50 protein-coding genes and 1 pseudogene are annotated in these 57,671 nt (G+C 53.3%); 16 read left to right on the plus strand and 35 right to left on the minus strand.

Going from position 1 to position 57,671, the window contains the following annotated elements; genetic code table 11:
• The 5 genes and pseudogenes from ACLJRE_RS22505 to torC all read right to left on the minus strand — a co-directional run.
• A pseudogene (locus tag ACLJRE_RS22505) lies at nt 1-77 on the minus strand (heme ABC transporter ATP-binding protein CcmA); the annotation flags it as partial.
• A gap of 5 nt (nt 78-82) precedes the next feature.
• The gene (locus ACLJRE_RS22510) at nt 83-1,483 is read right to left on the minus strand and encodes a cytochrome-c peroxidase (RefSeq protein WP_000724469.1); all 1,401 of its coding nucleotides are present in this window, start codon (nt 1,481-1,483) and stop codon (nt 83-85) included.
• Nucleotides 1,484-1,672: 189 nt separating this feature from the next.
• Nucleotides 1,673-2,305, minus strand: a complete 633-nt coding sequence (gene torD / locus ACLJRE_RS22515) for a molecular chaperone TorD (RefSeq protein ID WP_000595421.1) — start codon at nt 2,303-2,305, stop codon at nt 1,673-1,675.
• The gene (gene torA, locus ACLJRE_RS22520) at nt 2,298-4,850 is read right to left on the minus strand and encodes a trimethylamine-N-oxide reductase TorA (protein ID WP_023212292.1); all 2,553 of its coding nucleotides are present in this window, start codon (nt 4,848-4,850) and stop codon (nt 2,298-2,300) included. The genes torD and torA overlap by 8 nt, the downstream gene beginning before the upstream one ends.
• Nucleotides 4,840-6,024 (minus strand): pentaheme c-type cytochrome TorC, encoded by a 1,185-nt coding sequence (gene torC / locus ACLJRE_RS22525; RefSeq protein ID WP_001230254.1) that lies wholly within the window; start codon nt 6,022-6,024, stop codon nt 4,840-4,842. Before torC ends, torA begins: the two co-directional genes overlap by 11 nt.
• Nucleotides 6,025-6,153: 129 nt before the next feature.
• On the opposite strand from torC, the gene torR reads away from it, so the two are divergent.
• The gene (torR, locus tag ACLJRE_RS22530) at nt 6,154-6,846 is read left to right on the plus strand and encodes a two-component system response regulator TorR (RefSeq protein ID WP_001562512.1); all 693 of its coding nucleotides are present in this window, start codon (nt 6,154-6,156) and stop codon (nt 6,844-6,846) included.
• Here torR and torT read toward each other — a convergent pair.
• Entirely contained in the window at nt 6,819-7,859 is a 1,041-nt protein-coding gene (gene torT, locus ACLJRE_RS22535) for a TMAO reductase system periplasmic protein TorT (protein WP_023212294.1), read from the minus strand. The genes torR and torT overlap by 28 nt on opposite strands.
• 79 nt (nt 7,860-7,938) lie before the next feature.
• Here torT and torS point away from each other — a divergent pair, with 79 nt between their 5' ends.
• Nucleotides 7,939-10,674, plus strand: a complete 2,736-nt coding sequence (torS, locus tag ACLJRE_RS22540; protein WP_023212295.1) for a TMAO reductase system sensor histidine kinase/response regulator TorS — start codon at nt 7,939-7,941, stop codon at nt 10,672-10,674.
• 104 nt (nt 10,675-10,778) lie between these two features.
• Here the strand turns inward: torS and ACLJRE_RS22545 are convergent, their stop codons facing one another.
• The 4 genes from ACLJRE_RS22545 to yidA all read right to left on the minus strand — a co-directional run bounded on the left by ACLJRE_RS22545 (nt 10,779) and on the right by yidA (nt 15,075).
• Complete coding sequence (locus ACLJRE_RS22545; RefSeq protein ID WP_001258176.1) at nt 10,779-11,906, minus strand: DUF4056 domain-containing protein; 1,128 nt, start codon at nt 11,904-11,906, stop codon at nt 10,779-10,781.
• Complete coding sequence (locus tag ACLJRE_RS22550; protein ID WP_023212296.1) at nt 11,903-13,042, minus strand: BamA/TamA family outer membrane protein; 1,140 nt, start codon at nt 13,040-13,042, stop codon at nt 11,903-11,905. The genes ACLJRE_RS22545 and ACLJRE_RS22550 overlap by 4 nt, the downstream gene beginning before the upstream one ends.
• Nucleotides 13,039-14,061, minus strand: coding sequence for a hypothetical protein (locus ACLJRE_RS22555; RefSeq protein WP_001528257.1), 1,023 nt, complete (start codon nt 14,059-14,061; stop codon nt 13,039-13,041). Before ACLJRE_RS22555 ends, ACLJRE_RS22550 begins: the two co-directional genes overlap by 4 nt.
• A 201-nt stretch (nt 14,062-14,262) precedes the next feature.
• On the minus strand, nt 14,263-15,075 hold the full coding sequence (yidA, locus tag ACLJRE_RS22560; RefSeq protein ID WP_000985571.1) for a sugar-phosphatase: 813 nt from the start codon (nt 15,073-15,075) through the stop codon (nt 14,263-14,265).
• A 304-nt stretch (nt 15,076-15,379) separates the two neighbouring features.
• Here yidA and ACLJRE_RS22565 point away from each other — a divergent pair, with 304 nt between their 5' ends.
• The 3 genes from ACLJRE_RS22565 (at nt 15,380) to ACLJRE_RS22575 (ending at nt 18,859) form a co-directional block, all read left to right on the plus strand.
• On the plus strand, nt 15,380-16,642 hold the full coding sequence (locus tag ACLJRE_RS22565; RefSeq protein ID WP_017442054.1) for an MFS transporter: 1,263 nt from the start codon (nt 15,380-15,382) through the stop codon (nt 16,640-16,642).
• 13 nt (nt 16,643-16,655) lie between these two features.
• Nucleotides 16,656-17,849 carry a mandelate racemase/muconate lactonizing enzyme family protein gene (locus tag ACLJRE_RS22570; RefSeq protein WP_000975837.1) on the plus strand — a complete coding sequence of 398 codons (1,194 nt, stop codon included), beginning with the start codon at nt 16,656-16,658 and terminating at the stop codon, nt 17,847-17,849.
• Nucleotides 17,850-17,962: 113 nt separating this feature from the next.
• Nucleotides 17,963-18,859, plus strand: a complete 897-nt coding sequence (locus tag ACLJRE_RS22575; protein ID WP_023212298.1) for a LysR family transcriptional regulator — start codon at nt 17,963-17,965, stop codon at nt 18,857-18,859.
• 18 nt (nt 18,860-18,877) lie between these two features.
• Here the strand turns inward: ACLJRE_RS22575 and gyrB are convergent, their stop codons facing one another.
• The 4 genes from gyrB to dnaA all read right to left on the minus strand — a co-directional run bounded on the left by gyrB (nt 18,878) and on the right by dnaA (nt 25,097).
• Complete coding sequence (gene gyrB, locus ACLJRE_RS22580) at nt 18,878-21,292, minus strand: DNA topoisomerase (ATP-hydrolyzing) subunit B (RefSeq protein ID WP_108441227.1); 2,415 nt, start codon at nt 21,290-21,292, stop codon at nt 18,878-18,880.
• A 28-nt stretch (nt 21,293-21,320) separates the two neighbouring features.
• On the minus strand, nt 21,321-22,394 hold the full coding sequence (recF, locus tag ACLJRE_RS22585; RefSeq protein ID WP_000059372.1) for a DNA replication/repair protein RecF: 1,074 nt from the start codon (nt 22,392-22,394) through the stop codon (nt 21,321-21,323).
• A gap of 197 nt (nt 22,395-22,591) precedes the next feature.
• Nucleotides 22,592-23,692, minus strand: coding sequence for a DNA polymerase III subunit beta (gene dnaN / locus ACLJRE_RS22590; protein WP_000673474.1), 1,101 nt, complete (start codon nt 23,690-23,692; stop codon nt 22,592-22,594).
• Nucleotides 23,693-23,696: 4 nt separating this feature from the next.
• Nucleotides 23,697-25,097 (minus strand): chromosomal replication initiator protein DnaA, encoded by a 1,401-nt coding sequence (gene dnaA, locus ACLJRE_RS22595; RefSeq protein WP_000059093.1) that lies wholly within the window; start codon nt 25,095-25,097, stop codon nt 23,697-23,699.
• A 660-nt stretch (nt 25,098-25,757) separates the two neighbouring features.
• Here dnaA and rpmH point away from each other — a divergent pair.
• From rpmH to ACLJRE_RS22640, 9 genes are all read left to right on the plus strand, one after another.
• Entirely contained in the window at nt 25,758-25,898 is a 141-nt protein-coding gene (rpmH, locus tag ACLJRE_RS22600; protein ID WP_000831330.1) for a 50S ribosomal protein L34, read from the plus strand.
• Nucleotides 25,899-25,914: 16 nt separating this feature from the next.
• Entirely contained in the window at nt 25,915-26,274 is a 360-nt protein-coding gene (gene rnpA, locus ACLJRE_RS22605) for a ribonuclease P protein component (RefSeq protein WP_000239725.1), read from the plus strand.
• On the plus strand, nt 26,238-26,495 hold the full coding sequence (gene yidD, locus ACLJRE_RS22610; protein WP_001307474.1) for a membrane protein insertion efficiency factor YidD: 258 nt from the start codon (nt 26,238-26,240) through the stop codon (nt 26,493-26,495). The genes rnpA and yidD overlap by 37 nt, the downstream gene beginning before the upstream one ends.
• Nucleotides 26,496-26,497: 2 nt before the next feature.
• Nucleotides 26,498-28,144 (plus strand): membrane protein insertase YidC, encoded by a 1,647-nt coding sequence (gene yidC / locus ACLJRE_RS22615; protein ID WP_023212299.1) that lies wholly within the window; start codon nt 26,498-26,500, stop codon nt 28,142-28,144.
• Nucleotides 28,145-28,285: 141 nt separating this feature from the next.
• Complete coding sequence (gene mnmE / locus ACLJRE_RS22620) at nt 28,286-29,650, plus strand: tRNA uridine-5-carboxymethylaminomethyl(34) synthesis GTPase MnmE (RefSeq protein ID WP_023212300.1); 1,365 nt, start codon at nt 28,286-28,288, stop codon at nt 29,648-29,650.
• Nucleotides 29,651-29,832: 182 nt separating this feature from the next.
• Complete coding sequence (locus tag ACLJRE_RS22625; RefSeq protein WP_000819610.1) at nt 29,833-31,020, plus strand: MFS transporter; 1,188 nt, start codon at nt 29,833-29,835, stop codon at nt 31,018-31,020.
• Nucleotides 30,989-31,948 (plus strand): HTH-type transcriptional regulator YidZ, encoded by a 960-nt coding sequence (gene yidZ, locus ACLJRE_RS22630; protein ID WP_000749365.1) that lies wholly within the window; start codon nt 30,989-30,991, stop codon nt 31,946-31,948. The genes ACLJRE_RS22625 and yidZ overlap by 32 nt, the downstream gene beginning before the upstream one ends.
• Before the next feature lie 157 nt (nt 31,949-32,105).
• Nucleotides 32,106-32,861: a 4'-phosphopantetheinyl transferase family protein gene (locus ACLJRE_RS22635; RefSeq protein WP_000190681.1), complete on the plus strand. Its 756-nt coding sequence runs from the start codon at nt 32,106-32,108 to the stop codon at nt 32,859-32,861.
• An 18-nt stretch (nt 32,862-32,879) separates the two neighbouring features.
• The gene (locus tag ACLJRE_RS22640) at nt 32,880-33,446 is read left to right on the plus strand and encodes an NADPH-dependent FMN reductase (protein ID WP_000005228.1); all 567 of its coding nucleotides are present in this window, start codon (nt 32,880-32,882) and stop codon (nt 33,444-33,446) included.
• A gap of 44 nt (nt 33,447-33,490) precedes the next feature.
• On the opposite strand, the gene adeP is transcribed toward ACLJRE_RS22640, so the two are convergent.
• Nucleotides 33,491-34,828, minus strand: a complete 1,338-nt coding sequence (gene adeP, locus ACLJRE_RS22645) for an adenine permease AdeP (protein WP_001521829.1) — start codon at nt 34,826-34,828, stop codon at nt 33,491-33,493.
• A 168-nt stretch (nt 34,829-34,996) separates the two neighbouring features.
• Here adeP and yieH point away from each other — a divergent pair, with 168 nt between their 5' ends.
• Nucleotides 34,997-35,662 (plus strand): 6-phosphogluconate phosphatase, encoded by a 666-nt coding sequence (gene yieH / locus ACLJRE_RS22650; protein ID WP_001528219.1) that lies wholly within the window; start codon nt 34,997-34,999, stop codon nt 35,660-35,662.
• Between the two features lie 94 nt (nt 35,663-35,756).
• Here the strand turns inward: yieH and phoU are convergent, their stop codons facing one another.
• The 7 genes from phoU to ACLJRE_RS22685 all read right to left on the minus strand — a co-directional run bounded on the left by phoU (nt 35,757) and on the right by ACLJRE_RS22685 (nt 42,813).
• Nucleotides 35,757-36,482: a phosphate signaling complex protein PhoU gene (gene phoU, locus ACLJRE_RS22655; protein WP_000377800.1), complete on the minus strand. Its 726-nt coding sequence runs from the start codon at nt 36,480-36,482 to the stop codon at nt 35,757-35,759.
• A gap of 14 nt (nt 36,483-36,496) precedes the next feature.
• On the minus strand, nt 36,497-37,270 hold the full coding sequence (gene pstB / locus ACLJRE_RS22660; RefSeq protein WP_000063118.1) for a phosphate ABC transporter ATP-binding protein PstB: 774 nt from the start codon (nt 37,268-37,270) through the stop codon (nt 36,497-36,499).
• Between the two features lie 110 nt (nt 37,271-37,380).
• Nucleotides 37,381-38,271 carry a phosphate ABC transporter permease PstA gene (gene pstA, locus ACLJRE_RS22665; protein WP_000212196.1) on the minus strand — a complete coding sequence of 297 codons (891 nt, stop codon included), beginning with the start codon at nt 38,269-38,271 and terminating at the stop codon, nt 37,381-37,383.
• Nucleotides 38,271-39,230, minus strand: coding sequence for a phosphate ABC transporter permease PstC (gene pstC, locus ACLJRE_RS22670; RefSeq protein WP_000741630.1), 960 nt, complete (start codon nt 39,228-39,230; stop codon nt 38,271-38,273). The genes pstA and pstC overlap by 1 nt, the downstream gene beginning before the upstream one ends.
• A gap of 135 nt (nt 39,231-39,365) precedes the next feature.
• On the minus strand, nt 39,366-40,406 hold the full coding sequence (gene pstS, locus ACLJRE_RS22675; protein ID WP_000867131.1) for a phosphate ABC transporter substrate-binding protein PstS: 1,041 nt from the start codon (nt 40,404-40,406) through the stop codon (nt 39,366-39,368).
• A 165-nt stretch (nt 40,407-40,571) separates the two neighbouring features.
• Nucleotides 40,572-41,945, minus strand: a complete 1,374-nt coding sequence (locus tag ACLJRE_RS22680) for a fructose-specific PTS transporter subunit EIIC (protein WP_000162542.1) — start codon at nt 41,943-41,945, stop codon at nt 40,572-40,574.
• A 49-nt stretch (nt 41,946-41,994) separates the two neighbouring features.
• On the minus strand, nt 41,995-42,813 hold the full coding sequence (locus tag ACLJRE_RS22685; protein ID WP_000166709.1) for a shikimate 5-dehydrogenase: 819 nt from the start codon (nt 42,811-42,813) through the stop codon (nt 41,995-41,997).
• Nucleotides 42,814-42,907: 94 nt separating this feature from the next.
• Here ACLJRE_RS22685 and ACLJRE_RS22690 point away from each other — a divergent pair, with 94 nt between their 5' ends.
• On the plus strand, nt 42,908-44,665 hold the full coding sequence (locus tag ACLJRE_RS22690) for an SgrR family transcriptional regulator (RefSeq protein WP_023212302.1): 1,758 nt from the start codon (nt 42,908-42,910) through the stop codon (nt 44,663-44,665).
• 150 nt (nt 44,666-44,815) lie between these two features.
• Here the strand turns inward: ACLJRE_RS22690 and glmS are convergent, their stop codons facing one another.
• From glmS to rsmG, 13 genes are all read right to left on the minus strand, one after another.
• Nucleotides 44,816-46,645: a glutamine--fructose-6-phosphate transaminase (isomerizing) gene (gene glmS / locus ACLJRE_RS22695; RefSeq protein WP_000334059.1), complete on the minus strand. Its 1,830-nt coding sequence runs from the start codon at nt 46,643-46,645 to the stop codon at nt 44,816-44,818.
• A gap of 188 nt (nt 46,646-46,833) precedes the next feature.
• Nucleotides 46,834-48,204, minus strand: coding sequence for a bifunctional UDP-N-acetylglucosamine diphosphorylase/glucosamine-1-phosphate N-acetyltransferase GlmU (gene glmU, locus ACLJRE_RS22700; RefSeq protein ID WP_023212303.1), 1,371 nt, complete (start codon nt 48,202-48,204; stop codon nt 46,834-46,836).
• 319 nt (nt 48,205-48,523) lie between these two features.
• Nucleotides 48,524-49,222: a Bax inhibitor-1 family protein gene (locus ACLJRE_RS22705; protein WP_000009908.1), complete on the minus strand. Its 699-nt coding sequence runs from the start codon at nt 49,220-49,222 to the stop codon at nt 48,524-48,526.
• A gap of 229 nt (nt 49,223-49,451) precedes the next feature.
• Entirely contained in the window at nt 49,452-49,871 is a 420-nt protein-coding gene (locus ACLJRE_RS22710) for a F0F1 ATP synthase subunit epsilon (RefSeq protein WP_001251971.1), read from the minus strand.
• A 20-nt stretch (nt 49,872-49,891) separates the two neighbouring features.
• Nucleotides 49,892-51,274, minus strand: coding sequence for a F0F1 ATP synthase subunit beta (gene atpD / locus ACLJRE_RS22715; RefSeq protein WP_000190499.1), 1,383 nt, complete (start codon nt 51,272-51,274; stop codon nt 49,892-49,894).
• A 26-nt stretch (nt 51,275-51,300) separates the two neighbouring features.
• Entirely contained in the window at nt 51,301-52,164 is an 864-nt protein-coding gene (atpG, locus tag ACLJRE_RS22720) for a F0F1 ATP synthase subunit gamma (RefSeq protein WP_000896506.1), read from the minus strand.
• A gap of 50 nt (nt 52,165-52,214) precedes the next feature.
• On the minus strand, nt 52,215-53,756 hold the full coding sequence (gene atpA, locus ACLJRE_RS22725; protein WP_001176751.1) for a F0F1 ATP synthase subunit alpha: 1,542 nt from the start codon (nt 53,754-53,756) through the stop codon (nt 52,215-52,217).
• A gap of 12 nt (nt 53,757-53,768) precedes the next feature.
• Nucleotides 53,769-54,302, minus strand: a complete 534-nt coding sequence (gene atpH, locus ACLJRE_RS22730; protein WP_001288957.1) for a F0F1 ATP synthase subunit delta — start codon at nt 54,300-54,302, stop codon at nt 53,769-53,771.
• A gap of 14 nt (nt 54,303-54,316) precedes the next feature.
• Complete coding sequence (gene atpF, locus ACLJRE_RS22735; RefSeq protein WP_001052212.1) at nt 54,317-54,787, minus strand: F0F1 ATP synthase subunit B; 471 nt, start codon at nt 54,785-54,787, stop codon at nt 54,317-54,319.
• A 59-nt stretch (nt 54,788-54,846) separates the two neighbouring features.
• Entirely contained in the window at nt 54,847-55,086 is a 240-nt protein-coding gene (atpE, locus tag ACLJRE_RS22740) for a F0F1 ATP synthase subunit C (RefSeq protein ID WP_000429386.1), read from the minus strand.
• A 46-nt stretch (nt 55,087-55,132) separates the two neighbouring features.
• Complete coding sequence (gene atpB, locus ACLJRE_RS22745; RefSeq protein WP_000135632.1) at nt 55,133-55,948, minus strand: F0F1 ATP synthase subunit A; 816 nt, start codon at nt 55,946-55,948, stop codon at nt 55,133-55,135.
• An 8-nt stretch (nt 55,949-55,956) separates the two neighbouring features.
• Nucleotides 55,957-56,337 (minus strand): F0F1 ATP synthase subunit I, encoded by a 381-nt coding sequence (gene atpI / locus ACLJRE_RS22750; RefSeq protein WP_000116685.1) that lies wholly within the window; start codon nt 56,335-56,337, stop codon nt 55,957-55,959.
• Nucleotides 56,338-56,952: 615 nt separating this feature from the next.
• A complete protein-coding gene (rsmG, locus tag ACLJRE_RS22755) occupies nt 56,953-57,576 on the minus strand; it encodes a 16S rRNA (guanine(527)-N(7))-methyltransferase RsmG (RefSeq protein ID WP_001519938.1) in 624 nt (207 codons plus the stop codon).
• Between the last annotated feature and the right edge of the window lie 95 nt (nt 57,577-57,671).

A 57,671-nucleotide genomic window follows, 5' to 3' on the forward strand; every position in this document is an offset into this window, starting at 1 on the left:
GCGTCCACGGTGAACGACAGCCCGCGAAACAGCGTCCTCTCGTCCCGCTCGCAGTACAGATCTCTGGCTTCAAGCATCATTGTCATTGCGCATATTCAGGTTGATATGGCGTATAAACACCGGTCAGGCTTTCCAGGAAGGCGACGATATCGTCAATATCGTTTTGCGGCAGATCGGTGCCAACCTGGTAACGCAGCATCAGTTTTACCGCGCCATCCAGCGTCGGTACGTCGCCCCGATGGAAATAAGGCGCTGTTAACGCGACGTTGCGTAAGCCCGGGACTTTTTGCCGTAATTTATCGCGAACCTCTTTGGTGACGTTCATACGACCAATATCCGCTGCGGTAATTTCGCCAAAATTAAAGTCTCGCTTTAATCCCAATGGTTCAAAAGAGCGCCCGCCTAAAATGATACCGCCGTGACAGGTTGCACATTTATTTTCTTTAAATAATTGATAACCGTGTTTCTGTTGCGCAGTCAGCGCATTTTCATCTCCACGTAGCCATTTATCAAAGGCGGAATCCGGCGTTATCAACGTTTTTTCAAATTCGGCGATCGCATCAGTAATATTTTCCCCGGTAAATCCTTGCGGATAAACCGCCTGGAAATCTTTTTTCAGGACAGGATCTTTATCAAGCTTGCTAATAATTTCATCCCAGGATTTAGAAGCCATTTCAATAGGATTTAACGGCGGTCCGCCTGCTTGCTCCTGCAGGGTTGCAGCACGACCATCCCAAAATTGTTCGATATTAAATACGGAGTTGAATACCGTCGGCGCATTTATTGGTCCTACCGCACCGCCAACGCCAATTGAGGTTTTTCTGCCATCGACACCGCCCGCATTTAACGCGTGACAATGCGCACAGGATATTGTGCTGTCGCCGGATAAACGTTCATCATGATAAAGACGGAAACCTAAGTCGACTTTTTTCGCATCGACGGGAATATTGCGCGGAATAGGCTGAACGGGTTCATTCCGGTGCGCGGCGTCGGTATCGGCGCTGGCATAGTTGCGTTCACGTTGATCGGCTATCCAGTTCAGGATGTCAGTACGCTCTTTATCGCTGACGCCCCCCGCCCAGTGCAGCGCGACATAGCGGGTTGGCGGCATAGTCTGATGTTGCATAACCCATTCAATTTTATTCAGTTCGCTTTGCGGCACCGGCGTATCCGCAATCAGGGCGGCCCGTACCGCCTCCAGGTTAAACGATTTGTAGCCGAGCTGGATATCGTAATCCATTAGCTGCTTTGCCACCGGAAAAGAGGAATAAAAAGGTAATTCAGCGGAAGGCGTATGACAATAATCACATCCTTTCTCCCTGAAATAACCCAGTATTTTATTATTTTCACCCACAACCGAGGCCTGCACATCGCTTTTTTTACTGCGCTGTTTGTCGTAATACCATACATACCCGGACAAACCTAAATAACATAACAGCCCAACGGTGATAACCGTTGTCGCATAGAGGGTAATTTTTTTCATATCACTATCCTTATGGGGTATTGCGGCATGATTAATTAAATTTTATTTTTTTACTCATGAGGCCCGTCAATACTAAATACAAACCCATCATGGATATTGATTGGTATCAATAATTACAATTGGCTAAACCTATAGATATGATAACCCCCGACTATCGTAATATTTATTTTGCGATGCCCGTCACAGGGTTTATTCAGCCGCAACAATGGATAAATCCTCTTTTCCGTCATCAAAACGAACGATAGCCAACAATAATTGACTTAACGCAGCATAAAAGCCATATGGATCATGCTTAAGGCAATTATTTGTAAATTCCGGAAGCCATTCCAGTAATGACGACAATGTTTTCTGGCGTAATTTATTCATTCTCCGTTGTTGGAACGATTCACCCAATGAAAAATGTAAATGGCTGAGTAATTCCAGATAAATCGCCAGGTGGTCGGTCGGCTCTTTAAAATCGTCGTTGACTTCCATCCCGGCTTCAAGCAATAAATGTTTAATCATGCCGGGTTCCTGCTGCGGGTATTGCGAGGCGTAGGGCAACGCCGATTTTTTATCCGTCATCAGGAACAATCCGCAAAAATCTGCGGCCAGCTCCAGCTGCGCATCCTGGCGCAGGCTAAGCGCGGCAATTTTTTGTTCGAGTAACGCCACCGACGCCGCCAGCGCAGGCTGACGCTTTAACAGCGCCAGCCAGTCCGCGATCTCCGCGGACTGTAATTGTATTAACCCTTCATCATCCACTTCCCGGAAAAAGAGTAACGCCAGCCATGCATATACGCAGGCGTACTGTTCCTGAGCAAGCGCTGGCTGCTTAATCATGCGGATTCCCCTGCGATGCGGGTACATATTCACACTGCGCGACCATCTCGACCGGACCGTTAAACGCCGTGACGTTATTAATAGGGCCGGTATATTTTTCAATTTCCACCAGCGTCGTATGCGCGCTGGTCGCCTGCGCGAGCTGTGATGTACCGATATCCAGCGTTAATACGTTAGGGTTGCCGTACTTACACAACGCATTGATGTCGCCGCCTTTATCAGGATCGTACCAGGCGCCTTCATGAATTCGCGCCACGCCCGGCGCATAGCGATCGGAAACTACCGCCCCCGCCAGTACCTGCCCGCGTGCATTGAATACCCGCACGATGTCACCGTTGCGGATCCCGCGCGCGCTGGCATCCTGTGGGTTAATAAAGACCGGCTCCTTGCCGCCAACGGCATATTGCTGACGCAGCGCTTCCGACTCGCACAGTTGGGAATGCAGACGGAAATCAGGGTGGACGGATTGTAAGTGCAGCGGCCAGCGCTGCGATCCCGGCCCGCCATGCGAGCGTTCGATTTTTTCGAACCACATGGGATGGCCCTGACAATCGTCGTATTGCATGTCGGCGATCGTTTTGGAGTAAATCTCGATCAAACCGCTTGGCGTGCCCAACGGCTCCAGGTCCGGATCTTCACGGAAAGCCTGATGGCGCACAAACATCTGCGGATGATCAAACTCGATGTACTCCTGTTGATTCCAGAACACCTCGAAAGTCGGTAAGTGGATACCGCGACCTTTTCCCTGCTGGCTCCCTTCCTGCCAGATGCGTTTCAGCCAGCCCATTTCATCGAGACCTTCCGTGAATGCCGCTTCACGGTTAAAGCGTCGGCAGAGATCGCGGAAAATATCAAAGTCGTTACGCGCTTCAAACTGCGGCGACACCACCTGTTTCATGGCGATAATGCCGCGGTTAGAGTGGTTGCCGAACTGATCGAGGTCGTTACGCTCAAATTGGGTGGTAGCCGGCAAAACGATATCCGCAAAACGGCAGGTCGACGTCCACTGGTTATCAATAGCGATGACCGTTTCCAGCTTGCGCCACCCTTCAATTATGCGGTTAATTTGTTGGTGTCGGTGGAACGGATTGGTCCCGGCGAACACGCACATCTTCAGCGGCGGTAATTTAACCGATTTGCCGTTCCAGTTAATGACCTTGCCCGGTTCAAGAATGGCATCCATAAAACGCGCAATAGGAATGGTGCTGCTGTAGCCTTTGTAATCCGTGCTGTCGTGTACTGGCGGAACGGTCGTCGAACCGGAAAAGCCGCTTAAAATGATCCCTTTACGACCAGGCGTCCCGGCGCCGTTGTAGTGCCAGCCAAAACCAAAGCCGCCGCCCGGTAAACCAATCTGTCCCAGCATTGCCGCCAGCACGACGACCATCCATGACCACTGTTCGCCATGCTGCATACGTTGTACGCACCAGCCAGCGATGATTTGCGTTCTGTCGCCCGCCATCTGCCGCGCCAACGCGCGGATGGTGTCGGCGTCAATACCGCACAGTTTTTCCGCCCAGGCGGCATCTTTGGGCTGTCCATCTTTTTCGCCCAGCAAATAGGGGAGGAACTGGTCAAAACCGACGCAGTAGTTATCGAGGAAATTTTTATCGTACAGTTTCTCACTGTACAGGGTATGCGCCAGCGCCAGTTGTAACGGGACATCCGTCTGCGGGTTAATGGCGATATGTTTGACCTTATCGCGCCCCAGATAATCGTGCGTGGAGGTAACAACCGGGTCGATGCTGATGACCGAGATAGCACCGCTGGCAACCTTCTCTTTTAATTGTTCATAGTACTGATAGACATCGTGATCCGGGCACCACCAGTTTGCCTGCTGGTTTTTCACCATATCAGAACCCCATAGCACAATCGTTTTACTGTTCTGTAAAACCAGAGGCCATGACGTTTGCTGCTCGTACACTTCCATTGAACCCACCACGCGCGGCAGAATCACCTGCGCCGCGCCGGTCGAATAGTCCCCTCCCGTGCTAACGCTATTGCCATGTAGCGCAATCGCGCGCGCCAGCATCCCGGAGGCGTTATGGAACATGCCGGTAGATTGCCAGCCGCTCGCCGTCAGTAACGCGCTCGGCCCGTAGGTTTTTTGCACCCGCTCCAGTTCCTGATAGAACAGATCCAGCGCTTCATCCCAGGAGACGCGCACAAAACGATTATCGCCGCGCTGCGAGGTGTCGCTTTGATGACCTTTGCGCATCCAGTCGACGCGCACCATCGGATAGCGAATACGCGCCGCGTTGTGGACGTGATCGGGCAGACCAGCGATCATTTTGGACGGGTATTTATCCTGTTCAAACGGTTTTGCCGCCACAAATCGACCGTCAACCACCGTGGCGCGAATCGCCCCCCAGTGAGAACCGGTAAGGATACCCTCTTTCGTCGCGGCGCCTGGCGCAACGGCATCCGCCGCGCGGGCGCTACGGGGCGTCAGCAGTGACGGCCCCAGCATTCCTGCCACCGTCAAACCGCCAAGCTGCGCCAGAAAACGTCGACGAGAGACGTGTAACGAGTCCTTATTTTTCATTGTGTTCTCCCTTATCGCTGTGCGGCGTGTTGGTGGTATCAGACGCATTCATCTGGAGATATTTCAACAAGGTACGTTCTTCACGCTTATCCAGACTGGTGAAACCGATCATGCCGTTGAGCGTGCCGATCCAGCCGTTAGCGTCAAAGTGCGCTTTGTCCGGCGCGCCGTGACACTGATTACAGGTGCCGTTATAGAGGGAGTCGGCATAGGCCCAAATCGGTTTAATGTCATTTACCATGTCGCCTTTTTGCATCCACGCAGTTGCCTGTAATTTGCTCCACTGAGTATTGGTCGCCGCGACGGTGGTCTCTTCCAGCGTTTTCACATGCTGTTGCACATCGCCGCGAATCGAGGCGACAAAAATACGTTTACCGGGCAGCTGCGTCAGTACGCGCTGACGACCGTCCGTCTCCGTCCAGCCTTCGATTTGCACTTGCAGCCAGTCACCGTCCCGTTTAAGGACTTTCACTTCAGAAGCAGGCAACAGCGAACCTGCCGGTTCTTTATCACCTTTAGCGGCGTAAATCGGCTTGATATCCAGCGAATAGAGCGTATCGCCGTCATTATGCGTACTGGCGCTGGCGCGCAGTTCATCAAACTGTTTGCGGAAACCGCTGCTCATATCCGGTAGCTGGTGGGCAATCCCTTTATGACAGTCGATGCAGGACTGATTTTCTTTCGCGGCGATTTTCATTTGCCGCGCCGCTTCCGGGTTCTGTTTCGCGTGATCCATCGCATCGTAGTTATGGCAGGAACGACAGGTCGCGGAGTTATTCTCTTTCATGCGCGCCCATTCACGCTCGGCAAGTTCGGCGCGTTTGGCTTCAAATTTTTCTGGGGTATCAATCGAGTGGGCAATAAATGTCTGGTAAAGATCGTTGCTGGCTTCCAGCTTACGTTTCACCATGCCTGGAATATCAGGGGGGATATGGCAATCGTGGCATTCCGCGCGTACGCCGGAAGCATTCTGGAAATGTACGGACTGTTTATATTCCTGATACACCGGCTGCATACTATGGCAGCTGACGCAAAACTCTGTCGTACTGGTCAGTTTGATACCGACGTGAGGTAACACGATCAGCGCAACGCCGATCACAATCCCGACAATGACCAGCGCCAGTATCGACCAACGGGCGCTTGGCCTGAGTAGCGCTCTCCAGAGTTTTCGCATAATAGCCCCTGTAATTATATGGTTTAATGCGCAGATCTTATTCCGCAAATATGAACAGCGTCACTGGTCAGGATGAACGGGATACGGCAATATATGAACAGATATGAACAGAAAGAGACCGCGCGCAGGATGTCACATCACATTGTTATTGTTGAGGATGAACCTGTTACTCAGGCCAGATTACAGGCCTATTTTGAGCAGGAGGGGTATCGCGTTTCGGTGACCGACAGCGGCGCGGGCCTGCGCGACATTATGGAGCATGAGCACGTTTCGCTGATCCTGCTGGATATCAACCTCCCCGATGAAAACGGGTTGATGCTGACCAGGGCGCTACGCGAACGTTCCACGGTGGGCATTATTCTGGTGACGGGGCGTTGCGACCAAATAGACCGCATCGTCGGACTGGAGATGGGCGCGGACGACTACGTCACCAAGCCGCTGGAACTGCGCGAGCTGGTAGTACGGGTGAAAAATCTTTTGTGGCGCATCGATCTGGCCCGCCCCACGCCGCAAAATGCCAGTGAAAACTGCTATATGTTTTCCGGTTACTGCCTGAACGTGATGAATCATACGCTGGAGCACAATGGTGAAGCCATTAAGCTTACGCGCGCGGAGTACGAGTTACTGCTGGCCTTTGTGACCAACCCAGGCAAAGTGCTGCATCGTGAACGCCTGCTGCGAATGCTTTCCGCCCGCCGCGTAGAGACTCCGGATCTCCGCACGATTGATGTCCTGGTTCGCCGCTTACGTCATAAAATTACGCCGGAACTGCTGGTCACACAGCATGGCGAAGGCTACTTTTTAGCCTCGGAGGTGTATTGATACAGATAGACGGGCCGAAATCCCGGAGGCGATAGCGAACGGCGAACGCGCGCGCTGTCAGCGTTGTTATGCGTCAAAATAAGCACCGGCGGGCTGATATTTTCAGGCACCGGTTGCCCCTGTAAGACCTTAATCGACTGCGTTATCGCTAATTCTCCCTGCCAGGCCATCTGATCGCTGAGCGCCATCAAGATATGGCCGCGTTTTAAACCGCGATAAACCTGATGCGTCAGATAAAATGAGACGATCGTGAGCGGAGTCGTCAAATTTCGCCCTTCGCCCATCGCCGCCTCCGCCGCTATCGCCGACCCGGCGACCACATTGGCGTCCGGATGGCGCTCCAGCATTTCCTGGAGTAAGTTTCGCTGCACTTCAATGTCGTTATCGCCCCAGGCGATATCCACAATGTTGATGGCGCTGCCTTTAATTGCCTGACGAAAACCCGCCACCATCTCCTGACTGCCGCCGGCTTCTTCCGGCCCCGGGAAGAGTAAAACGTTAAGCGCTTTTCCTTTGTTCCACTGCACCAGAAAACGTCCCGGCAGATACCCCATCTGAAACCACGGCAGACCAACGCGGGTTGCGACACTGGCATCGTGAATCATGTTCACCAGTTCAATAACCGGCACATTACCGGCAAACCGTTCCAGCTCCGGGAAACGATCGGTACTGCTGCCAAGCAGAATAGCGTCGGCACCCCACTCCCGGCACTGCACCATTTGCTGTTGTTGCGTCGCCAGTTGCCGATAGCCATTCGCTTCCAGCACTTTTAAATCAACGCCATACAATTTGGCCGCTTTTTGCATCCCGTAGTTGACGGACAACCAGTAAGAATCTTTCAGGCTGGGGTATAATGCGCACAGTTTCCAGGGTTTACTCGCATTGACTGACGTTTGCCGCCAGGGAATCGCCCGATCGGCGCGCGTCCAGTGTAGCAGTCCGGTTTCGGCTGACGCCGTTTCTACATTCGAGACGATGATTATCAAAAAAAAGAACGAAATAAGCGCGCGCATGATAGCCCCACCAGCAACAAGGTTTTATCCTAATGGTTTTTCCGGCGGCAACTCAACCCATTTCACCCGCGGCGCATAAATGTCAACGCCTTCACTGACCCGCAGATTATGGCTGGCCTTCGCCCTGATGGCGGCACTCACCCTGCTCAGCACCGTGATCGGCTGGATAAGCCTGCGCGTCATTAGTCAGGTGGAGCAAACCAATACGCAAGCGTTGCTCCCCACGATGAATATGGCCAGGCAGTTAAGCGAAGCCAGCGCTTACGAGCTCTTTTCCGCGCAAAATCTGACCAATGCCGACAGTGAGGGCGTTTGGCTGGCGCAGGGGAAGATGCTGAAAGCGCAAAGCCTTAAAATTAACCATCTTTTGCAGGCATTAAGCGAGCAGGGATTTAATACCTCGGCCATCGCCCGGCAAGAAAAAGAGATTGCGCAAACGCTTGGGCAACAGGGAACACTGGTCGGTGAAATTCTCACGCTGCGCGCACAGCAACAGCAGTTAAGCCGCCAGATTGCGGAGGCGGCGGAAAGCATTGCCGCCCAAGCTCACGGTCAGGCCAATAATGCAGCGACATCTGCGGGTGCCACCCAGGCCGGTATTTACGATCTTATCGAAAGCGGTAAAGGGGATCAGGCTGAACGCGCGCTTGACCGACTGATTGATATCGACCTTGAGTATGTGAATCAGATGAATGAGTTGCGGGTCAATGCCCTGCGGTTTAAGCAGCTCATTGTGACCTTAAAAGACGCGCAAGGGCTGAGCGATGCCGAGGACACCGATGAAAAACTTAATCAGTTGGTTAAAATTTTATCCCGCCGCCAGCAGCGTATAGAAGATCCTACCGTTCGCGCCCAAATCGCCGACGCGCTGGAGAAAATAAACCAGTACACCACACTAGTTACCCTGTTTCGTAAGGAAAATGCCATCCGCGACCAGCTTCAAACGCTTATGGCCAATAACCTCTTTCAGTTTACCCGCTTCAGTACGGAAGTGTCGCAGTTGGTGAACGCCATCGAAAAACGAAACGAGGCTGGGTTAGCGCGCCTTACACACGCCAGTCAGCGTGGGCAAATAGGGTTAGTGATCTTAGGTATCCTGGCGCTGTGCTCATTAAGTTTTATCCTTTGGCGAGTGGTTTACCGTTCCGTATCCCGCCCGCTGGCGCAACAAACGCAGGCCTTACAGCGGCTACTGGAGGGCGATATTGACTCACCGTTTCCGGAGGCGGCTGGCGTCAGCGAACTGGATACCATCAGCCGTCTGATGGAAGCGTTTCGTGCCAACGTGCGCAAATTAAACCGCCATCGTGAGGATTTGGCGGAACAGGTGCGATCGCAAACGGCGGAGCTTCATGCGCTGGTGCTGGAACACCGGCAGGCGCGCGCCGAAGCGGAAAAGGCCAACGAGGCGAAATCGACGTTCCTTGCCGCCATGAGCCATGAAATTCGCACGCCGCTTTACGGCATTCTCGGTACGGTACAATTGCTGGCCGATAAACCGCTCATGGCAAACTACCGCGACGACTTACAGGCCATTAATGATTCAGGCGAATCGCTACTGGCGATTCTTAACGATATTCTTGATTACTCGGCGATTGAAGTAGGCGGCACCAACGTTTCTATTAGCGAGGAACCGTTTGAACCGCGACAATTGTTGAATAGCGCGCTGCATTTAATGCACAGCCGCGTGCAGGTGGCGCTCATCGCCGACTTTAGCGAGCAACTCCCCTCCACGCTACAAGGCGATCCACGCCGGATACGTCAAATTGTGATTAATCTTTTAAGTAATGCGGCGAAATTTACCGATCGCGGCAGCATAGTGCTACGCACGTTTTGCGACGATCAGAGCTGGTTTATTGAGGTTGAAGATACCGGATGCGGTATTCCTGAAGCGAAGCTGACGGCTATTTTCAAACCGTTTGTGCAGGCGACAGGACGCCGGGGCGGGACGGGCCTGGGGCTGGCTATCAGCGCCAGCCTGGCAGAGGCGATGGGCGGGACGCTAACCGTCACCAGTACGCTTCATGTTGGCAGTTGTTTTCGCTTACAACTGCCGGTTCGCCACCCCAAACCCGCAAGCAAAAATGCGTTCAGGGAACCGATAAATCTTAACGGACTACGCCTGTTGCTGATTGAAGATAATATGCTGACGCAGCGTATTACCGCTGAAATGCTCACGGGTAAAGGGGTGAAGGTCTCAGTAGCTGAAAGCGCGAATGACGCGCTACGCTCTTTAGCTGAAGGCGAGTCCTTTGATGTGGCGCTGGTGGATTTTGATTTACCGGATTATGACGGCTTAACCCTGGCGCAGCAGTTGATGAGTCAGTATCCCGCCATGAAACGCATTGGTTTTAGCGCGCATGTGATAGACGATAATCTTCGTCAGCGTACCGCCGGTCTTTTTTGCGGGATTATTCAAAAGCCCGTTCCCCGCGAGGAGCTTTACCGCATGATAGCGCACTATTTACAGGGCAAATCTCACAACGCGCGGGCGATGCTGAATGAACATCAGCTTGCCGGCGATATGGCGTCTGTCGGCCCGGAAAAGCTCCGGCAATGGGTCGCCTTATTCAAAGACAGCGCGCTGCCTTTAGTCGAGGAGATCGAGGCGGCGCGCGCCATGAATGACGACGTTAACATTAAGCGGCTGGCGCATAAATTAAAAAGCGGCTGCGCCAGCCTGGGGATGACGCAGGCAACCGAAGCCTGTCGGGAGCTGGAATTGCAACCGCTTAGCGATATAGATATTAAAACTATCGTGACGCAGGGAGTGACGGCACTCGACGCATGGATAGCCGATCATCCTTCGCCATAATAGCTTCCGGCTCGCCAAACGACGCGTTTCACATCGCCAGTGATCAGGACATAAAACAGTACGCCGAGGGTATAAGAGGGAAATAGCCTACGGCTACTGCCTGTTTAATGATTCTGTGTTTTTTCGTCCTGTAGCCGTGCCTGCTCCGCCAGGGCGGCAAAATCTTTTTCGCTGTAATAGTGCGCGGGAGGCGGTAGCTGCGCCATATCCTCGCTGGGCCACAATTGTAGTTGCGCCAGCGTGCTAAGCTGGATACCGCGCCAGCAATGGGGCAAGCTCAGCGGCAATAGCGGCATTATCTCGCCAGGAATAGCGGTCGGCAGGCGGTCATCGCCCATCTGATAATTACGATGCAGCACCAGATATTTTTCCGGTACCCGCCGCTGGCTGTTCCACCAACGGCCATCAAGCATATCAAACTGAAAACGGGTGATCTGCGCCGGCTGCGCTGCCAGCTGCGTCAGCGCTTGCCGCAGCGCGGTTTCCATCGCCGTGTTGTACATCTCTTGCGTTTTCGTCTGGCCGCCGACAATTAAAGACGCCGCCAGACGGGCACCCGCGAGGTTAGAATAGAGATCTTCCGGCGAAAAGGCCGATACTCCCTCAGAAAATCCGCGAACAGACTCGAAACCGTACCATTGGGCGATTTCGTGCCACTCCGCCACCTGGAACGCCAGATGCGCCGACAGCCAGGCGGCCAGCGTGTAACGCTCGCGTGCATCGACCGGAGGGGTAAAAGCAGTAAAAACCAGACGCCGTTCGGCCAGCTCCTCGCCCAGATTCAGCGTAAAAGCCTGCCCCAGCTTTGGTAGTAGTTGGCTGAAGATATACACTGTCATATCAGCGGTATCCCGCACATGTGCGGTGTCGATGAATCCGCCACGCAAGGTATACACAATACCGTTATTCTCACCGCTAAGGCCAATCAGGTTTGCCACGCCCGAGTACAGATGGTCGTTGTACTGATGATGCCCCAGCGAGTCCACCGTCACGACGTTATTTAACTGATAGAACGGAACCGGCAGTCCCAGCAGCTCGGCATGCAGGTCGTAACCAAAAGCACAACACGGCCGCAACCCCTTTGGCAGCGGCTGCGGCGGCATCGTCGGCCAGGCTTCACTGGCAGCAGGCGTTGGGTGAGTGGACAGATAGAGCGTCAGTGGTAAGGCGGCGCGGGCGCTCCCCGCCAGAAACAGCAGCGCCAGAAAGATAACCCGAACGACGGACCTCAAAATGCTTCTCCTACCTGAAAATAAAAACCGCTGCTAGCTTTGCCCACGCCGTAATCCAGCCGCACGTTGACGCGCGGCTTGAACTCAAAGCGATAGCCCACGCCCGCAGAAGGCAGCCATCGCCCGTCATCCAGATGGTGCAAAGACGATCCCATGGTGCCCGCGCCCACCCAACCGACAACGCCATGCCGCCAGCTCAGCTTATGGCGATATTCCAGCTGACCGCTGATAGCATTTTTATCGCGATAGCGCCCTTCATAATAGCCGCGCATACGATGGTTACTGCCCAGCAGCGGCAGCATATTCCACGGCACATCACCCTGAGTAAAGGCGCCGTCCGTTTCCCAGGCCAGCACATCTTTATCATTGAGGGCATAGTAACGACTATAGTGCAGTTGGTATTCATCAAACCGCGTATCGCTACCGACGTCCGGTGCGAAGTGGGTATAGCGAAGGGTGGCATACTGCCCTTTGCGTGGGTTAGGTATAAAATCACGATCATCCCAGCTAATCTCAACGCTACCGCCGTTACTCAGTGAAGAACAGCCCTGCGCTGTACTTTGAATTTTGGGCGGATCGGTCTCATCAATTTGCGCGGCGTGCTGTACATCCAGCGTCCAGCCAACGCCAAGATAGATATTGTTAACAAGCCGACGATACAGCATGGGTTGCAGATCCAGCACCTGCGCAGTATAGGCCTGCTTATGGCTGTCTTTATCACCAGCGGCAAAACCCTGTCCCCAATAGTAAGTGGGCGTGTCGCTCAATGCGCCAGTGAGGAAGAAACGCCAGCGATCTTGCGCGAAAAAAGCGTAATTTTGCAGGCTTACGCCAAAAGCGCCTGTGGAGCTGAAATAGCTGTTCAGCGACAGCGTGGATACCTGGCTAACCTTATCGGCAGGATCGGGGCGATACATACCGACGATAGCGGTGCCGATGCCCAGCCCCAGTTCAGGGGTATAAAATGGCCCGGGCATTACTCCCCAGTTGACGCCTTTGGCGGCATCGTAAGTATCGCTATCCCCCATTTGTTGTAGCCAGCCGTCCACCTGACTGCGGCTGGGCAGCGACGCCTGCGCCACGCCGGACAGCACACCGACGACGCAAAGCAACAGTCGGTAATGGCAGCGATTCAAAAGCGGTACTCACCGGCCACAAAGAAGCTATTGCGCTCGGCAAAGCCAAACTCGGTGGTAACGTTGAAATGGCGGGTTATTTCATACTGAGCGCCCAGCAGCATGTTCCACGGTGATTGTAGATGCTGTTTGACGTCAAAGCGGCCGTTATTGTTATAGTTAGCCATACTCACCAGCCTTTGTAGCGTCGCTGACGGCATGGTCAGGTCGTCGAGGCTGCCTTTAAACTCCTGCTGCACATCCTGATACATGCTGCCGACCCAGACGTTTAGCTTGCCCGACGGCAGATGCATCTTATCTATACCCGGGGTGGTAAAACGGTAACCAACGCGAGGTGAGACGGTAAAGGCGTCGATGCTGCCATCAAGAATATCGAACTGTGTCTGGGTGTAGTTAGCATCAACAGCGGTAAACCAGTTACCTACGCCGCCGACCAGCGTGGTGCCGATGCCATAGGTAGTGCCTTTAAAGTCGAGTTTAAATTTGAGGTTTTGCAGATCGGCGGGATGAAAAACGTGGCCATTTTTCGTCATCAACCCAACACCAATTTGCGAAACGGAATGACCATCGGTATAGCCCACCAGGCCGTACACATTCATAAATGGCAGCAGCCAGGCATCCAGCTTGACCGTTTCGGTCTTGCTCTTTTCACGGGTATGACCGACGTTAATTTTAAATGCGTTATCTAATGGAATTCCCCCGTTGGGACCTAAAGCCAGGCCATTAAAGTTGATGCTATCAACGTTAATATTCTGCCCAATATTCATGTAGTTAATATTGAGGCCAAATGGCTCGGGAAGCTCATAGCCACGCTTTCGGGCTTCATCACCCAGAAAAGGCAACACTGATGTACTGGCAGGCTTTGCCACCGGCGTTGTCGCGACTGGCGGTGTGGCAGCAGATGGGACGTCATCCTGATAGCTATAAACAAGCGACAGGTTCGCCGGGGGGCTGGTAGCCGCCCAGGTAGAAAAAGCCATAGCGGGCAGCGCCAACAGCAAAAGGGAGCGTTTTTTCATAATGATGAAGCGTTTATTCTGGCGAGAAGCGCCGCCGGATCGAAAGGAGGAAGGAGAATATAGTAATCGTCGCCTGGTGGGCGGGATTTCTGTGCGAATTAATCTTTTGAAATAAAAAACTATTTTCTACAACGTCTTTGTTGCAACACATTAGCTTCATGGGTGGAACTATCGGCCCGACGGCGATCGGGCCGGAGTGAATCAGGACAGAACATGTTGTTCAATCGCCCAGGCAACACCATCTTCAAGGTTCGATTTAGTCACAAAGTTAGCCACCTCTTTGACCGACGGAATGGCGTTGTCCATTGCCACGCCCATACCGGCGTATTCGATCATCGCAATGTCGTTTTCCTGATCGCCAATCGCCATCACCTCCTCTGGCTTAATACCCAGCGCCTCGGCCAGTGATTTTACGCCAGTGCCTTTATTAACCCGTTTATCGAGGATTTCAAGGAAATACGGCGCACTTTTCAGCACGGTGTACTTTTCCTTCACCTCTGCCGGTATACGCGCAATCGCCCGGTCGAGAACGGCAGGCTCATCGATCATCATAACTTTCAGGAACTGGGTGTTCGGGTCCATCTTCTCCGCTTCACAAAATACCAGCGGAATGGTCGCCACATACGACTCATGCACCGTGTAGTAGCTGATATCGCGGTTAGCGGTATAAAGCGTATTTCGGTCTAATGCGTGGAAGTGAGAACCCACCTCACGGGACAGTTTTTCCAGGTAACGGTAGTCATCATAGCTGAGCGCCGTTTGCGCAACCGTACTGCCATCCCCTGCTTTCTGCACCAGCGCCCCGTTATAGGTGATGCAATAATCACCGGGCTGTTCCATGTGAAGTTCTTTCAGGTAACTGTGCACACCCGCATACGGACGGCCTGTGGTCAGCACCACGTTTACTCCTTTTTCACGCGCAGCGGCAATCGCGTTTTTAACCGCCGGAGAAATGGTGTGATCGGGCAGCAGAAGGGTGCCATCCATGTCGATAGCAATAAGTTTGATAGCCATGAAATCCCCGCATTAAATGAGTCCTGACTCATGCTAACGCGATTCCGCTCAAAAAACAGTAAAGAATCCGAGAGAAAGGGGGATAAGATTCACAAACGGGATTCCCCTTTTCAGGCCGTATTCTCCCTCCTGATGTATTAGATAACCTCATTAATCAAACAGAAAATACCGTTTTTCTAAAAGAATGTGTATTGCTACTTTGGACATCATCACATAGAGCCTAATGGGATTGGTTCTTAATCAGTAAAAATCAACAAAAACTTATATTTTAAAATAACCTTATCCGATGAGAAGGAGATCGCTAATGTCGATGGCCCTTACCGCCCCCCCAACCAGGAAAAGATTTTTAATCGTTGCCTGTCTGTTTATTGGAATATTTATTGCTTATCTCGATCGCGTTAATGTTTCGGTATTAGCCGCGAATGAACCCTTCTTAGCCTATATGGGTATTGAAGGTATGCCATTGCAAATCGGCATGATGATGACCGTCTTTCTGGCCGCTTATGGTATCGCTAACGTTGTATTATCACCGCTTGGCGATTATCTCGGCCCCAGAAAAGCAATGATGCTTTGTATTCTGATCTGGACTATCGCTTTAATGATTGGCGGCGTAGCAACATCATTCGCTCTAATTATTATTTGCCGTATATTACTGGGCGTTGGGGAGGGTTTTTATTATCCGCTGCAAAGCGTATTTATTAAAAACTGGTTCCCGAAGCAGGAGCGCGGCAGAGCAAACGCGGCGTGGATCGTCGGCCAGTCGGTGGCACCCGCCATTGCGATGCCTTTTTTCACCTGGTGGATAGGCACCCACGGCTGGCGTTCCAACTTCTTTTTATGCGCCGCTCTCGGGTTAATCCCACTCTGGCTACTCTGGCGATATGTTGCTGATAAACCAGAACAACATAAAAGTATCAGCGAACAGGAACTGGCTTATATCAAAGCCGGACAGGAAACGGAAAGCGCAGGCAACAGCGAAAGTTTTATGTTGCGGGTCAAACCGGTGATCACCAACTATTGCTACTGGTTGCTGGTGCTGTGGTACCTGTGCCTGCAATGCCTGTACTGGGGGATGATTACCTGGCTGCCGACCTATCTTAAATCAGCCAGAGGATTTAGCTGGGCGGAAATGGGCTGGCTGGCGTCGCTTCCCTTTGTCCTGTCAATATTTTCTAAAGCCGCTGCGGGGATCTTCGTCGATAAAATAGGACGCAGCGCCCCCATATTAATGGTATTAATGTTTTTCGCTGGCGTCAGTATCTATTTCGGTACCATAACCGAACATAAATATATGTCAGCGGTACTCCTCTCCTTTGCTGTTGCTTTCTGTACGATGGGTACGCCCGTTGCCTGGACGTTATTACAGGGAATGATACCCGGAAAATCTATTTCCGCCGCCAGCGGCGTAATGAACGGCGTCGCCAATGGACTCTCTTCATTATCTCCCGTATTTATCGGCTTATTTATTTCTATCACTGGAACTTATACCGGCGGCTTACTATGCCTGGTTTTTATCAGCGCTATCGCCGTGGTATCGGCATTAATCTTAACGATTAAAAAATATTAATTACGAGGAGTAAATGATGAAAATTACCAGCGTTGATATTATTGATGTGGCGAACGATTTTGCGTCCGCCACCAGCAAATGGCGTCCGGTGGTGGTAAAAATTAATACCGACGAAGGCATTTCCGGTTTTGGCGAAGTCGGGCTGGCTTACGGCGTCGGCGCCTCTGCGGGCATCGGCATGGCAAAAGATTTAGCCGCCATTATCATCGGCATGGACCCGATGAATAACGAAGCTATCTGGGAAAAGATGCTCAAAAAAACCTTCTGGGGGCAGGGCGGCGGCGGCATCTTTTCCGCGGCGATGAGCGGCATCGATATCGCGCTGTGGGATATCAAAGGCAAAGCGTGGGGCGTACCGCTGTATAAAATGCTTGGCGGCAAAAGCCGCGAGAAAATCAGAACCTACGCCAGTCAGCTACAGTTTGGTTGGGGGGACGGCAGCGATAAAGATATGCTGACCGAGCCGGAGCAGTATGCACAGGCGGCGCTGACCGCCGTCAGCGAAGGCTATGACGCAATAAAAGTAGATACCGTCGCAATGGATCGCCACGGCAACTGGAACCAGCAAAACCTCAACGGGCCTCTCACCGATAAAATCCTGCGTCTGGGCTACGACCGTATGGCCGCCATTCGTGATGCGGTCGGCCCGGACGTGGATATCATCGCCGAAATGCACGCCTTTACGGATACTACATCCGCAATTCAGTTTGGTCGCATGATAGAAGAACTGGGTATTTTCTACTACGAAGAACCAGTCATGCCATTAAACCCCGGACAAATGAAACAAGTGGCTGATAAAGTTAATATTCCACTGGCGGCTGGCGAACGCATTTACTGGCGCTGGGGATACCGTCCTTTCCTGGAAAACGGCAGCCTGAGCGTTATTCAGCCCGATATCTGCACCTGCGGCGGCATCACCGAAGTGAAGAAAATCTGCGATATGGCGCACGTTTACGACAAAACGGTGCAAATCCACGTTTGCGGCGGGCCGATTTCCACGGCGGTGGCGCTGCATATGGAAACCGCAATCCCCAACTTCGTCATCCACGAACTGCACCGGTATGCGCTGCTGGAACCGAATACACAGACCTGTAAATACAACTATCTACCCAAGAACGGCATGTACGAAGTCCCGGAGCTTCCTGGTATCGGCCAGGAGCTGACCGAGGAAACCATGAAAAAATCACCAACCATCACCGTAAAATAAGCCACTGTCTGCCTGCGCCGCAGGCAGACCCCCTGTATTTGCGAGTCGTATCAACACGACCTTATCCAGCCTGAGATAAAATCCTCTCTGTAAAGGGGTAACACAGGTGGCAAATGAATTTAACTATCCGGCAATTTCGCGCGTTTCTGGCCGTCGCGGATTTGCGTAGTTTTACCGCCGCCAGCAAATATCTGTGCATCACGCAGGGAGCTGTTAGCGGTTTAATCAACGAAATGGAAAGCCAGATGGAGGTTTCCCTTTTCGACCGCACTTCGCGCGTGGTGAAGCTGTCGCCCGACGGAGAAAAATTTTTGCCCTCCGCTATGCGGGTGGTTGAAGAGTTTCAACGGGCCGAAAATTATGCCCGCGACCTGAAAGAGATCAAAAAATCCCTGGTTCGGGTTGTTGGCGCGCCGCTGATCGCCTGTGCTTTTCTGCCGCAAATCATCCATGCCTTTAAGCGGCAGCATCCGCATACCCACGTACAGCTTATTGATAAGCCCATGTCGCAATTACAAAAAAGCATTATGTTGGGAGAAGCCGATTTTGGTATCGGCCCGGAGCGGCCGCTGGAACCGGAAATCGACAAACAAACGCTGTTCACAACGGAAATCGCCCTGTACTGCCATCCGGACTATCGGCTGCATAAAAAAACGGTTCGCTGGGAAGAGATTCAGAGTGAAGAGCTGATCGCCGTTGGCAACGAATCCATTCCGATGATCTCCGCGACCGCTGGCGTGCGCATTAAGCCCAAAATGACGGTGGAGCATATGGCGACCGCCATGTCGCTGGCGGCGCAGTGTGAAGGCGTGGTGATCGCCGGAACCTTTTCCCGCCATTACGCCAAAAGCTACCAATTAGCGACCTGTTCGCTCACGCCGCCGCTGCGGCGCAATATGAACCTTTATTTTCATGCGTGGCGCGCACAAACGCCCGCCACGCAGCGCTTTAGAGATTTTTTATTCAGCTATGTCGATGAACATCATGATGCCCCGGCCAACCAGCGGTAGGCCGGGGATTAAGGCAGGTTAAATATCGATATTCGCCGCTTTCAGGGCGTTCTCTTCGATAAAGGCACGACGCGGCTCAACGGCATCACCCATCAGCGTGGTGAACAGCTGGTCGGCAGCAATCGCATCTTTGACGGTCACACGCAGCATACGGCGGCTTTCCGGGTCCATGGTGGTTTCCCACAGCTGATCCGGGTTCATTTCACCCAGACCTTTATAACGCTGGATAGCCAGACCGCGACGTGATTCTTTCACCAGCCACTCCAGCGCCTGCTCGAAGCTGGTTACCGGCTGGCGACGCTCGCCGCGTTCGATGAACGCGTCCTCTTCAATCAGACCGCGCAGCTTCTCGCCCAGCGTGCAGATACGACGATATTCCGCGCCGGTCACAAACTCGTGATCCAACGGATAATCGGTATCCACTCCATGCGTACGCACGCGAACGATCGGCTCGAACAGATTCTGTTCCGTATTAGTATGAACATCGAACTTCCACTGACTGCCGTGCTGCTCTTTCTCGTTCAGCTCGGTAATCAGCGCATTCACCCAGCGCGTTACAGTCTGCTCATCAGAAAGATCGGCTTCGGTCAGAGTTGGCTGATACACCAGCTCTTTGAGCAGCGCTTTCGGGAAGCGACGCTCCATACGGCCAATCATTTTCTGCGTGGCGTTATATTCAGAGACCAGTTTTTCTAACGCTTCGCCGGATAGCGCCGGCGCATGGGCGTTCGCGTGCAGAGTCGCACCGTCAAGCGCGATGGAAATCTGGTACTGATCCATCGCTTCATCGTCTTTAATGTACTGTTCCTGCTTGCCTTTCTTCACTTTGTACAGCGGCGGCTGGGCAATGTAAACGTGGCCGCGTTCAATGATTTCCGGCATCTGACGATAGAAGAAGGTCAACAGCAGCGTACGGATGTGCGAGCCGTCGACGTCCGCATCGGTCATGATGATGATGCTGTGGTAACGCAGTTTGTCCGGGTTGTACTCATCGCGACCGATACCGCAGCCCAGTGCGGTGATCAGAGTCGCCACTTCCTGAGAGGAGAGCATCTTGTCGAAGCGCGCTTTCTCGACGTTGAGGATTTTACCCTTCAGCGGCAGAATCGCCTGGTTCTTGCGGTTACGCCCCTGCTTCGCAGAGCCGCCCGCGGAGTCCCCTTCCACCAGGTACAGTTCGGACAGCGCCGGGTCGCGTTCCTGGCAGTCAGCCAGTTTGCCCGGCAGGCCCGCTAAGTCCAGCGCGCCTTTACGACGGGTCATTTCACGGGCGCGACGCGCCGCTTCACGCGCACGCGCGGCGTCGATAATTTTGCCGACGACAATTTTCGCGTCAGATGGGTTTTCCAGCAGGTATTCGCTCAGCAGTTCGTTCATCTGCTGTTCTACCGCCGATTTCACCTCGGAAGAGACCAGCTTATCTTTGGTCTGCGAGGAGAATTTCGGGTCCGGTACCTTCACGGAAACCACCGCAATCAGACCTTCACGGGCATCGTCGCCGGTGGCGCTGACTTTGGCTTTTTTGCTGTAGCCTTCTTTGTCCATGTAGGCGTTCAGCGTGCGGGTCATCGCCGCACGGAAGCCTGCCAGGTGAGTACCGCCGTCGCGCTGCGGAATGTTGTTGGTAAAGCAGTAGATGTTTTCCTGGAAACCATCGTTCCACTGCAGCGCTACTTCGACGCCGATACCGTCTTTTTCGGTGGAGAAGTAGAAGATATTCGGGTGGATCGGCGTTTTATTCTTGTTGAGATATTCAACAAACGCCTTGATGCCGCCTTCGTAGTGGAAATGATCTTCTTTGCCATCGCGCTTGTCGCGCAGGCGGATGGAGACGCCTGAGTTCAGGAATGACAGTTCACGCAGGCGTTTCGCCAGGATCTCATATTCAAATTCAGTGACGTTGGTGAAGGTTTCGTGGCTCGGCCAGAAACGTACCATCGTACCGGTTTTATCGGTATCGCCAGTGACGGCCAGGGGTGCCTGCGGCACGCCGTGCTCGTAGATCTGACGGTGAATTTTGCCATCTCGCTGGATAACCAGTTCCAGTTTTTGCGACAGAGCGTTGACTACCGAGACGCCCACGCCGTGCAGACCACCGGAGACTTTATAGGAGTTATCGTCAAATTTACCGCCCGCGTGCAGAACGGTCATGATCACTTCCGCCGCCGAGACGCCTTCTTCCGGGTGAATCCCGGTCGGAATGCCACGGCCATCATCCGTTACGGACACGGAGTTATCGGCGTGAATAGTCACGACGATATCTTTACAGTGACCTGCGAGCGCTTCGTCGATAGCGTTATCTACCACCTCGAATACCATGTGGTGCAGACCGGTGCCGTCATCCGTGTCGCCGATATACATACCCGGGCGCTTACGCACCGCATCCAGCCCTTTCAGGACTTTGATACTGGAGGAGTCATAAGAATTCGACATCAACGTTTCTCGCTCATTTAATCTTGGGTTAATCCGTTATTTTACCCTTTTCCACGGTAAACATCTTCGAATTTTCATCCGACATGTCTATAACGTGTTCAGCGCTAATTGCGCTGACAAAGACCTGCGATTGCGTGGCTTTTAAGCGGCTGGCCAGCAGTCCGCGACGCGCATCGTCAAGTTCAGAGGCAAAATCATCTATCAGGTACAGGCAGCGCCGCCCGCTTTCGCGGGTGAGGAACTCGCCCTGCGCCAGACGTAAGGCGCACATCAATAACTTTAGCTGCCCGCGCGACAGGGTATCTTCCACCGGCGCGCCGTCAGCGCGAATGCGAAAGTCCGCTTTATGCGGCCCGTGCGCGGTGTAGGTCAACATACGGTCACGCTCAAAGCTTCGCTCCAGCACGTCCGCATAGTCTGTCTCTTTCTCCCAGCCGCGCTGGAAAGAGAACGTCAGGGAAAATTCAGGTAAAAACTGCTGACAGGTATCCGCCATGTCCTGTGCGATAGCGATGCTGTACTCCGCCCGCCAGGTACTAATTTGTTCCGCCAACGGGATCAGCTCTTTATCCCACGGGCGCAATTGCTCATAACGACTCACCTGGCGCAGCGCAGCATTACGCTGTTTCAGCAATCGTTTCAGGTTACTCCAGGCGGTGAAGAATCCGGCTTCGTTGTGAAAGCATCCCCAGTCAAGGAACGCTCTTCTGTATTTGGGGCCGCCGTTGAGTAAAGTAAACCCCTCCGGCGTAATCAACTGCATCGGCATTAAATGCGCCAGCTCCGCGATCTTGTGACCGTCGGTACCGTCGATACGGACTTTGCTGTCGCCCTGCTTATCTTTGGTTAAGCCAATCGACGTCTCACGCTCTTCGCCCTGTAATCGCCCGTGGAGAACAAACGCTTCCTGCTCATGACGAATCACGCGGCCAGGCTGCAAACTGCGAAACGCCCGACCGTGGCCAAGCGTATAGATAGCTTCCAGCACGCTGGTTTTGCCGCTACCGTTGGCGCCAACCAGGAAGTTAAAGCCGGGGGATAAAGCGAGATCCGCATTTTCTATGTTGCGGAAGTCTTTGATTAGCAGTCTGGATAGCGACATATCAACTCATAACCAGGGCGTTATCGGCGCAGTTAGTCTGGTTACGGCCAGCGCACAGCAACCGGAGCGTACTGGAGTACGTGAGGATTGCTCGCTGCGCTCGCCCTTCGGGCCGTCCATAAGACGTCCAAAATACTTCGTATTTTGTGCGAGCACTGCCCGGAGCCAGAATAACAAGTAAGATAGCCCGATATTCTTTACAAGCGCATTGGCATAACAACATAGGCAGCCGACTGTGACGCCGCATCCTCAATCTGTACGCTGGATACGGAATCCGTCAGCATAATGCGCACGGTTTCGCACTTCAGCGCATTGAGCACGTCCAGCACGTAACTGACGTTAAAGCCGATTTCCATCTCCGTCCCGCCGTAGCTCACGTCCAGAATCTCTTCCGCTTCTTCCTGTTCCGGGTTATTGGCGGTGATTTTGAGCTGATTCTCACTGACATACAGACGCACGCCGCGGAATTTCTCATTCGAGAGGATTGCCGCGCGGGCAAACGCCTGCTTGAGGATATCGCAGCCCGCTTCCAGATGTTTATCCGGATTCTTCGGCAGAACGCGACGGTAATCCGGGAAACGACCATCCACCAGCTTCGAGGTAAAGATAAAGTCGCCGACGTGCGCGCGGATATTATTACTGCCGATCTGCACGCGCAGCGGGTTTTCGCCGCCGTCGAGCATACGCATCAGTTCAATCACGCCTTTACGCGGCACAATCACCGAGTGGCTGGGTAAAGACGCCTCCAGCGGCATTGAGCACACCGCCAGACGGTGGCCGTCGGTCGCAACAGTGCGCAGTTCGCTGCCTTCCGTTTCAAACAGCATACCGTTTAAGTAGTAGCGCACATCCTGATGGGCCATCGAAAACTGGGTCGCTTCAATCAGGCGCTTCATCGTGGCCTGCGGCAGCGTAAATTCAACTTCGCTTTGCCAGTCGTCAAGATTCGGGAAATCGGCGGCAGGCAGCGTAGACAGCGAGAAGCGGCTACGGCCAGAACGCACCAGCATCCGATCACCTTCCAACTGAACGGCAATCTCCGCGCCCTCCGGCAGGCCGCGGCAGATATCAAAGAATTTCCGCGCCGGCACGGTAGTAGCACCCGGCTCATGCGGCTGAGAAAGCGTAACGCGCGCGACCATCTCCATTTCAAGATCGGTGCCGGTCAGAGAAAGCGTACCGTCCGCTACCTGGAGGAGCAGGTTACCGAGAATCGGCAGCGTAGGACGACCGCCCAGCGGGCCGCTGACCTGCTGAAGCGGTTTTAATAAATGTTCACGTTCAACGGTAAATTTCATAGGATCACGACGATAGTGTTCTGATTAAATTCGAAAAATCTTCTTTGATATCGTGGCTTTCTTCACGCAGTTGCTCAATTTTACGACAGGCATGAAGTACGGTAGTGTGGTCGCGCCCGCCAAACGCATCGCCGATTTCCGGCAGACTGTGGTTGGTGAGCTCTTTTGCCAGCGCCATAGCCATCTGGCGCGGACGTGCTACCGAGCGAGATCGACGCTTAGAAAGCAGATCCGCAATTTTGATTTTGTAATACTCCGCCACCGTCTTCTGAATATTGTCGATGGTGACCAGTTTTTCCTGCAACGCCAGTAAATCGCGCAGCGCTTCGCGCACAAAGTCGATAGTAATCGCCCGGCCGGTAAAGTTGGCATTGGCGATCACCCGGTTCAGCGCGCCTTCCAGCTCACGCACGTTAGAGCGTAGACGCTTGGCGATAAAGAACGCGACCTCGCCTGGCAGACGAATATCATTTTCGTCCGCTTTTTTCATCAGGATCGCCACGCGGGTTTCCAGTTCTGGCGGTTCGATCGCCACTGTTAGCCCCCAACCAAAGCGGGACTTGAGACGATCCTCAACGCCGTTGATCTCTTTCGGATAGCGATCCGACGTCAAAATGATCTGCTGATTGCCTTCCAGCAGAGCGTTAAAGGTATGGAAAAACTCTTCCTGGGATCGTTCTTTATTGGCGAAGAATTGAATATCGTCGATCAGCAATGCGTCAACGGAGCGGTAGTAGCGTTTAAACTCTTCGATGGCGTTATTTTGCAGGGCTTTTACCATGTCCTGCACAAAGCGCTCGGAGTGCATATACACGACTTTCGCGTTGGGTTTGCGCGCCATAATGCCGTTACCCACCGCGTGCAGCAGGTGAGTTTTACCCAGACCGGTGCCGCCATAGAGGAATAACGGGTTATAGGCGCCGCCAGGATTATCCGCCACCTGACGTGCCGCCGCGCGCGCCAGTTGGTTGGATTTACCTTCGACGAAGTTATCAAATGTATGTTTAACATTGACGTTGGAGCGGTAGGTCGGCTCCGCCGGCGCTGGTACGTTATCCCAGCCCGAACGGGCCGCAGGCGCTACGCGCTGCGGCTGCGCCGTCGTTGTCTGCGCAGGCGCGACAACGTTATGCACAGGCGTTTTTAGCGTTTGCGTAACGGGCTTTGTTCCCACTTCAAAACGCAGTTGTGGGGCATCCGCGCCGCAGAATGTGTTGAGTAACCCATTGATATTGTTGAGGTACTTATCTCTTACCCAATCGAGCACAAAACGGTTTGGCGCATACAAAGCCAGCGTGTTATCGCTCAGTTCCGCCTGCAACGGGCGTATCCACATACTGAATTCTGTGGCTGGTAACTCATCCTGCAATCGGGCAAGACACTGCTGCCAAAGCGAAAGTGACACGGCGGACTCCACTCGAACAAAAGTCGATAAATGACAAAGGCTGATACATTAATGATTGTTGGCGCACGTCGATAAGACCCTGCATGAAGGGTGACGCACGAACCGCTGTCTGCGGTTTTCACGGATCTTTCAAACGATCGCGACTTCACGCAGTCTGAAAGATTTCGTGTTCATGCCTGACCAGGATCGTTTGAAACGATCAGGACCGCGGATCATAGCCTAAACTGAGCAAGAGATCTTCTGTTTCTCACAGATTCTTCCCGATTTATCCACAGGACTTTCCAGGAAAAGATAAGTGTAATCGATCCTGGGGAACTCCTGTACGCTTTCGCGCGCATATTGAAAAAATTAATAGGTAAAAGTGAGCAGACGCCTAAAAGATCGCATAAAGATCCAGGGCGATCCTTGCGCTTTACCTGGCAGTCCGTATAATTCTCCACCCGTCGCGCAATGCCCGTCATATGGCGTCAACGCTGCTTATTTTCCGCACAAAAAGGCGTGGAAAATCGCGGGAAAATAAGGAAAGAGAATTGACTCCGGAGTGTACAATTATTACAATCCGGCCTCTTTAATCACCCACACTGTGGCGTAAGTCGTTCAAAGTTTGTTCGGGTATACGCAAAAGTCAGTGAATTTATTCAAGTTTAGGTAGAAATCGCCATGAAACGCACTTTTCAACCGTCTGTACTGAAGCGCAACCGTTCTCACGGCTTCCGTGCTCGTATGGCTACTAAAAATGGTCGTCAGGTTCTGGCACGTCGTCGTGCTAAAGGCCGCGCTCGTCTGACCGTTTCCAAGTAATAAAGCTAACCCCTGAGTGGTTAAGCTCGCATTTCCCAGGGAGTTACGTTTGTTAACTCCCGCTCATTTCACATTCGTCTTCCAGCAACCTCAACGGGCTGGCACGCCGCAAATCACCATCCTCGGCCGCCTGAATTCGCTGGGGCATCCCCGTATCGGTCTTACCGTCGCCAAGAAAAATGTTCGACGTGCGCATGAACGCAACCGGATTAAACGTCTGACGCGTGAAAGCTTCCGTCTGCGCCAGCATGAACTTCCTGCAATGGATTTCGTGGTGGTGGCGAAAAAAGGGGTTGCCGACCTCGATAACCGTGCTCTCTCGGAAGCGTTGGAAAAATTATGGCGCCGCCACTGTCGCCTGGCTCGCGGGTCCTGATAGCCCTTATTCGGGTCTATCAACGCCTGATCAGTCCGCTGCTTGGGCCGCATTGTCGTTTCACGCCAACGTGCTCAAGCTACGGAATTGAGGCATTGCGCAGGTTTGGAGTGATAAAAGGCAGTTGGTTGACGGTGAAACGCGTATTAAAATGCCACCCTTTACACCCTGGTGGTGACGATCCCGTCCCGCCCGGACCATTTGATACCAGAGAACACTAACGATGGATTCGCAACGCAATCTTTTAGTCATCGCTTTGCTGTTCGTGTCTTTCATGATCTGGCAAGCCTGGGAGCAGGATAAAAATCCGCAACCTCAGACTCAACAGACCACGCAGACAACGACCACCGCAGCGGGTAGCGCCGCCGACCAGGGCGTACCAGCCAGTGGCCAGGGGAAAATGATTACGGTGAAAACCGATGTGCTTGATTTGACTATCAACACCCGTGGTGGTGATGTCGAGCAGGCCTTGCTCCCGGCTTACCCGAAAGAACTGGGTTCCAACGAACCGTTCCAGCTGCTGGAAACCACCCCGCAGTTTATCTATCAGGCGCAAAGCGGCCTGACAGGCCGCGACGGCCCGGATAACCCGGCGAACGGCCCGCGTCCGCTGTACAACGTCGAGAAAGAGGCGTTTGTACTGGCCGACGGTCAGAACGAACTGCAGGTTCCGATGACTTATACTGACGCCGCAGGCAACACGTTTACCAAAACGTTTGTCTTTAAGCGTGGCGATTATGCGGTTAACGTGAACTATAGCGTGCAGAACACCGGCGAAAAACCGCTGGAAGTCTCCACCTTTGGTCAGTTAAAACAATCCGTCAACCTGCCTCCTCATCGCGACACCGGCAGCAGCAACTTTGCGCTGCATACGTTCCGCGGCGCAGCGTACTCCACGCCGGATGAGAAGTATGAGAAATACAAATTCGACACCATTGCCGATAACGAAAACCTCAACGTCAGCTCCAAAGGCGGTTGGGTGGCAATGTTGCAGCAGTATTTCGCCACCGCATGGATTCCGCGTAACGACGGCACCAACAATTTCTACACCGCCAATCTGGGTAACGGCATTGTCGCTATCGGCTATAAAGCGCAGCCGGTACTGATACAGCCAGGCCAGACTGGCGCGATGACCAGCACCCTGTGGGTCGGCCCGGAAATTCAGGATAAAATGGCGGCTGTTGCACCGCACCTGGATTTGACCGTGGACTACGGCTGGTTGTGGTTCATCTCTCAGCCACTGTTCAAGTTGCTGAAGTGGATCCACAGCTTTGTGGGCAACTGGGGCTTCTCCATTATCATCATTACCTTTATCGTTCGCGGTATCATGTACCCGCTGACCAAAGCGCAGTACACATCAATGGCGAAGATGCGTATGCTGCAGCCGAAAATTCAGGCGATGCGCGAACGTCTTGGCGATGATAAACAGCGCCAAAGCCAGGAGATGATGGCCCTGTACAAAGCGGAGAAGGTTAACCCACTGGGCGGCTGCTTCCCGCTGATCATCCAGATGCCTATCTTCCTGGCGTTGTACTACATGCTGATGGGTTCCATTGAACTGCGTCATGCGCCGTTCGCGCTGTGGATTCATGACCTGTCCGCACAGGACCCGTACTACATTCTGCCGATCCTGATGGGCGTAACGATGTTCTTCATTCAGAAGATGTCGCCGACCACCGTGACCGACCCGATGCAGCAGAAGATCATGACCTTTATGCCGGTCATCTTTACGGTGTTCTTCCTGTGGTTCCCGTCAGGTCTGGTGCTGTACTATATCGTCAGCAACCTGGTCACCATCATTCAGCAGCAGCTGATTTACCGTGGTCTGGAGAAGCGTGGCCTGCATAGCCGCGAGAAGAAAAAATCCTGATTCGGTGTAGGCCGGATAAGGCGAAGCCGCCATCCGGCAAGGCGCGCCGGTCAGCCTGATGGCGCTAACGCTTATCAGGCCTACAATCAAAAGGCGGTCATATGACCGCCTTTTTTTATTGCAACAAAGTTGAGACTAACCATGAGCCATAACGACACTATCGTCGCCCAGGCAACCCCACCGGGACGCGGTGGCGTGGGTATCCTGCGTATCTCTGGTCTGAAGGCGCGCGACGTTGCGCAAGAGGTGCTGGGCAAGCTGCCGAAGCCGCGCTATGCCGACTACCTGCCGTTTAAAGACGTTGACGGCAGCGCGCTGGATCAGGGTATTGTGCTGTGGTTCCCCGGCCCGAACTCCTTCACCGGTGAAGATGTGCTGGAGCTACAAGGGCACGGCGGTCCGGTGATCCTGGACCTGCTGTTAAAACGTATCCTGACGCTTCCAGGCGTGCGCATTGCCCGACCGGGCGAGTTCTCCGAGCGAGCGTTCCTCAACGATAAGCTCGATTTAGCCCAGGCGGAAGCCATTGCCGACCTGATCGATGCCAGTTCCGAACAGGCGGCGCGTTCGGCGCTAAACTCGTTACAGGGGGCATTTTCCGCCCGCGTTAACCACCTTGTGGAAGCACTTACTCACCTGCGAATCTACGTCGAAGCGGCTATTGATTTTCCGGATGAGGAGATCGACTTTCTCTCTGACGGCAAAATCGAAGCGCAGCTCAATGGCGTCATCGCCGATCTTGACGCCGTGCGCACCGAAGCGCGCCAGGGTAGCCTGCTGCGCGAAGGGATGAAGGTAGTGATTGCCGGACGCCCGAATGCCGGGAAATCCAGCCTGCTGAATGCGCTGGCAGGCCGTGAAGCAGCCATTGTCACCGATATCGCCGGTACCACGCGTGACGTGTTGCGCGAGCATATCCACATCGACGGGATGCCGCTGCATATCATCGATACCGCCGGACTGCGCGACGCCAGCGACGAAGTTGAGCGTATCGGCATCGAACGCGCCTGGCAGGAGATTGAACAGGCCGATCGCGTGCTGTTTATGGTGGATGGCACCACGACGGACGCCGTTGACCCTGCCGACATCTGGCCGGACTTTATCGCCCGTCTGCCCAAAAATCTACCGATTACCGTGGTACGTAACAAGGCGGATATCACCGGCGAAACGCTGGGTATTAGTGAAGTAAATGGTCACTCACTGGTTCGCCTCTCGGCGCGTACCGGCGAAGGTGTCGACGTGTTGCGTAACCACCTCAAGCAAAGCATGGGGTTTGAGACCAATATGGAAGGCGGCTTCCTGGCCCGTCGCCGTCACCTACAGGCGCTGGCGGAAGCCGCTGAACACCTTGAGCAGGGCAAAGCACAGCTATTAGGCGCATGGGCGGGGGAATTGCTGGCGGAAGAATTGCGCCTGGCGCAGCAAAGCTTAAGCGAGATTACCGGCGAGTTTACCTCCGACGACCTGCTGGGACGGATTTTCTCCAGCTTCTGTATCGGCAAATAACGTTGTGTTGCCCGGTGGCGCGATGCTTACCGGGCCTACAAACCCCGTAAGCCGGATAAGGCGTTTATGCTGCCATCCGGCAGCAATGATTTCCCATGCGGAAATCACTGTTGTCCAAATGGCAACTCGTCTCGCGCAACGTCGCCCCGTATTCTTAGCGCCACACTTTTCGTGAGGCCGCTATGAAACGTTTTCTACTGTGTAGTTTTGCCCTGGTTTTACTCTATCCTGCCGGTATTGATATGTATCTGGTCGGTTTACCGCGTATAGCCGCCGATCTGAACGCCAGCGAGGCGCAGTTGCATATCGCCTTCTCCGTTTACCTGGCCGGAATGGCGACGGCCATGCTGTTTGCCGGGAAGATAGCCGATCAGTCAGGCCGCAAGCCGGTCGCGATCGTCGGCGCGCTCGTCTTTATGATAGCCTCACTGCTTTGTTCACGGGCGTCGGAAGGCTCACTATTTTTGAGTGGGCGTTTTCTTCAGGGAGTAGGAGCAGGCGGCTGCTATGTGGTGGCGTTCGCCATTCTGCGCGACACGCTCGACGAGCATCGCCGGGCTAAAGTGCTGTCATTATTGAATGGGATTACCTGTATTGTGCCGGTACTCGCCCCGGTGATGGGGCATTTGATTATGCTTCGTTTCCCCTGGCAAAGTCTGTTCTATACGATGTCCGCGATGGGCATTATTGTGGGCCTGTTATCACTGTTTATCCTGCGCGAGACGCGCCCGGCAAGGCTGGCTCCACGCGATTTATCACGATCGTCGCCCGCCGCCGAGTCGCTGGTTAACCGTTTTTTCGTCAGTCGACTGGCGATCACCACCCTTAGCGTGTCGGTGATCCTGACCTTCGTCAATGCCTCTCCAGTGCTGCTGATGGAGGTGATGGGATTTAGCCGTGGCGACTATGCCATTACCATGGCGCTCACCGCAGGCGTCAGCATGGTCGTCTCTTTTTCTACCCCTTTTGCGCTTGGGTTATTTAAGCCGCGAACCTTAATGCTCGTCTCACAGGGGCTGTTTTTGACGGCTGGCGTGACGTTAAGCCTTGCTCATACCAATACCGTCACGCTCTTTGGCCTGACGCTTATCTGCGCCGGATTCTCGGTTGGTTTTGGCGTCGCGATGAGCCAGGCGCTGGGGCCGTTTTCGCTGCGCGCCGGAGTGGCCAGTTCCACGCTGGGTATCGCGCAGGTTTGCGGTTCATCACTGTGGATTTGGCTGGCGGCAATACTCGGTATCAGCGCGATGAATATGCTGATCGGGATTCTGATTGGTTGTAGCATAGTGAGTATTCTGCTGATCTTCTCCGTCACGCCCAACAGGTCCGTAGCCGAGCATGAAGAAATCCCTTACCAATCTCGATCTTAATCTGCTGTTATGCCTACAGTTACTCATGCAGGAGCGCAGCGTCACTAAAGCTGCAAAACGGATGAACGTAACGCCCTCTGCGGTCAGCAAATCGCTGGCGAAACTCCGGGCATGGTTTGACGATCCGCTGTTCGTCAATACGCCGCTGGGCCTGGCGCCGACGCCGCTGATGGTCAGTATGGAGCAAAGTCTGGCGGACTGGATGCAGATGGGGAACCAACTGCTTGATAAGCCGCATCATCAAACGCCGCGCGGTTTAAAATTTGAGTTGGCGGCAGAGTCGCCGCTGATGATGATTATGTTTAATTCACTGTCGCAGCAGATTTATCAGCGCTATCCGCAGGCTACCATTAAGGTTCGCAACTGGGATTATGACTCGCTGGAGGCGATTACGCGTGGGGAAGTCGATATCGGATTTACCGGACGCGAAAGCCATCCCCGCTCGCGAGAATTGCTCAGTCTGTTGCCGCTCGCGATTGATTTTGAGGTGTTGTTTAGCGATTTGCCGTGGGTCTGGCTGCGGGAAGATCATCCGGCGCTGCGCGAAGCGTGGGATCTGGACACATTTCTGCGCTACCCGCATATCAGTATTTGCTGGGAGCAAAGCGATACCTGGGCGCTGGATGATGTCCTGCAAGAAATGGGACGCAAACGCCATATCGCGTTGAGCCTGCCGGGGTTCGAGCAGTCGCTCTTTATGGCCGCCCAGCCGGATCACACCCTGATAGCAACCGCGCCGCGCTATTGCCAGCACTACAATCAGCTCCACCAGCTACCGTTAGTGGCGCGCCCCCTGCCTTTTGATGCGCAACAGCGGGAAAAGCTGATGGTGCCGTTTACCCTATTATGGCACAAACGTAATAGTCATAATCCCAAGATTGTGTGGCTACGACAGGCTATCAACACGCTCTGCCGTCGCCTTATCTGACCACCTGCGTTGATAAATTAACCTTCCTCTTACCAGAAATGTCACCGTCTGATTAAAGAACGTTCTGAAATTGAATTTTTAGCGCGTAAAACCTGTCCATAATTTACGTTAATGTTACTCTCGTCATTATCACGGCCCATTAATCACGGAGCGAAAAATGGCGACTCACTTTGCCAGAGGGATACTTACGGAGGGACAGTTGGTTTCAATTCGTCTCTCTTCGTCTTGCCATATTGAAGCCAGAAACCTGCCTGCTCACCGACGAACGCGTTTTCTCGCCTCCAGAGGCCTTCTTGCCGAACTGATGTTTATGCTGTACGGAATTAGCGAGCTGCCGGAAATCATTATTCAGGCGAAAGGTAAACCCGCGTTTCGTGACAAAAATCTGCCAGGTTTTTCTATCTCCTACGCCGGAAATATGGTTGGCGTGGCGTTGACCACCGAAGGAGAGTGCGGGCTGGATATGGAATTACAGCGCACCTCCCGCGGCTTTCACCATCCGCATTCGCTCGAACGCCACCCTTTCTCCCGTAATGAAAACTTATGGGTATCCAATCAAAACGATCCCAACGAAGCGCGAGCGCAACTCATCACATTGCGCCAGAGCGTGTTAAAACTCACCGGCGATGTCATGAATGACGATCCGCGGGAGCTGCAACTTTTACCCGTTGCCGGACGCCTGAAGTGCGCGCATGTCACGCAGCTTGAAGCCGTGTGCGATGCGGAGGATGTGCTGGTATGGTCCGTAACCGTTACGCCAGCGATAGAAAAATTAAAAGTGTGGGAGTTCGATGGCAAACTGGGCTGGAAAAGCCTGCCCGATATCCAGACGCGCGCCAATGAACCAACCGGGCGTCTGATGCGATTCGCCCAACTCCCCGCCGCCAAATCGTATACGCTTAATCGTTCATAATGAAAAAAGGGGGCACGTATGTCTGAAACGCTGAATGTGGTTACATTGCTGGGAAGTTTACGCAAAGGTTCCTTTAACGGGATGGTGGCGCGTACGCTGCCTAAAGTCGCGCCGGCAGGAATGACGGTATCGCCGCTGCCTTCGATCGGGGATATTCCGTTGTATGACGCCGATATCCAGCAGGAAGAGGGATTTCCAGCCAGCGTAGAGGCGCTGGCGGAGCAGATTCGCAACGCTGACGGCGTCGTCATTGTGACGCCGGAATATAACTATTCCGTTCCCGGCGGCCTGAAGAATGCCATCGACTGGCTATCCCGTCTGCCTGAGCAGCCGCTGGCGGGTAAGCCCGTTCTTATCCAGACCAGTTCAATGGGGGCGATTGGCGGCGCGCGCTGCCAGTATCATCTGCGCCAGATTCTGGTGTTCCTTGATGCGATGGTGATGAATAAACCGGAGTTTATGGGCGGCGTGATTCAGAATAAAGTCGACCCGCAGACTGGAGAAGTGGTGGATCAGGGAACGTTAGATCATTTGACCGGTCAGCTGACCGCATTTGGTGAGTTTATTCAGCGCGTTAAAGCGTAAGCTCGTTAAAAACCCTCACCCCGATGGGGCGAGGGTTCATTTCATCAGTGTGCGTCAATAAACACAATCTTCAGCACGAATAACAGCGCGACAATCACTACGCACGGGCTAAGGTCGCGCAGGCGACCGGTACCAATCTTCATCACGCAGTAAGAGATAAAGCCCAGCGCGATACCTTCGGTGATCGAGAAGCTAAACGGCATCATTACCGCCGTAATAAACGCCGGGACCGATTCGGTTAAATCCTGCCAGTTTACCCGCGCCAGGCTGGAGGTCATCAGCACGCCGACGTAAATCAGCGCGCCCGCCGCCGCGTAAGGCGGCACCATGCCCGCCAGCGGCGACAGGAAGATAACCAGCAGGAACAAAATACCGACCACCACCGCCGTCAAACCGGTGCGACCGCCCACCGAAACGCCGGAAGAGGATTCAATATAAGCAGTCACAGAAGACGTTCCGACAAATGCGCCAGTGACGGAAGAGATACTATCAACAAACAGCGCCTGCTTCATGCGCGGGAATTTGCCTTTCGCATCCGCCAAGCCGGCTTTATCGGTCACGCCAATCAGCGTACCGGAGGAGTCAAACAAGTTTACCAACATGAAGGAGAAAATAACCCCCGCCAGGCCAAGATTGAACGAGCCTGCCAAATCGACATGCCCGACCACGCTGGTGACGCTTGGCGGCGCGGAGACAATGCCGTTGTAGTGCACATCGCCCATCATCCAGCCAAGCAGCGTCGTGACGATGATGGACACCAGCACCGCCGCATGAATGTTGCGCGAAGCGAGAATCGCAATAATAAAGAATCCGAGAACCCCCAGCAGCACGCTGTGCGAGGTCAGGTTGCCGATGCTGACCAGCGTTTCTGGATTGGCGACAATCACGCCGGCGTTTTTTAGCCCCATCATGCCGATAAACAGGCCGATGCCGCTGGTGATGCCCACGCGCAGGCTGACCGGAATGTTGGCGATCATCCAGTAACGCACGCGGAAGATAGTCAGCAATAAAAGACCAACAGCGCCCCAGAAAATGGCGCCCATGCCTACCTGCCACGGCAGTCCCATTGCCTGAACAACCACGAAGGCAAAGAACGCATTCAGCCCCATCGCGGGCGCCAGCGCCACCGGCAGGTTAGCAAACAGGCCCATCAGAATACTGCCAAAGGCCGCAATCAGACAGGTGGTCACAAAGACGGCGCTGGTGTCCATGCCAGCTACGCCCAGAATTTGCGGGTTAACAAAAACGATATAAACCATCGTCAGGAAAGTGGTAAAACCGGCGATCACTTCGGTTCGTGCCGTCGTGCCATGTTCGCGCAGTTTAAACACGCGTTCCAGCATACCCTGACCAGAAGCCTGGGTGGTGTGTTGTTGACTCATTATCAATTTCCGGAGAAAGGAGGGAAAATTCGCCGTTATCCTATACCAAAATGCGACACCTGGCGCAGTTGTGTGGTAATTTTTTTCACTCAATTTGTTAGTACGGCAACGATTGCGTCCCCTCATTCAGCATTACGTAAACGTTAAACTTGTTAAAATGGAAATGACATGTCCCAAATCGAAGCGGTGTTTTTTGACTGTGACGGCACGCTGGTCGACAGTGAAGTGATTTGCTCGCGCGCCTATGTCACTATGTTCCGGCAGTTCGGCATTACGCTTAAGCTCACGGAAGTATTCAGACGCTTTAAAGGCGTAAAGCTCTACGAAATTATCGATACCATCAGTAAAGAGCATGGCGTTGCGCTGGCAAAGGCGGAGCTGGAGCCGGTGTACCGCGCCGAGGTTGCGCGCCTGTTCGATACCGAACTGGAAGCGATCGCGGGCGCAAATACCCTGCTGGAGAGCATTAAGACGCCGATGTGCGTGGTATCCAACGGGCCGGTCAGTAAGATGCAGCATTCGCTGGGTAAACTGGGCATGTTGCATCATTTTCCCGATTTGCTGTTTAGCGGTTACGATATTCAACGCTGGAAGCCCGATCCGGCGCTGATGCTCCATGCGGCGAACGCCATGAAGGTCAATGTTGAGAAGTGTATTCTGGTGGATGATTCCAGCGCAGGCGCGCAGTCAGGAATTGCAGCGGGAATGGAAGTGTTTTATTTCTGCGCCGATCCGCATAACAAGCCGATCGATCACCCTAACGTGACGACGTTTACCGATTTGGCGCAGTTGCCGGGATTGTGGAAAGCGCGCGGGTGGGAGATTACGCGTTAACTGAAATGCCGGATGGCGCTGACGCTTATCCGGCCTACAGCATCTGTACCTGTAGGCCCGGTAAGCGCAGCGCCACCGGGCAAAAGAATGAGATTTACTCTTTCGGATCTTTCCCCGCCAGCAGCTTATCCAGCTCATCTCCGCCCACGTGACGGAAATCCTGCCCCTTCACGAAGTAGAAGATGTATTCGCAAATATTCTGGCAACGGTCACCGATACGCTCGATAGAGCGCGCGCAGAATAACGCGGTCAGCACGCTGGGAATGGTGCGCGAGTCTTCCATCATGTAGGTCATCAGCTGACGCACGATGCCTTCATATTCCTGGTCAACTTTCTTGTCTTCACGGTAGATACGCACCGCTTCGTCGAGATCCATCCGCGCGAACGCATCCAGCACGTCGTGTAGCATCTGCACGGTGTGGCGACCCAGCGACTCCAGGCTGACCAGCAGCGGCTGGTGCTGCTGGGAGAATTTCTCCAGCGCGGTACGGCAGATTTTATCCGCCACGTCGCCAATGCGCTCCAGTTCGGCGATGGTTTTGATAATCGCCATTACCAGACGCAGGTCACTCGCCGTCGGCTGGCGCTTGGCGATAATACGCACGCAGGCTTCATCGATGGCGACTTCCATCATATTAACCTGATGATCGCCTTCTACCACGCGCTTCGCCAGCTCGCTGTCCTGGTTGTGCATGGCGGTGATAGCGTCAGAAAGCTGCTGCTCCACCATGCCGCCCATGGTCATTACCTGAGTGCGGATGCTTTCCAGTTCTGCGTTGAACTGGCCGGAAATATGTTTATTAAGGTTCAGACTGTCCATTACGCACTCCTGAATTAACCGTAACGACCGGTGATATAGTCTTCTGTTTGTTTCTTCGCGGGCTTGGTGAACAGATCGTCCGTGTTGCTGAACTCAATCAACTCGCCCAGGTACATAAACGCCGTATGATCGGAGCAACGTGCCGCCTGCTGCATGTTGTGGGTCACGATCACCACGGTGTAATCCTGTTTCAGCTCGGTGATCAGCTCTTCAATACGCCCGGTGGAGATCGGATCCAGAGCTGAACATGGCTCATCCAGCAGCAACACTTCCGGGCGAATAGCGATACCACGCGCAATGCACAGGCGCTGCTGCTGACCACCGGAGAGAGAGTACCCGCTCTGGTGCAATTTATCTTTGGTTTCGTTCCATAATGCGGCTTTGGTCAACGCCCACTGCACGCGCTCGTCCATATCGGCGCGAGACAGCTTCTCAAACAGACGCACGCCAAAGGCGATATTGTCATAGATGGACATCGGGAACGGCGTCGGCTTCTGGAATACCATTCCCACTTTTGCGCGCAGCAGCGCGATATCCTGGGTGTTGGTGAGAATATTGTCGCCATCCAGCAGAATTTCACCTTCCGCGCGCTGCTCCGGATAAAGCGAATACATTTTATTGAAGGTACGCAGTAGCGTTGATTTACCGCAGCCGGATGGCCCGATAAATGCCGTTACCTGATTCTTCGCGATATCCAGATTAATGTTCTTCAGGGCATGGAATTTGCCGTAGTAGAAGTTCAAATCACGAACCTGAATCTTACTCGGGGCAGTTTCAACCATACTCATTTCACTCTTTTCCTCATCATGCCTGATGGCGCTTCGCTTATCAGGCCTACATATATGTCAACCGTAGGCCGGATAAGGCGTTTACGCCGCCATCCGGCAAGGTATTAAACTTAACCGTGTTTCTTCTTGGCGAAAATCACGCGCGCCAGAATATTCAGCAGCAGTACGCACAGGGTAATAATCAGCACGCCCGCCCAGGCTAATTGTTGCCATTCGGCAAACGGGCTCATCGCGAATTTAAAGATGGTCACCGGCAGGTTGGCGATCGGCTGCATCATGTCGGTGCTCCAGAACTGGTTCGAGAGCGCGGTAAACAACAATGGCGCCGTTTCCCCGGCGATACGGGCAATGGCCAGCAGAATACCGGTCATAATGCCGGAGATAGAGGCTTTCAGCGTAATCGCGGAGATCATCTTCCACTTCGGCGTACCCAGCGCATAAGCGGCTTCACGCAGGCTATCCGGCACCAGCTTGAGCATGTTTTCAGTGGTACGGATAACGATCGGTACCTGCAACAGCGCCAGCGCAATCACCCCTGCCCAACCGGAGAAGTGCTGCATCTGCGCCACCACGATGGTGTAAACAAACAGCCCCACAACAATTGACGGCGCGGAAAGCAGAATGTCGTTAATAAAACGAATGATTTCCGCCAGCCAGGATTTACGGCCATATTCCGCCAGATAGATCCCGGCCATAATCCCCAGCGGGGTACCCAATACGGTAGCCCAGAGAATCAATAATCCACTCCCTGCCAGGGCGTTCGCCAGTCCGCCGCCCGCGGTGTTCGGCGGCGGTGTCATTTCGGTAAACAGCGCCAGCGACATACCATCAATGCCGCGCGTGATGGTGGACATCAAAATCCAGATCAGCCAGAACAGGCCAAATGCCATCGTCGCCATTGAGAGCGTTAGTGCGATACGGTTCTTCATGCGGCGACGCGCCTGCATCTTGCGACGGGATTCCGCGAGCTGCGCGGTGTTCTGCATATCAAGCGTAGCCATTAACGTGCTCCCTCGTTCTTCGCCAGACGCATAATCATGAACTTAGACGCCGCCAGGACGATAAAGGTGATCACAAACAGAATCAGCCCCAGTTCCATCAACGCTGCCACGTGCAGACCCGATTCCGCCTCAGCGAATTCGTTCGCCAGCGCGGAAGTGATGCTGTTGCCCGGCATATACAGCGACGCGCTGTCGAGCTGGTAGGTGTTGCCGATGATAAAAGTGACCGCCATCGTTTCACCCAGAGCACGGCCCAGCCCCAGCATAATGCCGCCGATCACGCCATTTTTGGTGAACGGTAGCACGATGCGCCAGATAACTTCCCAGGTAGTGCAGCCGATACCGTAAGCGGACTCTTTCATCATTACCGGCGTTTGCTCGAAGACGTCGCGCATAACCGCCGCAATGTAGGGGATGATCATGATGGCGAGGATGACGCCCGCCGCCAGAATGCCGATACCAAACGCCGGGCCGGAGAACAGCGCGCCGACAAACGGAATGTTGGAAAGAATATTGCCGACCGGCTCCTGGAAGTACGTCGCAAACAGCGGCGCGAAGATAAACAGCCCCCACATGCCGTACACGATACTGGGGATCGCCGCCAGCAGCTCAATGGCGATGCCGAGCGGACGTTTTAGCCAGCCTGGCGCCAGCTCGGTTAAAAACAGGGCAATGCCGAAACTGACCGGAACGGCGATCAGCAGGGCGATAAAGGAGGTCACCAGCGTGCCGTAAATGGGCACCAGCGCGCCGTAGATATCGTTTGGCGCGTCCCACTCCTTAGTCCAAAGAAATGAGAAACCAAATTTCTGGATACTTGGCCAGGAGGAGATGATCAATGAGACGATAATACCGCCCAACATCAATAGCACAATCAGCGCAGCCAGTTTTACCAGCGCGCTGAAAATCATGTCGCCTTTTTTACCCGGCGGGTTAAAAGCAGGCTTGGTTGCAGCCATAAATTACTCTTTCCATTAAACGCATTTTACGACGTTGCCCCTGCCGGATGGCGCTACGCTTATCCGGCCTACAACGTGGGCCTGCGGTCGAAACCGTAGGGCGGATAAGCGTAGCGCCATCCGCCAATTCGTTAATTAATACAGCGCCTTACCGTTGCTGTCTTTTATACTGGTCTTCCAGGCGGTACGAACCTGCTCAACGACGTTATCCGGCAGGCTGGCGTAGTCCAGATCATTCGCCTGTTTAGCGCCATTTTTGTAGGCCCAGTCGAAGAACTTCAGCACTTCAGCACCCTGCTCAGGTTTCTTCTGCGCTTTGTGGACCAGGATAAAGGTGGTGGAGGTGATTGGCCACACATCGTCACCTTTCTGGTTGGTCAGATCCTGCGCGAAGGTTTTGCTCCAGTCAGCGCCTTTCGCCGCATTAGAGAAGCTCTCTTCCGTCGGGCTTACCGGTTTGCCGTCGGCAGAAACCAGTTTGGTGTAGGCCAGGTTGTTCTGCTTGGCATACGCATACTCAACGTAGCCAATAGCGCCTGGCAGACGCTGTACAAATGCCGCGATGCCGTCGTTACCTTTACCGCCCAGGCCGGTTGGCCAGTTCACGGTAGAACCCGCGCCCACTTTCGATTTCCACTCGTCGTTGACTTTCGCCAGGTAACTGGTGAACACGAAGGAGGTACCGGAACCGTCAGCGCGACGCACCACAGCGATGTTCTGAGAAGGCAGCTTCACGCCTGGGTTCAGTTTGGTGATGGCTTCATCATCCCACTTTTTGATTTTACCGAGGTAGATGTCACCCAGCGTTTTACCATCCAGCACCAGTTCGCCGGATTTGAGGCCTGGAATATTCACCGCCAGCACCACGCCGCCGATCACAGTCGGAAACTGGAACAGGCCTTCCTGATTCAGTTTTTCGTCAGACAGCGGCGCATCGGAAGCGCCAAAATCAACGGTATTCGCGGTGATTTGTTTCACGCCGCCGGAAGAGCCTATCCCCTGGTAATTAACTTTGTTACCGGTTTCTTTCTGGTAGGTATCCGCCCATTTGGCATACACCGGCGCAGGAAACGTTGCACCGGCACCTGTCAGGCTTGCTGCTGCAAAGGCAGAGAACGCGCTCATCGATAAGGTCGCGGCGACAACAGTTGCGACAGTGGTACGCATAACTTTCATAATGTCTCCTGCACGGTTTCGGTAAATCATTGTTTGAGTTGCTACGATGAGCAAAATAGGACAAATTGATGACAGTTATATGTCTTGATTATGACGGTTTGATGACAATGGAAATAAAAAAGCTGGCCCGGGGAGACACCAGACCAGCCTGCAGGGGGAGATGAATTAAACTGTTTGCGCAACCACAGACGGTTTCAATAGCGCGTACATCAGGCCGCAGACAATCGTGCCCAGGGCAATCGAGAGCAGGTACTGCATCACATGTTCCACCGCATGCGGGATCGCCAGGACAAAGAGGCCGCCGTGTGGCGCCATCAGTGTACAACCGAAATACATGGACAGTCCCCCGGCGATTGCGCCACCGACCATCGTGGAAGGGATGACGCGCATCGGGTCTCGCGCGGCGAAGGGAATCGCCCCTTCAGAGATAAAGCACAGCCCCAGGATAAAAGATGCATTACCCGCTTCATGCTCAGCGGCATTGAATTTCGCTCTGGCCGCCCAGGTTGCGACGCCCATTCCTAATGCCGGTACCATCCCTGCCGCCATAATAGCCGCCATTGGCATATAAGAATGAGAAGCCAGTAAACCAACGCCGAAGGTATACGCAGCTTTATTCACCGGCCCGCCAAGGTCAAAACCTTGCATTGCGCCCAGCAACATTCCCAGCAAGATCGCATTCGTAGAGGTCATATTCCCCAGGAACGTCGTCAGCCCCTCCATCACCGCAGAAACGGGGCCACCCACCACGTAAATCATGATAAGGCCGATAATCAGCGTAGACAGTAGCGGCAGAACCAGCACAGGTTTAAGCGCTTCCATCGACGCCGGCAGCTTAATATTTTGCGCCAGAAACCGTACGCTGTAACCGGCCAGAAAACCGGCCACAATCCCACCCAGGAAACCAGCGCCGCACAGGCTGGCCAACATCCCGCCAATAAGCCCCGGGGCCAGACCCGGACGATCGGCAATTGAGAAGGCAATAAACCCAGCCAGTACCGGCACCATCAGCGCAAAGGCCGCCTTACCGCCGATTTGAAATAACGCAGCCGCCAGCGTGTCCGGCTCGTTGAAGGCCTGGATACCGAAGACAAAAGAGAGCGCGATACACAACCCTCCCGCAACCACCAGGGGAAGCATATGGGATACGCCGGTCATTAAATGCTTATAAACGCCGGGTAGCTCTGTTTTACCAGCTGAAGAAGAGCGCCCGGCACTCCCCTGATAGACCTCGGCGCTATTGAAAGCATTATCCATTTCCTGCGCACTCTTTTTTAGCGCCGCGCCGGTACTGGTGCGATAGAGTCTTTTGCCAACAAAGCCTGACAGATCCAGTTCAATATCCGCCGCGATAATCACCACATCCGCCTGCGCTATCTCTTCCGCGGTCAGCGTGTTCTTCGCCCCGACGGAACCGCGGGTTTCAACCTTGATCCAGTCACCACGCTTGCGGGCTTCAATTTCCAACGCTTCTGCCGCCATAAAGGTATGGGCGACGCCCGTCGGACAGGCCGTCACAGCAACAATTTTTTTAGTCATAGTAGGGTACCCTGTTCTTTTAATTTAAAGAAAAAGCGGGAAAAAAATGTTACAGACGTGACCAGGCCGCGGCTTTCTGGAACAGCGCGTCATCCGGGCGAATCCCGGTATAAAGGACAAATTGCTCCACGGCCTGAATAGCAAACACTTCGGAACCGGTAATCACGGTTTTACCGCGTTCACGGGCGTAGCGGATTAGCGGCGTGACGGGCGGTAGCGCCACCACATCAAAGATAACGCTCGCCTTATCCACTTCCTGTTCGGAATAAGAGAGTTTGTCGGCATCATTACCGCCAGCCATTCCGATAGGCGTGGCGTTAATTAACAAATCGGCTTCAATACCGTCGGTATCCGGGCGCCATTCATAGCCATAGAGTTCGGCCAGTTGTTTACCTGACGCTTCATCAATCGCGACAATATAACCACGGGTAAACCCCGCATCCTTCAGCGCGCAGGCCACCGCCTTTGCCATACCACCGCTGCCACGCAAAGCAAATACCAGGTCGGGAGAGACCTTGTAATTCGCCAGCAAGCGAGCTATTGCAATGTAATCGGTGTTGTACGCCTTCAGATGGCCATTGGTATTCACAATGGTATTAACTGAGTGAATGGCCTGAGCAGAAGCATCCAGTTCATCCACCAGCGGAATGCAGGCTTCTTTAAACGGCATAGAGATCGCGCACCCACGGATCCCCAGACCGCGCACGCCGCTAATGGCCTGCGTAAGATCGGTCGGCGAAAAGGCTTTGTAGAGATAATTGAGATCCAGCGCTTCGTACAGATAGTTGTGAAAGCGTGTACCGAAGTTACTTGGGCGTGCCGCCAGGGACATGCAGACCTGAGTGTCTTTATTAATGCGCTTTGTCATGATGAATCCTCATAGAAGTTGCGATAGAGAAAATCATCGGCTAAAAAGGGGATATTAAAAATTGCTCATTCCCGTTCGGGAAATTTCACCTTTTATGACAACCCGGCACACTGAACAAAAATATTTAAAGCTACTCCAGCACTATGGCGACAAGCCTGTTAGCGTGACATTACAGGAGCTGGCGGATGTGTTGTTCTGCACCCGGCGGCATATGCGTAATCTGTTGCTTCAGATGCAGGAGGCAAAGTGGCTCATCTGGCAATCACAGGCCGGACGTGGGCATCGCGCCCGGCTTCACCTGCGCTATAAACCAGAACAGCTGTTAAGCGAAAAGGCGGAGCAGTTACTGGAGTCTGGTCATATTGATCAGGCCATTCAGCTGCTGGGTAAAAATAAGCACCAGGTGGCGCAACTGCTGCGTTCAAAGCTGGGCTATAGCGTGCGGGCAGACTATCAGCGGCTGTGCATCCCCTATTATCGGACAATGCCGTCGCTGTGCCCCGGCATACCGTTGCGTCGCTCTGAGCAGCATCTGGTCAGGCAGATTTTTAGCGGCCTGACGCGCATAAATGAGGAAAAAGGTGAAGTCGAAGCCGATCTTGCCCACCACTGGCGGCAGATTGATCCGCTGCGCTGGCGTTTTTATCTGCGCCCCGCCGTCCTCTGGCATGATGGCCAGGAGCTGACGATCGACGCGGTTATCGCTTCACTGACCCGCAGCGCTAAGCTGCCGCTGTTCTCGCACTTGCAGACCATTCAGGCCACCGGGCCGCTGAGCCTTGAAATTACGCTGGCGCACCCGGATAACCGACTGCCGCTGCTGCTCAGCCATATTGATGCCATGATCCTACCGCCTGACCATACACAACGCGCTGATTTCCCGGCACATCCTGTGGGGACTGGCCCTTATGAGGTGGTGGAAAACAATGGCTTTCATCTGCAAATGAAGGCCTTTGACCACTATTTCGGTCTGCGCGGGCTGCTGGATGAAGTGGAGGTCTTTATCTGGCCGAATTTAACGGAGACAGACAACCTGGCGGAATCGCTGTCGGATAACGACACGGCAGCCTGGCTCAGCTCCAGCCTGAGCGATGAGGATTACGTTTCCGGACGGCTTAGCCAGGTATCAGGCAAACCTTCTGACAACCTGCGCGAGATGTTTCTTGAGCGTGGAGGATATTTTTTATTATGCGACAGCCGCTCCCCGCACTGGCATACCGCCGAACATCGCCGCTGGCTACGGGAAACACTCAGCCCTTACGCCATACTCCAGCATCTGAGTGAGGCAATTCGCCCCTTCTGGGTACCGGGCGGCAGCCTGCTGTCCTCCTGGTTTCATACTATTGAGGCGGGCCCGGCCTGTTCACCTTTTATCTCGTCGTCGCCCTACGCGAAACTGCGTCTGGCCTATCACGATCAGCACCCTGAATTTCCAATGCTTCTGGATATCATGCAAAAGATCATGCGCCAGCAGGGCATTTTACTTGAGGGCATTGCACTGAATTATGATGACTGGGCAAGCGGCAAGGCCGAGGTTGATCTCTGGCTGGGGACAGTTAATTTCCCCATTCCCGAAGAGTGGAACGTCGGTACATGGCTGCTGGGCTCCCCTTTACTGCGCCACGCCATCAGCGGTGGGGATGATGCGCTGCTGGCCCAATGGGAAACCCAGTGGCATGCCGAAACAATCAGCGCGGAACAACTGGTCAGGGAAACCACCCGTTCAGGCTGGCTACAACCGCTTTTTCACCACTGGATGCGACTCAAAGGCCCCGACCGGGCCAGGGGGATCCACCTGAATAACCTGGGGTGGTTTGATTTCCGATCCACCTGGATTGAGCCAGGGCCTTAAAGAAGAGAATGTGACCGGGTGCCCGTAGCGCAGGCAGGCGTAGCACCTCTTAGTCGCTCTTCAGCCACCATAGAGAAAGAACAGCGCCTGTCACGGCGCACAAAAAAAGGCCGTCTATCGACGGCCTTCTGCTTGGTACTACATTTGTACTTACTCTACGGTAACCGATTTCGCCAGGTTACGCGGCTGGTCAACGTCGGTGCCTTTAATCAGCGCCACGTGATACGCCAGCAGTTGCAGCGGAACGGTGTAGAAGATAGGCGCAATGACCTCTTCCACATGCGGCATCTCAATGATGTGCATGTTGTCACTGCTGACGAAACCCGCATCCTGATCGGCGAAGACGTACAACTGACCGCCACGCGCGCGAACTTCTTCGATGTTGGATTTCAGTTTCTCCAACAGTTCGTTGTTCGGCGCCACCACAATCACTGGCATATCGGCGTCAATCAGCGCCAGCGGACCGTGTTTCAGCTCGCCTGCAGCATAGGCTTCCGCGTGAATGTAAGAGATCTCTTTCAGCTTCAGCGCGCCTTCGAGCGCAATCGGATATTGATCGCCACGCCCCAGGAATAGCGCATGGTGTTTGTCAGAGAAATCTTCCGCCAGGGCTTCGATACGTTTGTCCTGCGACAGCATCTGCTCAATACGGCTCGGCAGCGCCTGTAGGCCATGCACGATATCATGCTCAATGGACGCATCCAGACCTTTCAGACGCGCCAGTTTCGCCACCAGCATCAACAGCACGGTTAACTGGGTGGTGAAGGCTTTGGTAGATGCTACGCCAATTTCCGTACCCGCGTTGGTCATCAGCGCCAGATCGGATTCACGCACCAGCGAAGATCCCGGCACGTTACAAATGGCCAGAGAGCCCAAATATCCCAGCTCTTTCGACAGACGCAGGCCAGCCAGGGTATCTGCCGTTTCGCCAGACTGTGACAGGGTAATCATCAGGCTGTTACGACGCACGGCAGATTTGCGATAGCGGAATTCAGAGGCGATTTCAACGTCGCACGGAATACCTGCCAGCGATTCAAACCAGTAACGGGAAACCATACCGGAGTTGTAAGACGTACCGCAGGCGAGGATCTGAATATGCTCAACCTTCGACAGCAGTTCGTCGGCGTTCGGCCCCAGCTCGCTTAAATCCACCTGACCGTGGCTGATGCGCCCGGTAAGGGTGTTTTTGATCGCGTTCGGCTGTTCGTAGATCTCTTTCTGCATGTAGTGGCGGTAAATACCTTTATCGCCCGCGTCATATTGCAGATTGGATTCGATATCCTGACGTTTTACTTCCGCGCCGGTGTTATCGAAGATATTTACCGAACGGCGAGTGATTTCAGCGATATCGCCCTCTTCAAGGAAGATAAAGCGACGAGTCACTGGCAACAGCGCCAGCTGGTCAGAAGCGATAAAGTTTTCGCCCATACCCAGGCCAATCACCAACGGGCTACCTGAACGGGCAGCCAACAGGGTATCCGGGTGACGGGTATCCATGATCACTGTACCGTACGCACCACGCAGTTGCGGGATCGCACGCAGAACAGCCTCACGCAGAGTACCTCCCTGTTTCAGTTCCCAGTTTACCAGGTGTGCAATCACTTCGGTGTCGGTTTCAGAAACGAAGGTATAGCCACGCGCTTTTAACGCTTCACGCAGCGGTTCATGATTTTCGATGATGCCGTTATGCACCACCACAATGTGTTCAGACACATGCGGATGCGCGTTAGCTTCTGAAGGTTCACCGTGCGTCGCCCAGCGAGTGTGAGCAATACCGGTGCCGCCATGCAGAGGATGTTCTTCCGCTGCCTGAGCCAGCATCTGGACTTTACCGAGGCGACGCAGACGGGTCATATGACCTTCTGCATCAACCACGGCCAGACCGGCAGAGTCATATCCGCGGTATTCCAGACGACGTAAACCTTCGAGAAGGATTTCAGCTACATCACGCTGCGCGATAGCACCAACAATTCCACACATAGTTTTATTTCCTGATTATGGCATTACGCCATGCGTTGTCGCTGACCTGTATGCCCGTCGTTGCGGGCGCCCCGAGCCTTGTAGAGAGTGGGGTTATTTTTATAAGTACTGCTCATGGAGCGGAGGATTATTTTATCCTCTCATCTCCGGTCTGCCGGATGGCGCTGACGCTTATCCGGCCTACAAAATCACTTTTTCTTCACCGGACGCTGCCAGCCTTGCTTATGCACCTGCGGCACGCGGCTTAATACCAGCTCATTGTCGGCTACATTACGGGTGACGGTAGTCCCTGCGGCGATGGTAGCCCCTTTACCAACAGTAACCGGCGCCACCAGTTGGGTATCGGAGCCGACAAACACATCGTCGCCAATAACCGTTTTGAATTTGTTCGCGCCATCATAGTTACAGGTGATGGTCCCCGCGCCGATATTCACGTTGTCGCCAATTTCCGCATCGCCCAGGTAGGTCAGATGGCCGGCTTTAGAACCTTTACCCAGACGCGCTTTTTTCATTTCAACAAAATTGCCGACGTGAGCGCCCGCTAACAGCTCTGCGCCGGGACGCAGGCGAGCAAACGGGCCGATGGTGCAGGCCGCTTCCAGATGCGCATCTTCCACCACGCTGTATGGGCTAATTTCGCAGTCATCGCCAATAACGCTGTTTTTAATAATGCACCCCGCGCCGATCTTCACGCGGTGACCGAGCGTCACGTTACCTTCGATGATAACGTTAGCGTCAATTTCCACATCACGCCCGTGAGCCAGATTACCGCGCAGATCAAAACGAGCCGGATCGCGCAACATAACGCCGGATAACAGCAGTTTCTCCGCCTGTTCGGCCTGGTAAATACGCTCCAGACGAGAAAGCTGTAGACGGTTATTCACGCCGTCCGTTTCGCTGATGCGAGCCGGATGCACCGCGGCGATTTCCCGTCCTTCATGATAAGCCAGCGCAATGATATCAGTGATGTAATATTCACCCTGCGCATTATTGTTAGTCAGCTTAGACAACCAGCGTTTCAGGTCCGCGCCGTTGGCGATCAGAATACCGGTGTTAATTTCCTGGATCTGACGCTGTTCATCAGTGGCGTCTTTATGTTCAACGATGCCGGTCACTTTACCGTTTTCACGCGTAATACGGCCATAGCCGCTCGGATCGTCCAGCTTCACGGTTAATAACCCAATACCACCCTGCGGTTTGGCATCGCGCAGGCGCTGTAAGGTTTCAACCGAAATCAGCGGCACGTCGCCGTAAAGCATTAAAATATCTTCATCGTCGCTAAAGAAGGGCGCGGCCTGCTGCATTGCGTGACCTGTTCCCAACTGTTCCGCCTGAAGCACCCAGTTTAGCTTGTCATCTTTCAGGGTCTGTTTTAACAACCCGCCACCGTGTCCATAGACCAGATGAACCTGTGCGGCCCCTAATTTAGTTGCTGCATCAATGACATGCTGCACCATGGGTTTACCCGCCAGCGTGTGCAGCACTTTAGGAATATCGGAATACATGCGCGTGCCTTTACCTGCGGCAAGGATCACTACGCTCATAGCACTATTTAACATACGCGTCCTGACTGTAATTTGAGAACGAATTTATACTGTTTCACGTTGAAAATACTACATTTTTTTCATCGTAAAATGGAAGAAGGATAAAACGCTCACCGGGATAACATCCCCGCCTGCTAATGAATCATTTTCGTTCATTACCGCGCCTCTTGTCTCCTGAAAAGTAAAAACACCCGCGTATTGGCAACGTAGCCCGATGTTTTTGCTGTTTTTTTACTCCATAAATAAAGAAGATAACGTAATAAAGCGCAGGGGAGTCAGAAAAGCAAAAACCAGCGACAGAGGCCGCTGGTTTTCCGTTGCGCGTATTTTTTACTTAATTACGCGACATAAAAATCCGCAAAATATACCAGAACATGGTCGCGATAGAAGCAAACAGATGTAATGCCGCGCCAGCAGGGCGATCGGTAGGGTAATGGTGAATAATGTTAGAAGTATCGTAAAGTATAAACCCGGCGCACAGCAGTACCATTAGCGCAGAAAACCAGACACCCAGCGAGAAGCCGCAGATGACGCTGGCAATAATCGCGCCAAAAGCAATGAACCCAGCCATAGTCAGAAACGAGCGCAGAAAAGAAAAGTCTTTTTTTATGGAAAAAGCGGTAAACGTCAGACCGCCGACCAGCAACAGAGTCGTTATTGCCGCCGCGCCAATGCTCGACGGGTTAATATACGCCGCCACCGTTAACAGGGGGGCAAAAATCAGGGATTCTGCCAACACATAAATCCCCAGCCCGATAAGTTGCGTTTGATTAGTCCCCGCATTATCCGCCAGACGGGTCGCCAGCATTCCCACCAGCATAAAAGCGCCGAGAACAACCAACCAGCTATATCTTCCACCAGCCAGCAGCACATCAAGCGCATACTCCCCGACCCCTATAAAACTCCACGCCGCGCTCAACACGATAAAACCGACGATGGCGACGGCGAGATGAAGATAAGCGCGACGAATAAAGGTAGTACGATCAATCCTTGAGTCGGGTTGTGGACCCGCAAAGGATGGCTGAAATGACATAGTAATAATCCCTCATTTTATGCAATAAAAACGCATCCATTCCTTCCTTCTTCGCACAATGTGCAGATGCAAATGACAGAAAAAAGGATTTAATGAAAACAGCGCTGTCGCTGAAAACGCATCGCCTTCAGCCGCTTGTTTTTGTCGTTGCTAGTTTATCGAATAAAAATTGAGAGGATAAAAAAAAACCAGTCCGCAATCAGACTGGTTTTATGCTTTCAAGCCGGTGTTACATCGCTTTTTTGGTCAACTCGATAACGCGCAGTTTAGCGATCGCTTTGGCCAGTTCCGCAGACGCCTGAGCGTAATCCACGTCACCGTGCGAGCTCTTAATGTGCTCTTCGGCTTTACGCTTCGCTTCCAGGGCTCGCGCTTCGTCGAGATCCTGACCGCGAATCGCGGTATCCGCCAGAACGGTCACGCTGCCAGGCTGCACTTCCAGAATGCCGCCGGACAGATAGATAAACTCTTCATGACCGTGCTGCTTAACGATGCGAATCATACCAGGCTTAATGGCGGTGAGCAGCGGCGCGTGCCCCGGGTAAATCCCCAGTTCGCCTTCGCTACCCGTAACCTGGATTTTCTCGACCAGACCGGAGAACATTTGTTGCTCCGCGCTGACGACATCCAGGTGGTAAGTCATTGCCATATCACCCTCCGATTAAGGCGTTAAAGTTTTTTGGCTTTTTCCACGGCTTCGTCGATGGAACCGACCATGTAGAACGCCTGCTCCGGCAGGTGATCGTATTCGCCTTCCATGATGCCTTTAAAGCCACGGATGGTGTCTTTCAGGGAGACGTATTTGCCCGGAGAACCGGTAAATACTTCCGCCACGAAGAACGGCTGGGACAGGAAGCGCTGAATTTTACGCGCGCGAGCTACCACCAGTTTATCTTCTTCAGACAGTTCATCCATACCGAGGATGGCGATGATGTCTTTCAGTTCCTGATAACGCTGCAGGATGGACTGAACGCCACGCGCGGTGTCGTAGTGTTCCTGACCAACAACCAGCGGATCCAGCTGACGGCTGGTGGAGTCCAGCGGGTCAACGGCCGGGTAGATACCCAGGGATGCGATCTGACGGCTCAGTACCACGGTTGCATCTAAGTGCGCAAAGGTGGTGGCTGGAGACGGGTCAGTCAAGTCATCCGCCGGTACGTATACCGCCTGTACGGAGGTGATAGAACCGGTTTTGGTGGAGGTGATACGTTCCTGCAGAACGCCCATCTCTTCCGCCAGAGTCGGCTGGTAACCTACCGCGGAAGGCATACGGCCCAGCAGTGCGGATACTTCCGTACCGGCCAGGGTGTAACGATAGATGTTATCGACGAACAGCAGTACGTCACGACCTTCGTCACGGAATTTCTCCGCCATGGTCAGGCCGGTCAGTGCAACGCGCAGACGGTTTCCCGGCGGCTCGTTCATCTGGCCATACACCAGGGATACTTTATCGATAACGTTGGAGTCGGTCATTTCGTGGTAGAAGTCGTTACCCTCACGAGTACGTTCACCTACGCCCGCAAACACTGAGTAACCGGAGTGCTCGATCGCGATGTTACGGATAAGCTCCATCATGTTTACGGTTTTACCTACACCCGCACCACCGAACAGACCGACTTTACCGCCCTTCGCGAACGGACACATCAGGTCGATAACTTTGATACCGGTTTCCAGCAGTTCCTGAGAGTTTGACAACTCTTCGTAGGAAGGTGCTGCGCGGTGAATCGCCCAACGCTCTTCTTCGCCGATCTCGCCTTTCATGTCGACCGGTTCGCCCAGGACGTTCATGATACGACCCAACGTGGCTTTACCTACCGGGACTTCGATCGGGTGTTCGAGATCTTTTACATCCAGACCGCGACGCAGACCGTCAGAAGACCCCATCGCGATGGTACGCACGATACCGCCGCCAAGCTGCTGCTGAACTTCCAGCACCAGCTTCTCATTACCATTCTGCACCTCAAGGGCATCGTACACGCGTGGTACGGCATCCTGAGGGAACTCGACGTCGACCACGGCGCCGATTACCTGGACAATCTTTCCAGTAGCCATCTTAAATCCTCTACGAAATAACCTGGTTAAACCGCGGCGGCCCCCGAGACGATCTCGGTGAGTTCCTGAGTAATGCTGGCCTGACGAGCTTTGTTGTATACCAACTGCAGCTCTTTAATCAGGCTGCCGCCATTATCGGTTGCGGCTTTCATCGCCACCATTCGTGCGGCCTGCTCGCTGGCCAGGTTTTCTACCACGCCCTGATAAACCTGAGACTCCACATAACGACGCAGGAGAGTATCCAGCAGCGCTTTTGGGTCTGGTTCATACAGGTAATCCCAGGCTTTACGCTTCAGATCATCATCTTCTGACGCCGGCAACGGCAGCAGTTGAGTGATCGTCGGCACCTGAGACATGGTGTTAATAAATTTGTTGCTGACAATGTAAAGCTTGTCCAGACGGCCTTCGTCGTAGGCCTGCAACATCACTTTAACCGGACCGATCAGTTCGGACAGAGAAGGGTTATCCCCCATACCTGTCACCTGAGCGACAACGTTGCCGCCTACGGAATTAAAGAATGACACGCCCTTAGAGCCGATCATTGCGAGTTCGCACTGAACGCCTTTATCGGACCATGCCTTCATATCCGCCAGCAGCTTTTTGAACAGGTTAATGTTCAAGCCACCGCACAAACCACGGTCGGTCGACACTACCAGGTAGCCCACGCGCTTAACGTCGCGCTCTTCCAGGTAGGGGTGCTTATATTCCAGATTACCGTTCGCAAGGTGACCAATCACTTTGCGCATGGTCTCTGCATAAGGACGGCTGGCCGCCATGCGATCCTGCGATTTACGCATTTTGGAAGCGGCGACCATCTCCATCGCTTTAGTGATCTTTTGCGTGTTCTGGACGCTTGCGATCTTACTACGTATCTCTTTTGCGCCGGCCATGAGCTTCTCCTCAATGCCTTACGGCCTGCCCTAAGGCAAGCCGCCAGACGTTACCAGGACTGGGTTGCTTTGAAGGAATCGAGGATGCCTTTCAGCTTGCCTTCGATTTCGTCGTTATAGCCACCGGACTGGTTGATCTCTTGCATCAGCGGAGCGTGATCACGGTCGACGTAAGCCAGCAGTGCGGCTTCGAAGCTACCGATTTTCGCCAGTTCGACATCCGCCAGATAACCACGTTCTGCTGCGAACAGAACCAGAGACTGCTGCGCGACGGACATCGGCGCATACTGTTTCTGTTTCAGCAGTTCGGTCACTTTCTGACCGTGGTCAAGCTGTTTACGGGTGGCATCGTCAAGGTCGGATGCAAACTGAGAGAACGCCGCCAGTTCACGATACTGCGCCAGCGCGGTACGAATACCACCGGACAGTTTTTTCATGATCTTGGTCTGGGCTGCGCCACCTACACGGGATACCGAGATACCCGGGTTAACCGCAGGACGAATACCGGCGTTAAACAGGTTAGATTCCAGGAAGATCTGACCATCGGTAATCGAAATTACGTTGGTCGGAACGAACGCGGAAACGTCACCTGCCTGCGTTTCGATAATCGGCAGCGCGGTCAGAGAGCCGGTTTTCCCTTTCACTTCACCTTTGGTGAAGGCTTCGACGTAGTCGGCGTTAACACGCGCAGCACGCTCCAGCAGACGAGAGTGGAGGTAGAATACGTCGCCCGGGAATGCTTCACGTCCTGGCGGACGACGGAGCAGCAGGGAGATCTGACGGTAAGCAACAGCCTGTTTAGACAGGTCATCGTAAATGATCAGCGCATCTTCGCCGCGGTCGCGGAAGTATTCGCCCATTGCGCAACCGGCATATGGCGCCAGGTATTGCAGCGCAGCGGATTCGGACGCGGTCGCCACCACAACAATGGTGTTAGCCAGCGCGCCGTGTTCTTCCAGTTTGCGCACCACGTTAGAGATGGTGGACGCTTTCTGGCCGATAGCGACATAGATACATTTAATGCCGGAATCGCGCTGGTTGATGATGGCGTCGATAGCCAGCGCGGTTTTACCGGTCTGACGGTCACCGATGATCAGTTCACGCTGACCACGACCGATTGGGATCATGGAGTCAACGGCTTTATAGCCGGTCTGCACCGGCTGATCGACAGACTGACGATCGATAACGCCCGGCGCAATCGCTTCAACGGCAGAGAAGCCGTCATTATCAACCGGACCTTTACCGTCGATTGGCGCACCCAGGGTGTTTACCACACGTCCCAGCAGGCCGCGGCCAACCGGAACTTCCAGGATACGACCCGTACATTTAACCTTCATGCCTTCGGCAAGGTCAGCGTATGGCCCCATGACTACCGCACCCACGGAGTCGCGCTCCAGGTTCAATGCGATAGCGTAACGGTTACCCGGCAGGGAGATCATTTCACCCTGCATACAATCGGCCAGGCCGTGAATGCGGATAACACCGTCACTGACAGAAACAATAGTACCTTCGTTGTGAGCTTCGCTCACCACATTGAACTGAGCAATGCGCTGCTTGATCAGTTCGCTGATTTCGGTGGAATTCAGTTGCATGCTCCAGTCCCCTTAAGACTGCAAGACGTCTGCAAGGCGCTCAAGACGGCCGCGTACGCTGCCATCAATGACCATATCACCCGCCCGGATGATAACGCCTGCCATTACAGACTTATCGATTTTGCAATTCAGCTTCACTTTGCGTGACAGACGTTTTTCCATCGCGGCGCTGATTTTCGAAAGCTGCTCTTCACTCAATGCGGTTGCCGACGTAACTTCTACCTCGGAGGTAGCTTCACTGGCGGCACGCAGATGAATAAACTGCTCCAGAACATCCGGGAGCGCGTTCAGACGATTATTTTCAGCCATCACCCGAATCAGGTTCTGACCGTTTTCGTCTAACTGCTCACCGCAGACTGCGATAAACGACTCAGCGAGCGTTTCCGGCGCCAGCGCGCCAGAGAGAAGCTCTGCCATTTGTTCGTTCTTGGTTACCTCGGCGGCAAACGCCAGCATATCCTGCCAGCGCTCTACACTTTGGTGTTCAACGGCAAAGTCAAAAGCTGCTTTGGCGTAGGGGCGAGCTACCGTAACAAATTCAGACATCAGCCCCTCCCTCCTTACAGTTCAGCGACAAGTTTATCCACGATGTCGCTGTTAGCAGCTTCATCCACGGAACGTTCGATGATCTTCTCGGCGCCAGCAACAGCCAGGATAGCAACTTGCTTACGCAGCTCTTCACGGGCGCGTTTACGCTCGGCTTCAATTTCCGCCTGCGCCTGCGCCACGATTTTAGTACGTTCCTGTTCTGCTTCAGTTTTGGCTTCGTCCAGGATCTGAGCGCGGCGTTTGTTTGCCTGCTCGATGATTACCTGAGCTTCTGCTTTCGCTTTTTTCAGCTGGTCGGTCGCGCTGGCCTTTGCAAGGTCAAGATCCTTATGTGCTCGTTCAGCAGAAGCGAGACCGTCAGCAATTTCTTTCTGACGTTTCTCGATGGCTGCCATTAACGGCGGCCATACGTACTTCATGCAAAACCAGACAAAGAGAATAAACGCGATGGCCTGGCCGAGGATTGTTGCGTTAAGATTCACAGCACAATGCCTCTATCTAGTTAACCTTCTGATATTGCTCTTAATTCAAGCAACGCTTACTACGCGACAGCGAACATCACGTACAGACCCAGACCTACAGCGATCATCGGGATAGCATCCACCAGACCCATAACGATAAAGAACTGAGTACGCAGCAGAGGAATCAGATCAGGTTGACGCGCCGCGCCTTCCAGGAATTTACCCCCGAGGATGCCGATACCGATCGCAGCACCGATTGCCGCCAGACCCATCATCACAGCGGCAGCCATGTACAGCAGATCCATATTCAGGTTTTCCATGACAGTCTCCAGTTTGTTTCAGTTAAAACGTAGTAGTGTTGGTAAATTAATGCTCTTCGGACGCCATCGACAGATAGACAATCGTCAGAACCATGAAAATGAAGGCTTGCAGCGTAATAATCAGGATGTGGAAAATGGCCCACGGCACATTCAGAATCCACTGTGACCACCACGGCAACAGACCAGCAATCAGAATGAAAATCAGCTCACCGGCATACATGTTGCCGAACAGTCGCAGACCGAGAGAAACCGGTTTGGACAGCAGACTTACCCCTTCAAGGATTAAGTTGACAGGAATGAACGCCCAGTGATTGAACGGCTGCAGCGTCAACTCTTTAGCGAAGCCGCCGATGCCTTTCATTTTGATGCTGTAGAACAGAATAAGGATGAATACGCCCAACGCCATCGACAGGGTGATGTTGACGTCAGCAGACGGCACCACGCGCGTTGCCGGCAGACCCAGCCAATGCTCAGCGATATACGGCAGCAGGTCGATAGGCAGTAAGTCCATCAGGTTCATAAGGAATACCCAGACGAAAATCGTCAGGGCCAGCGGCGCAATCAGCTTGCTTTTGCCATGGTACATGTCTTTGACGCTGCCATGCACAAAGCCGACTATCAGCTCAATCGCGGTCTGAAACTTGCCTGGCACGCCGCTGGTCGCTTTTTTAGCAACGCTACGGAACATCACCAGAAACAACAGACCCAGCACCACCGAGAAGAACATGGAGTCAATATTGAGCGTCCAGAAGGTGGCTGGGGGGTTCTGCGGATCCACCAGCGAGAAAGTACGCAGGTCCAGCTGAAGGTTATTCAGATGGTGTCCTATGTATTCCTGCGGCGTCATATTTTCTGAAGCCATGATGCCTTTTACCCTTTGTTGTTAATTACAGCCGGCGCCAGTATCTGAACCACCAGCACCAAAACCCACGTAACGATCAGCGGCAAAAACACCGCCTTTAAAACCGCCAACGCCACCACCAGTAAAACCAGCATCGCTAACACCTTGAAGGCTTCACCGAAGGCGAAAGTCCAGGACACGCGGCCCTTAGCAGGTGTATGCGCCTGGTGACGCCAGGCAAATATCATAAACAACATATTAGGCAGTGCCACTGCCAATCCCCCACATACTGCGGAGATGCCCCAGAAGGGGTCTTTGAGGCAAAACAGCAATCCACTTGCTATTACCGCCAGAAACTGAATGAACAGAAGCTTACGAGCAACGTTTCGACTCACGAGCGACACAGACATCACGTTTTTACTCCTGCTCACTTCGAGGTATGCCGCGTGTCGTATAAAACGTTCTTTAAGACTTAGAGTCAAGCATCAAAAAGCGGTCAAATTATACGGTGCGCCCCCGTGATTTCAAACAATAAGTAGCCAAAAGGTGAATAAATGTTTAAATATTTTTCTCTGGCCCGCATTTTTAACTTTTAGCCAAAGTGTGAACGATCGTACAAAACTGCAAATAGCGCGAAAACACTGGCGATAAAGCGTGCACCAGATCACACATTAAACATATTCATGCTTACGCAATTCATTTACGTGTCAATTCATGCCTTTTCATCTTTTTGATATTTAAGCGTAAAACCAGGTACTGTTTTAAAAATACCAGCTTACACCTTAAAAACGCCCCATTGACATTTAAAATAAAAATTTAACAAGCAAAAGTGATTTTTCGATTCGATTTTTAGCAGACTGATATTTACAAAGTTGATTACTCTCTGTTTTAACAAAAGAAGCGACGTTGTCATGTTGAAACGAAACCGTAAATCCAGAGTTAAATGTAACAACGCTGAAATGCGTTATACCTGTCGATTTTTAACACAAGCCGCGTCGTTTTTTTTCTATTTTTTTTGATAAAAATTAAACTTTGTTTGACTTAATAATCACCAGATGCCGCTCGCCTTCCAGTTGCGGAACGCGTAATTTTTCAACAGATTCGACGCTAAAATTGTCAGGTAGTGAGGCTATTTCATCCCCTGGCAATTGCCCTTTTAAGGCATAAAAACGCCCTTTCTCTCCCGGCAGATGGTGACACCAGCTCACCATATCATTCAACGATGCGAAAGCGCGGCTGATAACGCCATCAAACGGCGGTTCGGAGGGATAGGCTTCAACGCGGCTTTGAACCGGCGTGATGTTTTCCAGTTTCAGTTCGTGCTGGACCTGACGCAGAAAACGTACCCGCTTGCCCAGGCTGTCGAGTAAGGTGAAATGCGCGTCAGGGAGAACAATAGCCAGCGGGATGCCCGGCAGCCCCGGTCCTGTTCCTACATCGATAAAACGCTGTCCCTGAAGATACGGCGCAACGACTATGCTGTCGAGAATATGGCGTACCAACATTTCGTTGGGATCCCGCACTGACGTCAGGTTGTATGCTTTGTTCCATTTATGCAGCATATCAACGTAGGCGACCAGCAGCGTTTTCTGGTGATCGGTAAGAGAAATACCGGCATCAGCCAGCAGACGAGAGAGTTTGTTGAGCACGGTCATTACCTGTTAATAATCAAATGCCCGATGCGCTTTCGCTTATCGGGCCTACAAATTTGTAGGGCGGGCAAGCGAAGCGCCCCCGCCAAATT

Origin of the sequence: Salmonella sp. SAL04157 (assembly GCF_046551635.1) — a bacterium.
GTDB lineage: Bacteria > Pseudomonadota > Gammaproteobacteria > Enterobacterales > Enterobacteriaceae > Salmonella > Salmonella enterica.

Excerpts from the sequence above, each read along its gene's own strand:
- ACLJRE_RS22510 (WP_000724469.1), bottom strand. The coding sequence starts at position 1,483 with ATGAAAAAAATTACCCTCTATGCGACAACGGTTATCACCGTTGGGCTG.
- torD (WP_000595421.1), bottom strand. The coding sequence starts at position 2,305 with ATGATTAAGCAGCCAGCGCTTGCTCAGGAACAGTACGCCTGCGTATAT.
- torA (WP_023212292.1), bottom strand. The coding sequence starts at position 4,850 with ATGAAAAATAAGGACTCGTTACACGTCTCTCGTCGACGTTTTCTGGCG.
- torC (WP_001230254.1), bottom strand. The coding sequence starts at position 6,024 with ATGCGAAAACTCTGGAGAGCGCTACTCAGGCCAAGCGCCCGTTGGTCG.
- torR (WP_001562512.1), top strand. The coding sequence starts at position 6,154 with ATGTCACATCACATTGTTATTGTTGAGGATGAACCTGTTACTCAGGCC.
- torT (WP_023212294.1), bottom strand. The coding sequence starts at position 7,859 with ATGCGCGCGCTTATTTCGTTCTTTTTTTTGATAATCATCGTCTCGAAT.
- torS (WP_023212295.1), top strand. The coding sequence starts at position 7,939 with ATGTCAACGCCTTCACTGACCCGCAGATTATGGCTGGCCTTCGCCCTG.
- ACLJRE_RS22555 (WP_001528257.1), bottom strand. The coding sequence starts at position 14,061 with ATGAAAAAACGCTCCCTTTTGCTGTTGGCGCTGCCCGCTATGGCTTTT.
- yidA (WP_000985571.1), bottom strand. The coding sequence starts at position 15,075 with ATGGCTATCAAACTTATTGCTATCGACATGGATGGCACCCTTCTGCTG.
- ACLJRE_RS22565 (WP_017442054.1), top strand. The coding sequence starts at position 15,380 with ATGTCGATGGCCCTTACCGCCCCCCCAACCAGGAAAAGATTTTTAATC.
- ACLJRE_RS22570 (WP_000975837.1), top strand. The coding sequence starts at position 16,656 with ATGATGAAAATTACCAGCGTTGATATTATTGATGTGGCGAACGATTTT.
- ACLJRE_RS22575 (WP_023212298.1), top strand. The coding sequence starts at position 17,963 with ATGAATTTAACTATCCGGCAATTTCGCGCGTTTCTGGCCGTCGCGGAT.
- gyrB (WP_108441227.1), bottom strand. The coding sequence starts at position 21,292 with ATGTCGAATTCTTATGACTCCTCCAGTATCAAAGTCCTGAAAGGGCTG.
- recF (WP_000059372.1), bottom strand. The coding sequence starts at position 22,394 with ATGTCGCTATCCAGACTGCTAATCAAAGACTTCCGCAACATAGAAAAT.
- dnaN (WP_000673474.1), bottom strand. The coding sequence starts at position 23,692 with ATGAAATTTACCGTTGAACGTGAACATTTATTAAAACCGCTTCAGCAG.
- rpmH (WP_000831330.1), top strand. The coding sequence starts at position 25,758 with ATGAAACGCACTTTTCAACCGTCTGTACTGAAGCGCAACCGTTCTCAC.
- yidD (WP_001307474.1), top strand. The coding sequence starts at position 26,238 with ATGGCGCCGCCACTGTCGCCTGGCTCGCGGGTCCTGATAGCCCTTATT.
- yidC (WP_023212299.1), top strand. The coding sequence starts at position 26,498 with ATGGATTCGCAACGCAATCTTTTAGTCATCGCTTTGCTGTTCGTGTCT.
- mnmE (WP_023212300.1), top strand. The coding sequence starts at position 28,286 with ATGAGCCATAACGACACTATCGTCGCCCAGGCAACCCCACCGGGACGC.
- ACLJRE_RS22625 (WP_000819610.1), top strand. The coding sequence starts at position 29,833 with ATGAAACGTTTTCTACTGTGTAGTTTTGCCCTGGTTTTACTCTATCCT.
- yidZ (WP_000749365.1), top strand. The coding sequence starts at position 30,989 with ATGAAGAAATCCCTTACCAATCTCGATCTTAATCTGCTGTTATGCCTA.
- ACLJRE_RS22635 (WP_000190681.1), top strand. The coding sequence starts at position 32,106 with ATGGCGACTCACTTTGCCAGAGGGATACTTACGGAGGGACAGTTGGTT.
- ACLJRE_RS22640 (WP_000005228.1), top strand. The coding sequence starts at position 32,880 with ATGTCTGAAACGCTGAATGTGGTTACATTGCTGGGAAGTTTACGCAAA.
- adeP (WP_001521829.1), bottom strand. The coding sequence starts at position 34,828 with ATGAGTCAACAACACACCACCCAGGCTTCTGGTCAGGGTATGCTGGAA.
- yieH (WP_001528219.1), top strand. The coding sequence starts at position 34,997 with ATGTCCCAAATCGAAGCGGTGTTTTTTGACTGTGACGGCACGCTGGTC.
- phoU (WP_000377800.1), bottom strand. The coding sequence starts at position 36,482 with ATGGACAGTCTGAACCTTAATAAACATATTTCCGGCCAGTTCAACGCA.
- pstB (WP_000063118.1), bottom strand. The coding sequence starts at position 37,270 with ATGAGTATGGTTGAAACTGCCCCGAGTAAGATTCAGGTTCGTGATTTG.
- pstA (WP_000212196.1), bottom strand. The coding sequence starts at position 38,271 with ATGGCTACGCTTGATATGCAGAACACCGCGCAGCTCGCGGAATCCCGT.
- pstC (WP_000741630.1), bottom strand. The coding sequence starts at position 39,230 with ATGGCTGCAACCAAGCCTGCTTTTAACCCGCCGGGTAAAAAAGGCGAC.
- pstS (WP_000867131.1), bottom strand. The coding sequence starts at position 40,406 with ATGAAAGTTATGCGTACCACTGTCGCAACTGTTGTCGCCGCGACCTTA.
- ACLJRE_RS22680 (WP_000162542.1), bottom strand. The coding sequence starts at position 41,945 with ATGACTAAAAAAATTGTTGCTGTGACGGCCTGTCCGACGGGCGTCGCC.
- ACLJRE_RS22685 (WP_000166709.1), bottom strand. The coding sequence starts at position 42,813 with ATGACAAAGCGCATTAATAAAGACACTCAGGTCTGCATGTCCCTGGCG.
- ACLJRE_RS22690 (WP_023212302.1), top strand. The coding sequence starts at position 42,908 with ATGACAACCCGGCACACTGAACAAAAATATTTAAAGCTACTCCAGCAC.
- glmS (WP_000334059.1), bottom strand. The coding sequence starts at position 46,645 with ATGTGTGGAATTGTTGGTGCTATCGCGCAGCGTGATGTAGCTGAAATC.
- glmU (WP_023212303.1), bottom strand. The coding sequence starts at position 48,204 with ATGTTAAATAGTGCTATGAGCGTAGTGATCCTTGCCGCAGGTAAAGGC.
- ACLJRE_RS22705 (WP_000009908.1), bottom strand. The coding sequence starts at position 49,222 with ATGTCATTTCAGCCATCCTTTGCGGGTCCACAACCCGACTCAAGGATT.
- ACLJRE_RS22710 (WP_001251971.1), bottom strand. The coding sequence starts at position 49,871 with ATGGCAATGACTTACCACCTGGATGTCGTCAGCGCGGAGCAACAAATG.
- atpD (WP_000190499.1), bottom strand. The coding sequence starts at position 51,274 with ATGGCTACTGGAAAGATTGTCCAGGTAATCGGCGCCGTGGTCGACGTC.
- atpG (WP_000896506.1), bottom strand. The coding sequence starts at position 52,164 with ATGGCCGGCGCAAAAGAGATACGTAGTAAGATCGCAAGCGTCCAGAAC.
- atpA (WP_001176751.1), bottom strand. The coding sequence starts at position 53,756 with ATGCAACTGAATTCCACCGAAATCAGCGAACTGATCAAGCAGCGCATT.
- atpH (WP_001288957.1), bottom strand. The coding sequence starts at position 54,302 with ATGTCTGAATTTGTTACGGTAGCTCGCCCCTACGCCAAAGCAGCTTTT.
- atpE (WP_000429386.1), bottom strand. The coding sequence starts at position 55,086 with ATGGAAAACCTGAATATGGATCTGCTGTACATGGCTGCCGCTGTGATG.
- atpB (WP_000135632.1), bottom strand. The coding sequence starts at position 55,948 with ATGGCTTCAGAAAATATGACGCCGCAGGAATACATAGGACACCATCTG.
- atpI (WP_000116685.1), bottom strand. The coding sequence starts at position 56,337 with ATGTCTGTGTCGCTCGTGAGTCGAAACGTTGCTCGTAAGCTTCTGTTC.